Annotated in this window: 48 protein-coding genes (2 of these 48 only partly in view); 35 read left to right on the top strand and 13 right to left on the bottom strand. The window is 62.9% G+C overall.

Translation table 11 applies throughout. The features are described from left to right. Positions 1–48, top strand: partial view of an FGGY-family carbohydrate kinase gene (locus tag M1D43_RS22760; protein WP_498814260.1) — the 3' end only. It extends 1,482 nt beyond the left edge of the window; 48 of the gene's 1,530 nt are visible here — the last part of the coding sequence; the start codon falls outside the window, past its left edge; its stop codon occupies positions 46–48. Then, complete coding sequence (locus M1D43_RS22755; protein ID WP_014527069.1) at positions 45–1,025, top strand: sugar-binding transcriptional regulator; 981 nt, start codon at positions 45–47, stop codon at positions 1,023–1,025. The genes M1D43_RS22760 and M1D43_RS22755 overlap by 4 nt, the downstream gene beginning before the upstream one ends. A 248-nt stretch (positions 1,026–1,273) precedes the next feature. Here the strand turns inward: M1D43_RS22755 and M1D43_RS22750 are convergent, their stop codons facing one another. The 7 genes from M1D43_RS22750 to M1D43_RS22720 form a co-directional block, all read right to left on the bottom strand. Further along, complete coding sequence (locus tag M1D43_RS22750) at positions 1,274–2,410, bottom strand: alpha-hydroxy acid oxidase (protein ID WP_014527070.1); 1,137 nt, start codon at positions 2,408–2,410, stop codon at positions 1,274–1,276. Positions 2,411–2,524: 114 nt separating this feature from the next. Further along, on the bottom strand, positions 2,525–3,841 hold the full coding sequence (guaD, locus tag M1D43_RS22745) for a guanine deaminase (RefSeq protein WP_014527071.1): 1,317 nt from the start codon (positions 3,839–3,841) through the stop codon (positions 2,525–2,527). Then, a complete protein-coding gene (locus M1D43_RS22740) occupies positions 3,838–5,070 on the bottom strand; it encodes a urate hydroxylase PuuD (protein WP_014527072.1) in 1,233 nt (410 codons plus the stop codon). Before M1D43_RS22740 ends, guaD begins: the two co-directional genes overlap by 4 nt. Before the next feature lie 88 nt (positions 5,071–5,158). Further along, positions 5,159–6,058 carry a LysR substrate-binding domain-containing protein gene (locus M1D43_RS22735; protein ID WP_010975972.1) on the bottom strand — a complete coding sequence of 300 codons (900 nt, stop codon included), beginning with the start codon at positions 6,056–6,058 and terminating at the stop codon, positions 5,159–5,161. A gap of 572 nt (positions 6,059–6,630) precedes the next feature. Continuing rightward, the gene (gene xdhB / locus M1D43_RS22730) at positions 6,631–8,967 is read right to left on the bottom strand and encodes a xanthine dehydrogenase molybdopterin binding subunit (RefSeq protein ID WP_017264667.1); all 2,337 of its coding nucleotides are present in this window, start codon (positions 8,965–8,967) and stop codon (positions 6,631–6,633) included. 207 nt (positions 8,968–9,174) lie between these two features. Then, positions 9,175–10,662 (bottom strand): xanthine dehydrogenase small subunit, encoded by a 1,488-nt coding sequence (gene xdhA / locus M1D43_RS22725; protein ID WP_017264666.1) that lies wholly within the window; start codon positions 10,660–10,662, stop codon positions 9,175–9,177. A 43-nt stretch (positions 10,663–10,705) separates the two neighbouring features. Next, positions 10,706–11,482 carry a 3-hydroxybutyrate dehydrogenase gene (locus M1D43_RS22720; RefSeq protein WP_017264665.1) on the bottom strand — a complete coding sequence of 259 codons (777 nt, stop codon included), beginning with the start codon at positions 11,480–11,482 and terminating at the stop codon, positions 10,706–10,708. 296 nt (positions 11,483–11,778) lie between these two features. Here M1D43_RS22720 and glpK point away from each other — a divergent pair, with 296 nt between their 5' ends. The 10 genes from glpK (at position 11,779) to bacA (ending at position 20,471) form a co-directional block, all read left to right on the top strand. Then, positions 11,779–13,272: a glycerol kinase GlpK gene (gene glpK, locus M1D43_RS22715; RefSeq protein WP_122103546.1), complete on the top strand. Its 1,494-nt coding sequence runs from the start codon at positions 11,779–11,781 to the stop codon at positions 13,270–13,272. 256 nt (positions 13,273–13,528) lie between these two features. Then, positions 13,529–13,852 (top strand): ArsR/SmtB family transcription factor, encoded by a 324-nt coding sequence (locus M1D43_RS22710; protein WP_003528544.1) that lies wholly within the window; start codon positions 13,529–13,531, stop codon positions 13,850–13,852. Then, positions 13,849–14,268 carry an SRPBCC family protein gene (locus M1D43_RS22705; RefSeq protein ID WP_013850529.1) on the top strand — a complete coding sequence of 140 codons (420 nt, stop codon included), beginning with the start codon at positions 13,849–13,851 and terminating at the stop codon, positions 14,266–14,268. The genes M1D43_RS22710 and M1D43_RS22705 overlap by 4 nt, the downstream gene beginning before the upstream one ends. Positions 14,269–14,326: 58 nt before the next feature. Further along, complete coding sequence (locus M1D43_RS22700) at positions 14,327–14,548, top strand: hypothetical protein (RefSeq protein ID WP_013850530.1); 222 nt, start codon at positions 14,327–14,329, stop codon at positions 14,546–14,548. 9 nt (positions 14,549–14,557) lie between these two features. Next, positions 14,558–15,025: a DUF1801 domain-containing protein gene (locus M1D43_RS22695; RefSeq protein ID WP_013850531.1), complete on the top strand. Its 468-nt coding sequence runs from the start codon at positions 14,558–14,560 to the stop codon at positions 15,023–15,025. 30 nt (positions 15,026–15,055) lie between these two features. Continuing rightward, complete coding sequence (locus M1D43_RS22690; RefSeq protein ID WP_014527079.1) at positions 15,056–15,493, top strand: DUF1801 domain-containing protein; 438 nt, start codon at positions 15,056–15,058, stop codon at positions 15,491–15,493. A 108-nt stretch (positions 15,494–15,601) separates the two neighbouring features. Continuing rightward, a complete protein-coding gene (locus tag M1D43_RS22685; protein ID WP_014527080.1) occupies positions 15,602–16,645 on the top strand; it encodes an LLM class flavin-dependent oxidoreductase in 1,044 nt (347 codons plus the stop codon). Positions 16,646–16,717: 72 nt separating this feature from the next. After that, positions 16,718–17,467, top strand: coding sequence for a type I methionyl aminopeptidase (gene map, locus M1D43_RS22680; RefSeq protein ID WP_013850534.1), 750 nt, complete (start codon positions 16,718–16,720; stop codon positions 17,465–17,467). 320 nt (positions 17,468–17,787) lie between these two features. After that, a complete protein-coding gene (locus tag M1D43_RS22675) occupies positions 17,788–19,056 on the top strand; it encodes an MFS transporter (RefSeq protein WP_014527081.1) in 1,269 nt (422 codons plus the stop codon). 152 nt (positions 19,057–19,208) lie between these two features. Continuing rightward, positions 19,209–20,471, top strand: a complete 1,263-nt coding sequence (gene bacA / locus M1D43_RS22670) for a bacteroid development protein BacA (protein ID WP_033045860.1) — start codon at positions 19,209–19,211, stop codon at positions 20,469–20,471. 9 nt (positions 20,472–20,480) lie between these two features. Here the strand turns inward: bacA and M1D43_RS22665 are convergent, their stop codons facing one another. Further along, entirely contained in the window at positions 20,481–21,485 is a 1,005-nt protein-coding gene (locus M1D43_RS22665; RefSeq protein ID WP_017264668.1) for a polysaccharide deacetylase family protein, read from the bottom strand. A gap of 160 nt (positions 21,486–21,645) precedes the next feature. On the opposite strand from M1D43_RS22665, the gene M1D43_RS22660 reads away from it, so the two are divergent. The 4 genes from M1D43_RS22660 to M1D43_RS22645 all read left to right on the top strand — a co-directional run bounded on the left by M1D43_RS22660 (position 21,646) and on the right by M1D43_RS22645 (position 25,318). Next, positions 21,646–22,230 carry an NnrU family protein gene (locus M1D43_RS22660; protein WP_014527084.1) on the top strand — a complete coding sequence of 195 codons (585 nt, stop codon included), beginning with the start codon at positions 21,646–21,648 and terminating at the stop codon, positions 22,228–22,230. Between the two features lie 86 nt (positions 22,231–22,316). Further along, positions 22,317–22,985 (top strand): tetratricopeptide repeat protein, encoded by a 669-nt coding sequence (locus M1D43_RS22655; protein WP_014527085.1) that lies wholly within the window; start codon positions 22,317–22,319, stop codon positions 22,983–22,985. A gap of 124 nt (positions 22,986–23,109) precedes the next feature. Beyond that, entirely contained in the window at positions 23,110–24,540 is a 1,431-nt protein-coding gene (der, locus tag M1D43_RS22650) for a ribosome biogenesis GTPase Der (RefSeq protein WP_013850541.1), read from the top strand. Between the two features lie 322 nt (positions 24,541–24,862). Beyond that, a complete protein-coding gene (locus M1D43_RS22645; protein WP_015242948.1) occupies positions 24,863–25,318 on the top strand; it encodes an RrF2 family transcriptional regulator in 456 nt (151 codons plus the stop codon). 271 nt (positions 25,319–25,589) lie between these two features. Here M1D43_RS22645 and M1D43_RS22640 read toward each other — a convergent pair whose 3' ends face one another. Then, positions 25,590–26,801 (bottom strand): SfnB family sulfur acquisition oxidoreductase, encoded by a 1,212-nt coding sequence (locus M1D43_RS22640; protein WP_014527086.1) that lies wholly within the window; start codon positions 26,799–26,801, stop codon positions 25,590–25,592. A 565-nt stretch (positions 26,802–27,366) separates the two neighbouring features. On the opposite strand from M1D43_RS22640, the gene M1D43_RS22635 reads away from it, so the two are divergent. The 5 genes from M1D43_RS22635 to M1D43_RS22615 all read left to right on the top strand — a co-directional run bounded on the left by M1D43_RS22635 (position 27,367) and on the right by M1D43_RS22615 (position 33,716). Continuing rightward, positions 27,367–28,770: an FAD/NAD(P)-binding protein gene (locus M1D43_RS22635; protein WP_010975949.1), complete on the top strand. Its 1,404-nt coding sequence runs from the start codon at positions 27,367–27,369 to the stop codon at positions 28,768–28,770. 133 nt (positions 28,771–28,903) lie between these two features. Then, positions 28,904–30,367, top strand: coding sequence for an FAD/NAD(P)-binding protein (locus M1D43_RS22630; RefSeq protein WP_014527087.1), 1,464 nt, complete (start codon positions 28,904–28,906; stop codon positions 30,365–30,367). A gap of 182 nt (positions 30,368–30,549) precedes the next feature. Next, positions 30,550–31,932, top strand: a complete 1,383-nt coding sequence (locus M1D43_RS22625) for an NfeD family protein (protein WP_004434811.1) — start codon at positions 30,550–30,552, stop codon at positions 31,930–31,932. Next, positions 31,929–32,699, top strand: coding sequence for a slipin family protein (locus M1D43_RS22620; RefSeq protein ID WP_004434817.1), 771 nt, complete (start codon positions 31,929–31,931; stop codon positions 32,697–32,699). The genes M1D43_RS22625 and M1D43_RS22620 overlap by 4 nt, the downstream gene beginning before the upstream one ends. A 531-nt stretch (positions 32,700–33,230) precedes the next feature. Further along, a complete protein-coding gene (locus M1D43_RS22615; protein WP_010975946.1) occupies positions 33,231–33,716 on the top strand; it encodes an NUDIX hydrolase in 486 nt (161 codons plus the stop codon). A gap of 24 nt (positions 33,717–33,740) precedes the next feature. Here the strand turns inward: M1D43_RS22615 and M1D43_RS22610 are convergent, their stop codons facing one another. Genes M1D43_RS22610 through nirB form a run of 4 tightly spaced genes read right to left on the bottom strand, consistent with a single transcriptional unit; the run spans position 33,741 to position 40,310 of the window. Next, the gene (locus M1D43_RS22610; protein WP_014527088.1) at positions 33,741–34,874 is read right to left on the bottom strand and encodes a siroheme synthase family protein; all 1,134 of its coding nucleotides are present in this window, start codon (positions 34,872–34,874) and stop codon (positions 33,741–33,743) included. Continuing rightward, a complete protein-coding gene (locus M1D43_RS22605) occupies positions 34,846–37,503 on the bottom strand; it encodes a nitrate reductase (RefSeq protein WP_122103544.1) in 2,658 nt (885 codons plus the stop codon). The genes M1D43_RS22610 and M1D43_RS22605 overlap by 29 nt, the downstream gene beginning before the upstream one ends. 2 nt (positions 37,504–37,505) lie before the next feature. Next, positions 37,506–37,844 (bottom strand): nitrite reductase small subunit NirD, encoded by a 339-nt coding sequence (gene nirD / locus M1D43_RS22600; RefSeq protein ID WP_004434827.1) that lies wholly within the window; start codon positions 37,842–37,844, stop codon positions 37,506–37,508. A 3-nt stretch (positions 37,845–37,847) separates the two neighbouring features. Further along, a complete protein-coding gene (nirB, locus tag M1D43_RS22595) occupies positions 37,848–40,310 on the bottom strand; it encodes a nitrite reductase large subunit NirB (RefSeq protein WP_014527090.1) in 2,463 nt (820 codons plus the stop codon). A gap of 735 nt (positions 40,311–41,045) precedes the next feature. On the opposite strand from nirB, the gene M1D43_RS22590 reads away from it, so the two are divergent. From M1D43_RS22590 to M1D43_RS22525, 14 genes are all read left to right on the top strand, one after another. Next, positions 41,046–42,023, top strand: a complete 978-nt coding sequence (locus tag M1D43_RS22590) for a C4-dicarboxylate TRAP transporter substrate-binding protein (protein ID WP_017263543.1) — start codon at positions 41,046–41,048, stop codon at positions 42,021–42,023. Positions 42,024–42,204: 181 nt separating this feature from the next. After that, entirely contained in the window at positions 42,205–42,717 is a 513-nt protein-coding gene (locus M1D43_RS22585) for a TRAP transporter small permease (RefSeq protein ID WP_010975939.1), read from the top strand. Beyond that, positions 42,714–44,027, top strand: coding sequence for a TRAP transporter large permease (locus M1D43_RS22580; RefSeq protein WP_010975938.1), 1,314 nt, complete (start codon positions 42,714–42,716; stop codon positions 44,025–44,027). The genes M1D43_RS22585 and M1D43_RS22580 overlap by 4 nt, the downstream gene beginning before the upstream one ends. Positions 44,028–44,114: 87 nt before the next feature. Continuing rightward, positions 44,115–44,666, top strand: a complete 552-nt coding sequence (locus M1D43_RS22575; RefSeq protein WP_498814252.1) for a MaoC family dehydratase — start codon at positions 44,115–44,117, stop codon at positions 44,664–44,666. A 234-nt stretch (positions 44,667–44,900) separates the two neighbouring features. Further along, positions 44,901–45,968, top strand: coding sequence for a LacI family DNA-binding transcriptional regulator (locus M1D43_RS22570; protein ID WP_014527093.1), 1,068 nt, complete (start codon positions 44,901–44,903; stop codon positions 45,966–45,968). Positions 45,969–45,998: 30 nt separating this feature from the next. Further along, entirely contained in the window at positions 45,999–46,745 is a 747-nt protein-coding gene (locus M1D43_RS22565) for a transporter substrate-binding domain-containing protein (protein ID WP_014527094.1), read from the top strand. Between the two features lie 73 nt (positions 46,746–46,818). Beyond that, entirely contained in the window at positions 46,819–48,468 is a 1,650-nt protein-coding gene (locus tag M1D43_RS22560; protein ID WP_014527095.1) for an amino acid ABC transporter permease, read from the top strand. A gap of 25 nt (positions 48,469–48,493) precedes the next feature. Then, positions 48,494–49,162 carry an SDR family oxidoreductase gene (locus tag M1D43_RS22555; RefSeq protein WP_010975933.1) on the top strand — a complete coding sequence of 223 codons (669 nt, stop codon included), beginning with the start codon at positions 48,494–48,496 and terminating at the stop codon, positions 49,160–49,162. Positions 49,163–49,175: 13 nt separating this feature from the next. Beyond that, a complete protein-coding gene (locus tag M1D43_RS22550; protein WP_014527096.1) occupies positions 49,176–52,202 on the top strand; it encodes an aminotransferase class III-fold pyridoxal phosphate-dependent enzyme in 3,027 nt (1,008 codons plus the stop codon). A gap of 106 nt (positions 52,203–52,308) precedes the next feature. Further along, positions 52,309–53,484, top strand: coding sequence for an ABC transporter ATP-binding protein (locus tag M1D43_RS22545; protein ID WP_017263545.1), 1,176 nt, complete (start codon positions 52,309–52,311; stop codon positions 53,482–53,484). Beyond that, positions 53,477–54,709, top strand: a complete 1,233-nt coding sequence (locus M1D43_RS22540; protein WP_010975930.1) for an ABC transporter substrate-binding protein — start codon at positions 53,477–53,479, stop codon at positions 54,707–54,709. Before M1D43_RS22545 ends, M1D43_RS22540 begins: the two co-directional genes overlap by 8 nt. Positions 54,710–54,721: 12 nt before the next feature. Then, a complete protein-coding gene (locus M1D43_RS22535; RefSeq protein WP_004434865.1) occupies positions 54,722–55,681 on the top strand; it encodes a carbohydrate ABC transporter permease in 960 nt (319 codons plus the stop codon). After that, on the top strand, positions 55,674–56,486 hold the full coding sequence (locus tag M1D43_RS22530; RefSeq protein WP_010975929.1) for a carbohydrate ABC transporter permease: 813 nt from the start codon (positions 55,674–55,676) through the stop codon (positions 56,484–56,486). The genes M1D43_RS22535 and M1D43_RS22530 overlap by 8 nt, the downstream gene beginning before the upstream one ends. A 3-nt stretch (positions 56,487–56,489) precedes the next feature. Then, positions 56,490–57,671 carry the 5' portion of an amylo-alpha-1,6-glucosidase gene (locus M1D43_RS22525; RefSeq protein ID WP_127603386.1) on the top strand. Its footprint extends 522 nt past the window's final position, so 1,182 of the gene's 1,704 nt are visible here — the first part of the coding sequence; the start codon lies at positions 56,490–56,492; its stop codon lies beyond the right edge, outside the window.

The raw sequence follows: 57,671 nt of genomic DNA, 5'->3' as shown, positions 1-57,671 counted from the left end.
CATAGGCTTTCCGGTAACGTCGAAAGCACACGGACGGAGAGAGTATGAAAGACGAAAGCGAACGCGTCAGCAATCGCCTGCCGATGGACGAAAGCCGCGAGCACCTGATGGTCAAGGTTGCGCGCATGACCTACCAACAGGAACTGAATCAGTCGGAAATCGCTGCTGAGACCGGGTTGAACCGCTGGCAGGTTAGCCGTCTCCTGCAGGAGGCGCGCGACCTCGGCATCGTGCGCATCGAAATCATTCCACGCTCGCCGCGCCGCCCCGACCTGGAAACCGCCTTGCAACAAACCTTCAACCTGAACGATTCCGTCGTGGTTTCCAGCGACGGCGAACAGGCGCAGAGTTTGGACACCGTCGCTCAAGCCGCCGGCCAGTACATTGCTTCCATCAAATCCAATGGCGCAACCGTGGGCGTTTCCTGGGGGCGTACGATGGGCGCCGTTGCCCATTGGCTTCCGCTTCAATGGAGCGATGGCGGCGAGGTCGTACAGATCAATGGAACGGTCGCACCCATTTCCGGCGTCACGTATCATAACGATGTCGCCGGGATCTTCGCACGCAAGGCAGGTGCCCGCCTTGTGCCGCTGCCAGTGCCGGCAATTGTCGGCCAGCGCGTCACCCGTGAGGTGCTCGAACGCGACCGGATCGTCGCCGATGTTCTGACCAAAGCGCGCTCGGCACAAATTCTCATTTTTTCTTGCGGAAGCCTGAGCGAAGAATCGGTCCTTGTCCGCTCGGGCAACATTTTGAAGGACGAACTGGCCACGCTTCTTTCAAAAGGTGCGGTGGGCGATGTCCTTGGCCGTTTCATCGATGTCAATGGCGAGATCGTCGACGCGGAATTGGATGCCCGCACGATCGGCCTTTCGCTTTCCGATCTGAAGACGAGTGGAAAGGCTATCGGCATCGCGGCCGGTAGCGAAAAATTCAACGTCGTCCTTGGCGTGCTTCGCGCCGGCCTGGTCAATGTCCTCGTCACCGACGAGGCAACAGCGACATTCGCATTGGAGCACGCATGAGTGTCGACCATTCTCCAAGGCTCTCTGCCCAATATCGCCCGTAACCGGCTACCGCGCTCGGACCCGAGATTTTCGAGGGTCACGCCATCGACCGGCCCCGGGTGAAGGGGGCTCCGGCTTCGCCGAGGTCAAGGCAGGTGACATAGGCTCTCTGATGATATTGCCCGTTTGCTGATCGTGCGGTTCTGCTCTAAGTCTTTGAAGCTACGCACTTCCGATGGAAAACCGCTACACCCTTCCTGCACCTGCTACTCGGCGATGATGTCGCGGCCGACCTCGGTGATGCGGCGTTTGCCGCAGAGCGCCATGGTCGTGTCCATCTCCTTGCGGATGATGTCGAGCGCGAGTGTCACGCCTTCCTTGCCGAGCGCGCCGAGGCCGTAGAGGAAGGGGCGGCCGATATAGGTGCCTTTCGCACCGAGCGCGATCGCCTTCAGGACGTCCTGGCCGGAACGAATGCCGCCGTCGAGGTGTACCTCGATCTGGTCGCCGACGGCCTCGACGATGCGCGGCAGCATGCTGATCGAGGAATGCGCGCCATCGAGCTGGCGGCCGCCGTGGTTCGAGACGATGATTGCGTCGGCGCCGGTCTTCTCCGCCATTTTTGCGTCTTCCGGATCGAGAATGCCCTTGAGGATCAGCGGACCGCCCCAGCGCTCCTTGATCCACTCGACGTCCTTCCAGGAAAGCTGCGGGTCGAACTGCTCGTTGGTCCAGGCCTGAAGCGAGGAGAGGTCGGCGACGCTCTTGGCGTGGCCGACGATGTTGCGGAAGGTGCGGCGGTTGGTGCCGAGCATCTTCATGCACCAGCCGGGCCGCGTCGCCATCATCCAGAGGTGTTTCGGCGTCAGTCGCGGCGGCGCGGACAGGCCGTTGCGAAGGTCCTTATGGCGCTGGCCGAGGATCTGCAGGTCGAGCGTCAGGACGAGCGCGGAACACTTCGCGGCCTTGGCCCGGTCGATCAGATCGAGCACGAACTCGCGCTCGCGCATGACATAGAGCTGGAACCAGAACGGCTTCGTCGTCACCGAGGCGACGTCCTCGATCGAGCAGATGCTCATGGTCGAGAGCGTGAACGGGACGCCGAACGCCTCGGCCGCCTGAGCCGCCAGCATCTCGCCGTCGGCATGCTGCATGCCCGTCAGGCCGGTGGGGGCGAGCGCGACCGGCATCGAGACCTTCTGTCCGATCATCGTCGTTTCGAGCGACCGGTCGGACATGTCGACCAGCACCCGCTGGCGCAGCTTGATCCCGGCGAAATCCTCCTCGTTGGCGCGGTAGGTTCCCTCCGTCCATGCGCCGCTGTCCGCATAATCGAAGAAAAGCTTCGGCACGCGCCGTCTGGCCAGGGCCTTCAGGTCCCGTATTTCGAGAATCTGCGTCATGGATCGGCCTCATCGAGTGAATGACAGCCGAGCCCTTATCATGATTTCGGAGGGCTTGTAATAGTTGCAGAAAGCGAGAGGTCAAAAAATCTTACCTCTCGTTTTCATCTCTGCTCAGGCTGCGCCAAGGGTTGATTTGCAGGGCTTGCCGGCGACGTAGGTCTCGACGACGGCGCGGTCGTCGCCCATCGTCTGCAGGAGAAAGAGTTCGTCGGCCAGCGAATTGACCACTTCGGCTCTGAGCGCCATTGCAGGCGTTGCCGCCATGTCGAGTACCGCAATGTCCGCATCGGTGCCGGGCTCCAGCGTGCCGATACGGTCGGCGAGAGACAGCGCCTCGGCATTGCCGCGGGTCATCATGTAGAAGCTGTCGAAGGGGTTCAGCCTTTCGCCCTGCAACTGCAGGATCTTGTAGGCCTCGTCGAGCGTCTTCAGCATCGAGTAGCTGGTGCCGCCGCCGATGTCCGAGGCGACGGAAACGCGCACCGGTTTTTGCCGGCGCTTGAGCGCCCGCAGGGGAAAAAGGCCGGAGCCGAGGAAGAGATTGGACGTCGGGCAGAAGACGGCGACCGAGCCGGTCTCGCTCATCGCATCCGCCTCGCGCTCGGAGAGGTGGATGCAATGTCCGAACAGGCTTTTCGGACCCAGCAGCCCGTAGCGGGCGTAGACGTCGGTATAGTCGGTCGCCTCCGGATAGAGTTCCGAGGTGTAGGCGATTTCGTCACGGTTCTCGGAGAGATGCGTCTGCACATGCAGGTCGGGAAATTCGCCGACGAGAGATTTCGCGACCTCCATCTGCTCCGGCGTGGAAGTGATGGCGAAACGGGGGGTGATAGCCACATGGTTGCGGCCTTTGCCGTGCCAGTCGGCGATGACGGCGCGGGTCTCGTCATAGCTCATCTCCGGAGTGTCGAGCAGGCCCTGCGGCGCATTGCGGTCCATCATCACCTTGCCTGCGACCATGCACATGCCGCGCTTCAGGCTCTCGGCGAAGAAGGCGTCGGCGGAGGTCTTGTGCACCGAACAGTAGGCCGTCGCCGTCGTCGTGCCGTGGCGGATCATCTCGTCGAAGAAATGGCGGGCGATCCGCTCCGCATGCGCCGTCTCGACGAAACGGCATTCCTCGGGAAAGGTGTAGGTGTTCAGCCATTCGAGCAGATCGGCCGCGTAGGAGGCCATCACCTGCATCTGCGGAAAATGCAGATGCGTGTCGATGAGGCCTGGCACGATCAGGTGCGGGCGGTGGTCGATCTCGGGGACCTCCTCAGGCGCTGCCGCCTTGACCGCTGCATAGGAGCCGGATGCCCTGATCACCCCGTTCTCGACGAGAAGCGCGCCGTCGCTTTCGTAAGCATAGGCAGCACTGTCGTCGATACCTTGAGGTTCGCGATGGAAGCTCAGCAGGCGGCCGCGAATGAGGGTGGATGTCATCGTGTCTCCCCGACGGCGCTTTCGAACCAGGCCGTCACCAGCCTGCGCTCTTCCGCCGTCATGTCGCTTATGTTGCCGGGCGGCATGGCATGGCTGCGCCCCGCCTGGATATAGATTTCCCGCGCGCGGGCAGCAATCTCGGCGTCGCTTTCGAGCGTGACGCCGTTCGGAGCCCGCACAATTCCTTCATAGGCCGGCTCGGCCGCGTGGCACATGCTGCAGCGGGTCGAGATCGTCTCCTTGATTGCGGGAAAATGCGCGTTTTCGGCAAAGCGCCGGAAGGCCGGTGCCGTGTCGGCCCGTTCTTCTCCCGTCAGTATTTTCGGCGCGGTCGAGAGCCACATGATCAGGATGAACAGGAGCGTGGTGACTAGCCAGGTCCAGGTGGGCCTGCCCTTGCGCGCATGCGTGGTGTTGAACCAATGACGGATCGTAACGCCCATCAGGAAGACGAGCGCTGCGATGATCCAGTTGAAGGCCGTCGCGAAGGCGAGCGGATAATGGTTCGATAGCATGAAGAAGATGACGGGCAGCGTCAGGTAGTTGTTGTGCAGCGAGCGCTGCTTCGCCTGGGCGCCGAGTCTTGGATCCGGCATGCGGCCGGCGATCAGGTCGGCGACGACGATCTTCTGGTTGGGGATGATGATCAGGAAGACGTTGGCCGACATGATCGTGGCAGTGAAGGCGCCGAGATGCAGGAAGGCGGCGCGGCCGGTGAAGACCTGGGTATAGCCCCAGGCCATGGCGACCAGTACCAGATAGAGCAGCGCCATCAGTCCCCAGGTGCTTTTCCCGATCGGTGACTTGCAGAGAAGGTCATAGAGGACCCAGCCGAGACCGAGCGAGGCAAGCGAGATCAGGATCGCGGTCGTCGCCGAAATGTCCAGGACATGTCGGTCTATGAGAAAGAGGTCGGCGCCGCCATAATAGACGATGCAGAGCATGGCGAAGCCCGAGAGCCAGGTCGCGTAGGACTCCCACTTGAACCAGGTGAGGTGCTCCGGCATGGCGGCTGGCGCCACCAGATATTTCTGGATGTGATAGAAACCCCCGCCATGGACCTGCCATTCCTCGCCATAGGCGCCCGGGGGCAGATGGTCGCGTTTTACGAGACCGAGATCGAGCGCGATGAAATAGAAGGACGAGCCGATCCAGGCGATGGCGGTGACGACATGCAGCCAGCGTACGGCGAAGGCCAGCCATTCCCAGGCAATGGCGAATTCATACATTCGGGTCCCCTCTTTCTCTCCGTTGACGCAGCTTGCGAGAAAAAGCCGAAACGGGAAAGGGGCGTTCTCGGCAATCCACGCTACAGGCTTAGGCGCCGCAATCCTGATTGAACTCTGAAAGAATCCAGTCGCGAAAATTGCGGATCTTCGGGACGTTGCGTCGGGCATGCGGATAGACCAGCCAATAGTCGTGGCCATCGCTGCCGCGCAAATCGAAGGGTTGATAAAGCCGACCGAGCGCGACGTCATCGGTATAGAATTGAGGAGTGAGGATCGCAACGCCTTGCCCGGCGATCGCGGCGCCTGCCTCGAAGGACTGGGCGCCGAGCCGTGTCGGAACCCGACCGTCGAGGTCCGCGTCGCGGACGCCGGCAGCGCGAAACCACAGCGGCCACCAGCGGTCTTGAGGGTCGATGATGCGGAGCTTCAGGAGGTCCCGCGGTTCATTCACGCCGCCGATCGTCGAGGCGAGCGCGGGACTGAGCATTGGCGTAAATTCTACTTTCATCAGTCGATGGCTGACGAGACCCGGCCAAACGCCCAACCCGGACCGGATTGCCACGTCCACTGCCTCTATGCTGAAATCGATCATTGCATCATTCGCCGACAGCCGGACGGCCATGTTGGGCTGAGCGAGTTGGAACGTGCCGATATGGCGGGCGAGCCATTGCGAGGCGAAGGTCGCGGTCGAACTGATGAGCAGGGTGGACGCTGCATCGCCGCGCGCGGAGGCGACCGCCTCCTGCATCAGTTCGAAGGCTTCCGTCACCTTCGGCGCCAGACGTTGGCCGACTTCGGTCAGTGCAATCTGGCGGGGACGCCTCAGGAACAGCGGCTCGCCGACGCTCTCTTCGATGAGTTTGATCTGGTAGCTGACGGCCGTCTGGGTCATGCCGAGCTCGTTGCCGGCCTTGGTGAAGCTGCCGAGCCGGGCTGCGGCTTCGAAGACCCTCAGCGCATTCAGCGGGAACTGCTTCGACATCTTCATGGATAAGTTCTCTTGATGCATACAGACGGATGTTCGATTGGAATCCGAGCATCTATCGGGGCATGCTGCAAGTCAACTTCACCGCTTGCCAAGGGTGCTCAGATGTCTTGCGATACATTGGAATATACTGAAAGAAAGCCGATTCCCCCAGTGAACGGGATCATCCGGTTTGCCGCTTCGGCACTGCGCCGCATAAGAGGCCGGAGCTTAAGTCTCGACCTTGAATCCACATCCGAATACATGAAAAAGGACTTGGGGTTACTCGACGGCCGCATGGCCCGGCAGGACGACGACATGCTGCGGTAGAGAGGCTGTTCATTCGAACCGTTCGCTACAGTTCAAGGCCTATTGAGATTCGGGATACCCGCCGTGGCTTGTTTGATCTCCTCATCCCTGTGCTCGTCACAGGGATCCAGCCAGACCAAGTCCTTGGGCTGAAAGAACTCCTCCCGCGCCGCAGACGCGGCGCTGCTCTCATCTTTGTGACGAGCACAGAGATGAGAGTGAGGAGAGATTGCCGTCCTCAACGGGCCCTTGCCCGGATGCGGGCGGAAAACCGCTCACACTTTTCCTCATCCAGCTCTAAGCCGTTCCACCGCCATCAGGACACGTTCGGGCGTTGCCGGGGTATCGAGCCGGGGGCATTCGCGATAGCCGGCGACGCTGGCGACGGCCATCGACAGGGCCTCGACCACCGAAATCGGCAGCATGAGGGGCGGCTCTCCCACGGCCTTCGATCTGCCGATCGTCTCTTCGGCGTTTTCCGACCATTCGGCCAGGCGCACGTTGAAGATCTTCGGCCGATCCGAGGCAAGGGGTATCTTGTAGGTCGAGGGCGCATGCGTCCTCAGGCGCCCCTTCTCATCCCACCAGAGCTCTTCCGTCGTGAGCCAGCCCATGCCCTGAACGAAGCCGCCCTCGATCTGGCCGAGATCGATCGCCGGGTTGAGGGAACGGCCGACGTCGTGCAGCACGTCGACGCGATCGACCAGGTATTCGCCTGTCAGCGTATCGATCGAGACCTCGGAAACGGCCGCGCCATAGGCAAAGTAGTAGAAGGGCGTGCCGCGGCCGGCGGCCCGGTCCCAATGGATGCCAGGCGTCGCATAGAAGCCGGCGGCGGAGAGCTGGACACGTGCGCCGTAGGCCTCCTGCACGAACTGCGCAAAGGGCACGAGCTCGTCGCCGATCCGGACATGATTGGCCACGAAGGTGACGTTTTCGGCCGTCGTCTGCCAACGCTCGGCCGCAAAGGCGACGAGCCGCTCCTTGATCTGACGCGCGGCATCGAAGGCGGCCATGCCGTTGAGGTCGGAGCCGGAGGAGGCGGCTGTCGCAGACGTATTCGGCACCTTGCCGGTCGTCGTCGCGGTTATTTTCACCCGGTCGATGTCGATCTGGAAACTGTCTGCAAGGACCTGCGCCACTTTCGTATAGACGCCCTGGCCCATCTCGGTGCCGCCGTGGTTGAGGTGGACCGAGCCGTCCGTGTAGATGTGGACGAGGGCGCCGGCCTGGTTGAGGTGGGTGAGGGTGAAGGAGATGCCGAACTTCACCGGCGTCAATGCAATCCCCTTGCGGATCACCCGGCTCGACCTGTTGAATTCGATGATCGCCGCCCGGCGCGCCTGATAGTCGGCGCTCGCTTCCAGCTCATCGACGATCCGGCCGATGATGTTGTCTTCGATCTTCTGGTGATAAGGCGTGACGTTGCGGCCGGAATGCGCGTCGCCATAGAAGTTCAGCTTGCGGATTTCGAGCGGGTCCTTCCCGAGCGCGTAAGCGATCTCCTCGATGATCCGCTCGCCGCCGAGCATGCCCTGCGGCCCGCCGAAGCCGCGAAAGGCGGTGTTGGAAACCGTATTGGTCTTAAGCGGTTGCGAGGTGAGCTTCACATGCGGATAGAAGTAGGCGTTGTCCGCATGGAAAAGGGCGCGGTCGGTGACCGGGCCGGAGAGATCGGCGGAGAAACCGCATCGCGCGGCATAATTCGCCTGGACCGCCCGGATGCGTCCCTCCTCGTCGAAGCCGACATCGTAATTTACCAGGAAATCGTGCCGCTTGCCGGTGGCGGTCATGTCGTCGTCCCGGTCCGGGCGGAACTTGACGGCGCGGCGAAGCTTGCGCGCGGCGACGGCGGCGAGTGCCGCAAACTGGTTGCCCTGCGTTTCCTTGCCGCCGAAGCCGCCGCCCATGCGGCGGACATTCACCGTGACGGCGTTGGAGGGAACGCCGAGCACCTGCGCGACCATACGCTGGACTTCGCTCGGATGCTGCGTTGATACCCAGACGGTCATTTCGTCATCCTCGCCGGGAATCGCGAGCGCGATATGGCCTTCCAGATAGAAGTGCTCCTGGCCACCGATTCGCATGTGCCCCTGGATGCGGCGAGGCGCCCGCTCGAGCTCGCCTTCGGCGTCGCCGCGCTCGAGCGTCAGCGGCGGGGTCACCAGCTCGCCGCCGGTTGCCACGGCATCGATGATATCGATCGCCGGCAGGAAGTCACGATAGGTCATCCTGGCGAGCCGCGCGGCGCGGCGGGCGACGTCGCGCGTTTCGGCGATGACCGCGAAGGCCGGCTGGCCATGGAACTCCACCCGCCCGTCGGCAAGCACCGGCTCGTCGTGCAGATGGGTGGGGCTGATGTCGTTGGAATGCGGCATGTCCCTGGCCGTGAGCACGCAGACGACGCCGGGCACGGCGGCGACGGCGGCGAGGTCCATCTCCAGGATTTCCGCATGCGCCCGGTCCGTGAGGCCGAGCGCGCCATGCAGGGTGCCGGCGGGTTCCGGCATGTCGTCGATATAATCGGCGGTGCCCGCCACATGCTTGTGGGCGCTGTCGTGACGGAGCGGTGCGTGCATCGGTCCGGTGATTGTGGCGTGGCTTTCCAGGGTGGACTTATCCATGCCGGAGCCTCCTGACGAGGAATTTGCCCCTCATCCGCCTGCCGGCACCTCCTCCCCGCAGGCGGGGCGAAGGGATAAGCGGTGCGCGCTCGTCCTCTCTGCGAGCCCGTTCGTTGACTGGGAGGAAGGAAGCGGCGTACTCGTCCCCTCTCCCCGCAAGCCAACCGGTCAGGGGCAATTCCGATCCGCCAATATCGCGACAGGCGTTCATGCCACTTCCTCGAACCGCTGCAACCGGACCGTCTCTCCGATGCTCTCGAGGAAGAAGCGCCTCAGTAGGTTTTTTGCCGCAAGCATGCGATAGGCGCCGGTGGCCCGCCAGTCGGTGATCGGCTGATAGTCGGTCTCGAAGGCGGCCTGCGCAGTACGGACCGTCTCCTCCGTCCAGGCCTGACCGATCAGCGCTGCTTCGACGGTCTTCGCCCGCTTCGGAGTTGCCGCCATACCGCCGAAGGCTATCCGTGCGGTTTTCACCCGGTCACCGTCGAGCGAGATGCGGAAGGCGCCGAGCAGGGCGGAAATGTCCTCGTCGCGGCGCTTCGAGATCTTGTAGGCGGCAAAGCGCTCGTCCGCGGGCAGAGCCGGGACGAAGAGGCTCTCGACGAATTCACCGGGCCTGCGATCCTGCTTGGCATAGGCGATGAAGAAATCCTCGAGCGGCAGCGTCCGCTGGCCGTCCTTCGAGCGCAGGGTAACCGTCGCGCCGAGAACGATCAGGGGCGGCGGGCTGTCGCCGATCGGCGAGCCATTGGCGATATTGCCGCCGATCGTGCCCATGTTGCGCACCTGGTCGCCGCCGATGCGGTCGAGCAGCCGGCCTAATGACGGATAGGCTGAAGACAGGGCCTCGTGCGCCGCCGTATAGCTCACGCCTGCACCGATCGTCAGGCCGGCCGTCGAGCTTTCGATCCGCTGCAGTTCGGCAATGCCATTGATGAAGACCACCGGATTGAGCGGGCGCATCTGCTTCGTCACCCAGAGCCCGACATCGGTGCAGCCGGCGACGATCGTCGCGCCTGGATGATCAGCGAGAACACCTGCCAGGTCCGCAGCGTCGACGGGTACGATCAGACAGTCCGCGCCGCTGCGGACAACGATCGTCTCCGTCTGCCCTATCGCATGAAGGCGCGCCGTAACCGCTTCCAGCGTGCGGGTGACCGGGTCGAAGAGAGCGGCCGGGCGCTCCGCGGCCGCAGCCTCCGCCGCGCGCACGATCGGTTCGTAGCCGGTGCAGCGACAGAGATTGCCCTGCAGCGCCTTTTCTATCGCCGCGCGGCTCGGTTTTTCATCGGCAAGCCAGAGCCCGTAAAGCGACATCACGATCCCCGGAGTGCAGAAGCCGCATTGGGAGCCATGAAAATCCACCAGTGCCTGCTGCACCGGATGCAATGTGCCGTCTGCGGCAGCCAGGTGCTCGACCGTCACCACATGGGTGGCATTCAGCGAGCCTGTGAAGCGGATGCAGGCGTTGACGCTTTCATAGACGAGTTTTTTCGCTCCGCTGGCATCCTCGGCGAGCCGGCCCACGAGCACCGTGCAGGCGCCGCAGTCGCCTTCCGCGCAGCCTTCCTTGGTGCCGGTGAGGCGGCGCTCCAGCCTCAGGAAATCGAGCAGCGTCGACGTCGGCGCGACGTCGGAAAGGACGATCTCGGAGTCGTTCAGGATGAAGCGGATGCTGTCGGATGCCTGTGCCATGCCACTTCCTTGTCCCTCAACCGGCTTTTCCCTCAGTCGTCGGCTACTGCGCCGTCCAGCCGCCATCCATCGAAACATGCGTCCCGGTGATCTGGGCGGCATCGTCGCCTGCAAGATAGAGCGCCAGGGAGGCAACCTGTTCGACGGTGATGAACTTTTTCGTCGGCTGTCCCTTGAGCATCACCTCGTTGATCACCTGTTCCTCGGTGATGCCGCGCGTTCTCGCCTGATCCGGTATCTGCTTTTCGACGAGCGGCGTCAGAACGTAGCCGGGGCAGATCGAGTTCACGGTGATACCGCTCTCCGCCACCTCCAGCGCCACGGTCTTCGTCAACCCCATGATACCATGCTTGGCGGCGACATAGGCGGACTTGAAGGGGGAGGCCACGAGGCCATGAGCGGACGCGATATTGATGATCCGGCCCCAGCCCTTCTTCTTCATCGGCGGAATGGCGCCACGAATGGTGTGAAAGGAGGAGGAGAGATTGACGGCGATGATCCGGTCCCATTGCTCGACCGGAAAATCCTCGATCTTTTCAACGAACTGCACGCCGGCATTGTTGACGAGGATATCGGCGCCGCCGAAGCGATCGGCAACCATCGCCATCATGTCGGCGATTTCGGAGGGCTTGGTCATGTCGGCCGGGTGATGAAGCACCGTACCGGAGCTCAGGCCTGCGACTTCGTCCGTGACGGTCCTGATCTCGTCCGGCGCACCGAAGCCGTTCAGGACGATATTGGCACCGGTCTTCGCCAGGGTCCGGGCGATCGCCAATCCGATGCCGCTCGTGGAACCCGTTATCACCGCAGTCTTGGTCATTCCCGCTCTCTCCGTCCTGATGCCGCACAGGTCTTTTGCGACGCAACAGCGTCAGCCTACGCGCAAATGCGCGGCAGTGACAATTGTGTTTTTCCGCCCGGCAAAGCAGAGTGAGTGTCCGCGGGAGCACTTGGCAAAAGTTGCGTTTTGTTTTCGTTTGACATTCGTTTTTCTATCGTATTGAAGTCGTTCGAATGTCGCCCTCGAGGAAGGGCGAGAGGGGCGGAGTGAAAGCGTATGCGGGCTTCCGCTCGCATTCCGGTCGGTCCTTTCAATCGCGTGCCGAGGAGGGGCATATGGGCGGATATATTCTCGCGATCGATCAGGGCACGACGTCCACGCGCGCGATCGTTTTCGACGGCAACCAGAAAATCGCGGGCGTCGGGCAGAAAGAGTTCAAGCAGCACTTTCCGAAGTCAGGCTGGGTGGAGCACGATCCGGAGGAGATCTGGCAGACGGTCGTCAGCACGGTCAAGGAAGCGATCGAGAAGTCCGGCATCACCGCGAACGATATTGCCGCGATCGGCATCACCAACCAGCGGGAGACGGTTGTCGTCTGGGATCGCGAGACCGGCAAGCCGATCCACAATGCCATCGTCTGGCAGGACCGCCGCACTGCCGCCTTCTGCGACAAGCTCAAGAAGAAGGGACTGGAAAAGACCTTCGTGAAGAAGACCGGTCTGCTGCTCGATCCCTATTTTTCGGGAACGAAGCTCAACTGGCTGCTTTCCAATGTGAAGGGCGCGCAGGTGCGCGCAGCCAAAGGCGAACTCTGCTTCGGCACTATCGACACCTTCCTGATCTGGCGGTTGACGGGCGGCGAGTGCTTCTGCACCGACGCGACGAATGCCTCGCGTACCCTCTTATACAATATCGCCGAGAATGCCTGGGACGACGAGCTCACCGAGGTCCTGCGCGTGCCGAAGGAGATGCTGCCGGAAGTGAAGGACTGCGCGGCCGACTTCGGCGTCACGGATCCGTCTCTCTTCGGCGCGGCGATCCCGATCCTCGGCGTTGCCGGCGACCAGCAGGCGGCAACGATCGGTCAGGCCTGTTTCAAGCCGGGCATGCTGAAATCGACCTACGGTACGGGCTGCTTCGCCTTGCTCAACACCGGCAAGGACATGGTCCGTTCGAAGAACCGCCTTCTGACCACCATCGCCTACCGCCTCGACGGTGAAACGACCTATGCGCTCGAAGGCTCGATCTTCGTAGCCGGTGCTGCCGTGCAATGGCTGCGCGACGGGCTCAAGGTGATCAAGGCGGCGCCCGATACAGGCTCGCTTGCCGAGAGCGCCGATCCCTCGCAGGAGGTCTATCTGGTGCCGGCCTTCACCGGCCTCGGAGCGCCCCATTGGGATCCGGATGCGCGGGGCGCGATCTTCGGCATGACGCGCAATACCGGCCCGGCAGAGTTCGCACGGGCGGCACTCGAGGCCGTCTGCTACCAGACCCGCGACCTGCTGGAGGCCATGCACAAGGATTGGCGCCGCAACGGCAATGATACGGTCCTGCGCGTCGATGGCGGCATGGTCGCCTCCGACTGGACGATGCAGCGCCTGTCGGACCTGCTCGACGCTCCGGTCGACCGCCCGGTCATTCTCGAAACCACCGCGCTCGGCGTCGCCTGGCTTGCAGGCAGCCGAGCCGGCATCTGGCCAAAGCAGGAGGCGTTCGCCAAGTCCTGGGCCCGCGACCGCCGCTTCGAGCCGCATATGGACGAGGCCACGCGCAAGGTGAAGCTCAAGGGCTGGCGCAGCGCAGTCAAGCGGACGTTGATTGCTGCCTGAGTGTTGAACCTTCCACGTTGCGCTTCAGCGCTGCGGCAGAAGCCTTCCCAACGATCCTCATTCCTGTGACAAGCGCAGGAATGAGGGAAGAAAACACACGCCCGGACCCATATCCATGGAAATATATGGAGCCCGCGCTCTGCGCGTGCTGCCGTCCGCGACCTTTGTGCGCCGTCACGTCGCCCGAGTTCCCCTTGACTCATTCATAGCTGATTGGCTATACATCAACCCATAGTCAACCGGGTATATGTCCCAAATGTCCGACGCGCACGACATGCTCTTCAGAACGCTTGCCGATCCGACTCGGCGGGCTCTCTTCGAGCGGCTGTGCCGCGAAGGGGAGAGGACGGTCGGGGCTCTGACGGCTCGCGCCGGTGTCTCACAGCCGGTCGTCTCCAAGCATCTCGGCGTCCTGAAGCAGGCTGGATTGGTGCGCGACCGCCACGAAGGCCGCCACACGTATTATAGCGCGCAACTCGGTGCGCTCGCGCCGCTGGTCGACTGGACGCGTGAGATGGCCGGGTTCTGGCAGAGCCGCTTCGACGATCTCGAAGATCTACTGAAAAGGATGGACCAATGAACGAAACACGTTCCGTCGTCGTCGAGCGGGAGATCGCTCATCCGCCGGAGAAGATCTGGCGCGCGCTCACCCAACCACACCTGATGGAGGAGTGGCTGATGAAGAACGACTTCAGTCCTGTCGTCGGGCACCGTTTCAACCTGCGCGGTGAGTGGGGTGGCGTGTTGGACTGCGAGGTGCTCGTCGTCGAGCCGAACAAAAGACTGAGCTACGCCTGGAATTTCGCGCATGAGGATCCGGCTTACGACTTGAAGAGCGTGGTGACCTTCACCCTCGTCCCGACAAGCACGGGAACCCAGTTGCGCATGGAGCAGGTCGGATTCCGACCGGATCAGCGGCAGGCCTATGGCGGCGCCAAGGCCGGATGGCAGCAGTTCTTCGAAAATCTGGAGCGCGTTCTCGCGGGTTTGAGCTGAAACCCGCCTGCCGGGCCGGTCGGGGCTGGCTCGCTTCATGTTAATGGGAGATCATTCAATGGATTGGAACGCCTGGATACGTCAGATCCACCGGTGGTTATCCATCGTCTTCACGGTAACCGTCATCGCCAATTTCGCCGCCATGGGATTGGAAGAACCTCCTGCATGGGTGGTCTATTCCCCGCTGCTCCCGCTCTTCCTGCTGCTTTTCACCGGCATCTATATGTTCGTGCTACCCTATGCCGCGAGGTGGCGCAGCGGCAGGCCTGCGGCGCAATGAGGTGAAGAGATGGCCAGCAAGACCCCGGTGAAGAGCGAGAATGTTGCAAAGAAGGCGGCCGCAAAGCCGGCCTCGGGACAGCCGACCCTGCTCTCGGGCGGCAACCCGCAGATCGCGAAGGGCTATGGCGATGGCCCCGTGCAGGCCTACATCACGGCCATGCCGGGCTGGAAGAGCGATGTCGGGCGCCGCCTAGATGCTCTGATTGTGGAGGCCGTTCCCGGCGTGCACAAGGCGGTCAAGTGGAACTCGCCTTTCTACGGCGTCGAAGACGATGCCTGGTTCCTCAGCTTTCATTGCTTCACCAAATACATCAAGGTGACGTTCTTCCGCGGCGCTGCGCTCGATCCTGTCCCGGCCGGCAAGTCCAAATATCCGGAAGTACGTTACCTCGACATTTACGAGGGCCAGCTCGACGAAGCTCAATTCTCCGCCTGGGTAAGGCAGGCCAGCCGATTGCCCGGCGAACGTATGTGAGCGACAACAACCATCAGGAAAGTGACGGCCATGGACAACAGGACGAGCGGTTCGAACGGAGAAGGAGCGTCTCCCTCCAAACTGATCGATGCGAAAATCGATGCGCTTGACGATTGGCGCGGCGAGACGCTCGCCCGGATCCGGAAACTCATCCGGCAGGCCGACCCGGAAGTGATCGAGGAAGTGAAGTGGAGAGGGGTCCCCGTGTGGGAACACGCTGGGATAATCTGCACCGGCGAAGTCTATAAGGCGGCCGTGAAGACGACCTTCGCCAAAGGCGCCTCGCTTGAAGACCCTTCAGGCCTTTTCAACTCGAGCCTGGAAGGCAATACGCGGCGTGCCATCGATTTTCATGAGGGCGAGGAGATCGACGAAGAGGCGTTCATCGCGCTCATTCGTGCCGCGGTGGAGCTGAATACGTCAGCACGCACAAGCACTCGTTCGCGAGGGAAGCCGAAGAGCGCCTGACTCCGATGGACGTCGGCTGGAAACAGTGCGTTTCCCAAAGGCGCATTTGCGGCCTGATCCTGCGCCGATTATCTCTAGCGCAACGTTAGATCTCGCAGGAAGCCAGCCATGGAACTCGGACTCTATACATTCGCCGACGTCGATCCGAATGCAGCCGACAAGGGAGCCGAGGGGCGCCGGCGTCTCGCCGATCTCCTGGAGGAGATTGAGCTTGCCGATCAGGTGGGCCTCGACGTTTTCGGCCTCGGCGAGCATCACCGGCCGGACTATGCGGCGTCGGCACCGGCGGTGATCCTCGCGGCGGCTGCCGCGCGCACCAGCCGCATCCGGCTGACGAGCGCGGTGACGGTGTTGAGCTCCGACGATCCGGTCCGCGTCTTCCAGCAATTCGCTACCCTCGACCTCCTGTCGAACGGACGCGCCGAGATCATGGCGGGACGTGGCTCCTTCATCGAATCATTCCCGCTCTTCGGCCAGTCGCTGGACGATTACGACCAGCTTTTCTCCGAAAAGCTGGGTCTGCTTTTGGCGCTGCGCGATAGTGAAAGGGTCACCTGGTCGGGTGCGCTGAGATCTCCGATCAACGATCGCGGCGTTTATCCGCGCCCGCTGCAGGACCCGCTGCCGCTCTGGATCGCGGTCGGCGGCACGCCGCAGTCGGTTGCGCGTGCCGGCGCGCTCGGTGTGCCGATGGCGCTGGCTATCATCGGCGGCGAACCGGCACGCTTTGCGCCGCTCTTCCAGCTCTACCGCGAAGCTGCGCGCCGCTCGGGGCAGGATCCGTCGAAGCTGAAGACGAGCATCAACGTCCACGGCTTCATCGCCGATACTACGCAAGAAGCTGCAGACCAATTCTATGGGCCGCAAGCCGAGGTGATGAACCGCATCGGACGCGAACGCGGCTGGGGGCCGACCAACCGCGCCCACTTCGATCAGGCGATCAGCCCGACGGGCAATCTCTTCCTTGGCGATCCGGAAACGGTTGCCAGGAAGATCGTTGCGCATCGGAAGCTCTTCGGAAACGACCGCTTCCTGCTGCAGATGGCGATCGGTCCGATGCCGCATGACCGGATCCTGCACGGCATCGAACTTTACGGCACCAAGGTCGCGCCTCTGGTACGCGAGATGCTGGCGGAGGAGCGCGCTTCTTAAGCCGGCCGCCTCCGTCTCCACTGGCATATGCGGCGTCGTAGCGCTAAATGTGGCCGCGAAAGCGAGACATCCATGACCCTCAACAACGACGAAGACCTCGAAAGGCTGAAGGAAATCGGCCGCATTTGCGCCAATGCGCTCCAGGCGATGGGCGAGGCGCTGGAACCCGGCATCACCACGGCCGAGCTCGACGCGATCGGCCGCAAGGTGCTGGCGGAGGCCGGCGCCCGTTCGGCACCCGAGCTTTGCTATGATTTTCCCGGCGCGACCTGCATCAGCGTCAACGAGGAAATCGCCCACGGCATACCCGGCCGCCGGGTGATCCAGCCGGGCGATCTCGTCAATATCGACGTTTCGGCCGAAAAAGGCGGGCTCTTCGCCGATACCGGGGCGTCCTTTCCTGTGCCGCCGGTCAAGACCGAGATCGACCGGCTCTGCCGCGACGGCAAGCGGGCGATGTGGGTGGGCCTGAAACAGGTCAAGCCGGGCCAGTCGCTTGCCGCGATCGGAAATTCGATCGGCGAGTTCGCGCGCAAGAACCGCTATTCCCTCGTCGCCAATCTGGCGAGCCACGGCATCGGCCGGTCGCTGCACGAGGAACCGAGCGAAATTGCAACCTGGCCGGACCCATCCGAGCGGCGGCGGATGACCGAGGGCATGGTTTTCACGGTCGAACCCTTCCTGTCGATGGGGGCGCAATGGGCCGAAGGCGGCGACGACGATTGGACCCTCTACAGCGAACCGCGCGCACCGACTGTCCAATATGAGCACACGGTGGTCGTCACCCGCAGCGGGCCGCTGGTCGTGACGCTGCCGGGTTAGGGCGACTTAGGAGAAGTGTGCGACGGAAGTCTCACCCCCTCTGCCCTGCCGGGGATCTCCCCCGCAAGGGTCCCGCAAGGGGGAGATCAGATGGTGGAAGCGCTCTGCGTCAACGTCAGCCTCGCAACAAGTTTAAGCTTATTTTAAAGGCAGGGTGATCGCCTCTTGCCGATCTCCCCCTTGAGGGGGAGATGCCCGGCAGGGCAGAGGGGGGTATCACACCCGCTCCCGCTTTTCTCAGCGCGCATCGTTCGATTCCATCAATGAACCGTTCAATTATAATGATTTGCCGCTCTCTTGCTGCGATGCAATAAGAGGGCATGAGCACTCTCCAGAGACGGCAGGACCGTAGCGAACCAGGGTCGAGGCACTCGACAGAGCCGAGCGGCTTCGAGACCGCCGGCAGCGGTTCGAGCGGAAGTCTCGCAGCGACCGCGATCGCCGGTGCGGTCGCCATGGCGGTGGCCATGGGCTTCGGCCGGTTCTCCTATACGCCCATCCTGCCGGCGATGATGACCGACACCGGCCTTTCGCCTGGTGATGCAGGTCTGGTCGCCTCGGCGAATTTCATCGGATATCTCGCAGGCGCGGTGCTTGCCGGCTATGGCTGGGCCCACGGCCGCGAACGCGGGGTCGGTCTCGCGGCACTCGTCGCGACGACCCTGCTGCTGGCCGCCATGGGACTTACATCCTCGGTGCTCGCCTATTCCATCATCCGCTTTCTTGCGGGTCTGGCGAGCGCCTTTGCGATGATCTTCATCTCGGGGATAGTGCTGGGGCAGGGGCTCGCCGCCAGGTCCGAGCACGTGCCGTCGGTGCATTTCGGCGGCGTCGGTTTCGGCATCGCGCTTTCCTCTATCGCCGTCTGGGTTGCGCCGCTCGCAGGTGTCGCGGGCCTTTCGATGTCGCAGGCCGACTGGTCTGTGGGCGCGCTGGTTGCGCTGGCTGGCACTGTCCTGGTCGCCGCGCTGCTGCCGGCGAGCCGTCATGCCGCCAATGGCGGCCGACCGGAGGTGCCGCTCGTCCGTTCGCGGCCGCTCATGGCGATGACGCTCACCTATGGGTTTTTCGGCTTCGGCTACGTGATCACCGCCACCTTCCTCGTCGCCATGGCGCGCGACGCAAGCGGCGGCCACAGCGTCGAGTTCCTTGCCTGGCTGATCACCGGAGTCAGCGCCGCCCTGTCGGTCTATCTCTGGCGCTTCGCCGTGCCGCGCTTCGAGCTGGCCGGCGTCTATGCGATCGGCCTGCTGGTCGAGGCGGTCGGCCTCGTGCTGACGGTCTCCTTGCCCTCGCCTTATGCGCCGCTCGTCGGCGGGCTGATGCTGGGCGCCACCTTCATGATGGTCACGGCCTATGGCCTGCAGATCGGCCGGCAACTCGCCCCCGAAAGCCCCCGCCGGGCACTCGCCTTCATGACCGCCGCCTTCGGGATCGGCCAGATCCTTGGGCCGCTGGTCGCCGGCTGGCTCGCGGAGCGGACCGGCAGCTACGCTTTGCCGACCTTGGTCGCGGCCGTCGTTCTCATGATCTGCGGGATCGTCGTTCTCGCCGAATTGCGCAGGATAAATGAAGCTTTGGCACGATGACGGGTTCTCACTAAGCCGGGCAGGCAGCGTCGGCAGCCGCATGAAATAACAGTAACATTCGCATTCCGTAATTGTTGCGGAATGTGAATTGCCCTAGTTTCGGCGCATCAGGAGGCAAGTCCTTGACCTCCCCGAAACGAGAGTGCCGTCCCTTGTTCCAATCCTTTTTCCCCAAGCCGAAGCTGTTTTTCATATCATCCGCCGTCTGGAGCCTACTTGCCGTTCTCGTATGGTATGGCGGCGGACGGGATATCGGCGCCTATCTCGGCTTGCCGCCGCTACCGCCCGGTCAGGAGCCTATCATCGGGGTGTCCGTTTTCTGGTCGGCACCCTTTCTCTGGTTCTACATCTATTATGCGGTGGTCGTAGGATTATTCGCCGCGTTCTGGTTCGCCTACAGCCCGCATCGGTGGCAGTATTGGTCGGTCCTCGGCACGGCGCTGATCATCTTCAACACCTACTTTTCGGTTCAGGTCAGCGTCGCCTTCAATGCCTGGTACGGCCCGTTCTATGATATGATCCAGCAGGCGCTCGCGCGAACGGCACCGATCACGGCCGAACAACTCTACATTGGAATGATCGGCGTCTCGGGCATTGCCTTTCTGGCTGTGACCGTGGGCGTGCTGAACCTCTTCTTCGTCAGCCACTACATCTTTCGCTGGCGTACCGCGATGAACGAATACTATGTCTCGCATTGGCCGAGGCTGCGGCAAGTCGAAGGCGCATCGCAGCGTGTACAGGAAGACACGATGCGATTTTCCAGCACGATGGAAAGGCTGGGCGTCGGCCTGGTGAGCTCAGTTATGACGTTGATCGCCTTTCTCCCGGTTCTCTTCAAGTTTTCCGAGCAGGTAAACGTGCTGCCGGTCGTCGGCGAAATACCGCATGCGCTCGTCTGGGCCGCCATCTCCTGGTCGCTGTTCGGAACGGTCTTCCTCGCCGTGGTAGGTATCAAGCTTCCGGGCCTCGAATTTCGCAATCAGCGCGTCGAAGCGGCATACCGAAAGGAACTCGTCTATGGCGAGGATCATGAGGACCGCGCCGATCCGATAACGCTCGCGCAGCTTTTCGACAATGTCAGGCGCAACTATTTCCGCCTCTACTTCCATTACATGTACTTCAATATCGCGCGCATTTTCTACCTGCAGGCCGACAACATATTCGGCACTCTCGTGCTGATACCGGCGATTGTGGCGGGAAAACTCACGCTCGGCGTCATGAATCAGGTATTGAACGTTTTTGGGCAGGTTCGGGAGTCATTCCAATACCTGGTCGGTTCCTGGACGACGATCGTCGAGCTCCTGTCGATCTACAAACGCCTTAAAGCCTTCGAGTCGGTATTGGTCGACGAGCCGCTGCCGGAAATCGACCGGCAGTTCATCGACGCTGGCGGTAAGGAAGAGCTCGCTCTGTAGCGGCGGGCATCAGAAGGCGGAGCGATCCGCCTTCCTTCTCGCAGCCTCGATAATCGGCAACGCGTCGGCATAGCTGACGCAGGCGACCTCCGGCTTGCTGCAGGTTTCCGAGAGAAAGCGATCGAGCGCCCGCCAATAGGCGCCGCCGTTCATCTCGACGAAGTGGAAGCCGAGCTGAAGAGGGATCCGCTCGCCTTCATATTCCTTCCGGAAGGCATTGCGGAACGCCGCAAGCGTCCGCTCCTCGAAGCGGGCGCTGTCGCGTTTGTTCTCGACTCCCATCGAATGGCGGACGAAGAGATTGTAGTCCATGCCGATAACCGGCCGGTGGGAAGGACCTTCGGGAATGAGCGGCAGGCCGAAGCGCGGCAGACCGCCGGCGAAGCTGGGCCAGCCGGGCCCTTTGGTCACGAGGCTAGCATCATAGCTGAAACCGAACGCCTCGAGTGCAGGCACCAGGCCGTCGCTGAGTGACAGGTAGGGTGCGCGAAAGCCTTTGATGCCGTTCTTCGCGAAATCGGCCCAGCCTTCCGGCTCGGCCTCCGGCTTGCCGGCTTTCTTCCAGGCTTCGGCGAGCGCCACGCGGAAGGCGGAAAACTCCCGCTCCCAATCGGCCTTGCTCCAGCCTTTGCCGTCGAAATGGCCGCAGGCGTGGCTGCCGAGGTCGTGACCTTCGCGATGCGCCTGCCAGATGTGGCCGACGCGGACCGCGATCTCTTCGCGGCTTTGTGCGAAGCCGACATTCGAACGACCCTGCTTCTGTCCGGGCGCCCGGTAGGTCTGCTTCCCGTCGGCCTTCGTCATCAGGAAGGTGCAGGAGAGGAAATAGGTGAAATGCGCGCCCGTTCGCCTTGCCATGGCAAGGCTTTTCTCCCAAAGCGCGTTGTCGTGCGCGCCGTCGAAGGAGATGACGACGAGCTGTTTGCTGCTCGGCGACGGGGGTGCCGGCGGCGGATCGGCGAGGGCGAGAGCGGGAAAAAGAGCGAGTGATAAAGCCAGAGAAATACGAATCATGTTTCAACTGTGACGTTTGGTTTCGTCGCAGTTGTCCGCAAATTGCGGCAATCCTTTGATTGGGCTGGAAAATAGGCGCTATCGAAGGTAGTGCGTAGTTTAGGTGGACCGGCAAAGCGCGGCGCTGTAGCGGTCCGACATCTCGAACAAGCGGTGACCCATGGCCATACTCGTTCTCGGCATCATCATATTTCTCGGCATGCACCTCGTCCGCGTGGTTGCGCCCGGCTTTCGTGCCGGCATCATCGACAGCCGTGGCAAGGGCACATGGATGGGGCTCTATACGATCGTCAGCCTCGTCGGCCTCTGTCTGATCATCTACGGCTTCGGTCAGGCGCGTGGCGAAACGGGCATGCTCTACGATCCGCCGATATTCCTGCGCCATATCGCCCTTCTGCTGATGCTCGTCGCCTTCATCGTGCTTGCCGCCGGCTTCCTGCCGGCGGGCCGCATCGCCGTCGCGCTGAAGCATCCGCAGGTCCTCTCGATCAAGATATGGGCGCTGGCGCACCTCCTTGCGAATGGCGAGACGTCCTCGGTCCTGCTCTTCGGTTCCTTTCTCGCCTGGGCGGTGATCCTGCGCATCTCGCTGAAACGGCGCGAGCGCGCGGGCGAGAAGGTGCTTCCCGTGTTCAAATCGGCGCGCAACGACGTCCTGGCGGTCGTTATCGGCCTCGTCGCCTTTGTGCTCTTCGTCTGGAAGCTGCATGAGCTTCTGATAGGCGTTCAGCCGGTCGTCCTCTAAATGTCGATCTCCCCCTTACATCAGGCGTAAAATCGGGTAGAACGCGCCAACTTCTTCAGATCAGGGCCGGGTGGCCGGGACGGGACATGGTAAACCAGGACGACAGCTTTATCCGCGAGGTCAACGACGAACTTCGTTCGGACCAGATGAAGGCCGTCTGGACGCGCTTCGGCGGCATCATCATCGGGATTGCCGTTCTGATCGTGCTCGGCACCGTCGGCAAGGTCGGATACGATTACTGGCAGGAGGCCTCCTCGTCGCAATCGGGCGACACCTTCCTCGCGGCGCTCAACCTTGCCCGGGAGAACAAGTCGGACGAGGCGCTCGCCGCCCTGACGGAGCTCGAGAAGGACGGATACGGATCCTATCCGGTTCTGGCGCAGCTGCGCGTCGCGACGCTGCAGGCGCAAAAGGGTGAAACGGACTCGGCAGTCGCGGCGTTCTCCGGGATCGGCAGGGATACGCGTATTCCGGCCGCACTCCGCGATGCGGCTCGGCTGCGGGCGGCTTATCTGCTTATCGATGCGGGAACCTACGAGCAGGTGTCATCCGAGGTCGAGCAACTGGCCGTTCCGCAGAATGCCATGCGTCATTCGGCGCGCGAGGCGCTCGGCCTTTCGGCCTACAAGGCCGGCGACTATGCCAAGGCGAAGAGCTGGTTCCAGCAGATCGTCGACGATGCGCAAAGCCCGCGCGGCATCATGAATCGGGCGCAGATGCTGCTGGATGTGATCGCGTCGACGGGCAAGGCCTGACGCTAGAAGCCATGTCGCCCGAAGTGCCTAGCGGTTTTGGGATAGCGGCATGCACAAAAACAGAAACTTAAAGCGCGTCGCGTGAATTCCACTGAACTCGAGGCGCTTTAGCACGGATGTCAAGATGAGCTTCACCGTCGCCATTATCGGGCGCCCCAATGTCGGCAAGTCCACCTTGTTCAACCGCCTGGTTGGCAAGAAGCTGGCGCTCGTCGACGATACGCCGGGGGTTACCCGCGACCGGCGTCCGGGTGACGCGAAGCTGGTCGACCTCAAGTTCCGCATAATCGATACGGCCGGTCTCGAGGAATCGTCACCCGACAGCCTGCAAGGGCGGATGTGGGCACAGACCGAGGCGGCCATCGACGAGGCGGATCTCTCGCTCTTCGTCGTCGATGCCAAGGCCGGCCTGACGCCGGCAGATCAAACGCTCGCCGAAATGCTGCGCCGCCGGGGCAAGCCCGTCGTCGTCGTCGCCAACAAGTCCGAGGCCCGCGGCTCCGAAGGCGGCTTTTACGACGCCTTCACGCTCGGGCTCGGCGAACCCTGCCCGATCTCGGCCGAACACGGCCAGGGCATGCTCGATCTGCGTGACGCGATCGTCGCCGCACTCGGCGAGGAGAGGGCGTTCCCGCCGGCGGAAGACGTTGCCGAGACGAATGTGGATATCCGCCCCGCTGCGGGTGAAGGTACCGAGGACGAAGAGGTCGAGCCCGCCTATGACGAAACCAAGCCGCTCCGGGTGGCGATCGTCGGCCGGCCGAATGCCGGAAAGTCGACCCTGATCAACCGGTTCCTTGGCGAAGACCGGCTGCTGACGGGGCCGGAGGCGGGCATTACCCGCGACTCCATCTCCGTCGAATGGGACTGGCGCGGCCGCACGATAAAGATGTTCGATACGGCCGGCATGCGCCGCAAGGCGAAGGTTCAGGAGAAGCTCGAAAAGCTCTCGGTTGCGGATGCGTTGCGGGCGATCCGCTTCGCCGAGACCGTCGTCATCGTCTTCGACGCCACGGTCCCTTTCGAGAAGCAAGACCTGCAGATCGTCGATCTGGTGCTGCGCGAGGGGCGTGCAGCCGTGCTTGCCTTCAACAAATGGGATCTCGTCGAGAACTGGCAGGCACTGCTTGTAGACTTGCGCGAAAAGACCGAGCGGCTGTTGCCGCAGGCGCGCGGCATCCGTGCAGTGCCGATTTCCGGGCACACCGGTTATGGCCTCGACCGGCTCATGCAGGCCATCATCGAAACGGACAAGGTCTGGAACCGGCGCATTTCCACGGCGCGCCTCAACCGGTGGCTGGAATCGCAGCAGGTGCAGCATCCCCCGCCGGCCGTCTCGGGCCGCCGCCTCAAGCTCAAATACATGACGCAGGTCAAGGCGCGGCCACCGGGTTTCATGATTTCCTGCACACGCCCCGAGGCGGTGCCGGAGTCCTACACCCGATACCTCATCAACGGATTGCGAAACGACTTCGACCTGCCGGGCGTGCCGATCCGCGTGCATTTCCGAGCGTCGGAGAATCCCTTCGAGTCGAAGGCGCGCAAAAGGCGCTGAGAGCCCGGCGGCAGCAGAAGAACTCACAATTCGTTTCGCACTGCGGCGTTTTTTGATGCGATATGCGGCGCTGATTAGACTAAATCTATGTAGCAGGTGAATTGATTTCCTTGCCGCCACTTTAGGCTTGATCTATAACTGAATCCTAGGATGCCGAAGTAAGCGAGCCGTGGCAGATTGGCTCGGCAGGCTGGGAAACGGCACTTGGCTCTCGAGAATTGGACGATCCGCATGATCGGGATCGATGTGTCTGGGTCGCGGTCGCGATAAGGATCGCGTGCTTTTCTCGTTTGCCGCGATCCTTCTCGAAAGCGATGTTCTCATGCTGACAAAAAAAGGAAAGTACGGTTTGAAGGCGATGGTCGATCTTGCCCAGCTTCAGCCGGGCGAAACGGCTTTCATCACGGAAATCGCCCTTCGCAACAACTTGCCGAAGAAGTTTCTCGACACGATCATGCTCGAACTCAGGAATGCCGGCTTTCTTCGCTCGAAGAAAGGCCCGGGCGGCGGCTACGCGCTGGCGCGGCCCGCATCCGAGATCCGCGTCGGTCAGGTGATCCGGACGCTCGACGGGCCGCTGGCGCCGATCCGCTGTGCGAGCCGCACGGCCTATGAAGTCTGCGACGACTGTTCGGACCCGGAAACCTGTCACGTGCGCCGTTCGATGATCGTCGTGCGCGATGCCGTGGCCGACATCCTCGACAACATGACGCTCGCGCAATTTGCAGCAAGCGAGAGAGAGGCCGCCGTAGCCCCGCTTCTCAGCGAAGCGGGCTGAGCGCGGCCCCTTCGATACCTCTTATAAGCCGGGCTTGCATACCCGCTACATCGGTGTAACGCCACTCCTCCCCAACGCCTCATGCCTGTGCCTGTCACAGGTATCCAGCCCGCCCAAGTCCTTGGGCTGAAAAAACACTCTTCCGCACCGCAGACGCGGCGCTGCTCTCACCCCAATGACAGCACAGGGACGAGGGCGGAGGATGCGGTCCCCCCGCGGCAGACATTGGTTAACGTCCACACCTTGAAGTCCTCAACGCGAACGTTCGTCCTCACAGCAGCCCGCTGCGCGGCTTTACGCCCTTGAGGTGGTAGTTGCCGACGAGGTGATGTTTCCAGCGCACCGGGTCCTGCAGTGCGTGGGCGCGGGCGTTGCGCCAATAGCGGTCGAGATTGAGCGCGACTTTGGCAGAGGCGGAGCCGGCGAGATCGAAAAGCGCATTGGCTGCCTCCAGTGCGGCCTCGGCGGCAAGGACCTTGGCGGCGGTAACCGAGAGGCTGGCTTCGACCGCGTGTTCCTCGGTCGGATCGACCTGAGCGGTATCGACCTTGCGACCGGCATGCTCGATGAGCGCGGTGGCCGCCTCGAGGCGTATTGCGACTTCGCCGACCCTGGCGGTCGTCAAAGCATCCTCCGATGCCCGCTCCATGCCGCTGCCCTTGGCCGCTGCCGCGTCTCGGACGAGATCGAGGGTCTCCCGGAAGGCCGCCCGCGCGATTCCGAGATCGACGCCGGCATGGATGATCTGGCCGACGGAACGGACCGTATTCGGTCGCTCGAAGCCGCGGTGATGCGGCACGACAGAACCGAGATCCACATGAACGTTCTCAAGAACCGCGGTGCCGCTGCCGGTGACGCGCTGTCCGAAACTGTCCCAGTCGTCGATGATGCGGACGCCTTCCGCTGCGCGCGGAACGAACGAAATGGTCATGCGGTCGGCGGCGTCGAGGGCGGAGATCGCGAGCCAGTCGGCGAAGAGAACGCCCGTACAATATTGCTTCCGGCCGTTGATGCGGTAGCCGGCGCCATTCCCGGTAATCTGGGTTTTGTCGTCGCCGATGATCTTGTCGCCGCTTTCCGAAAGTGCGCTGCCGAAGCGGTCGCCTGCCATGGCGCGACCGAAGAAGAACTGTTTCTGCTCTTCGGTGGCATGCTGACGCAGCGCCTCGAGAACGTAAAAGTGGCCTTGCGGGATCTGACCAATGGAGCTGTCGGCCTCCGACAGGATCGCCGTTATCTCGGCAAGCACGACGTTGGATACATCGATGCCCTCGTATTCCGATGGAATGCTGATAGCCAGCAGTCCCGATTGGGCCAACTGGTCGAGTTCGTCGTGAGGAAGGACGCGCTCCAGGTCGCGCTCGCTGGCGCGATCGGAGAACCGGAGCGCCAACTCCCTTGCAATCGCCAGGGCCTCTTCCTCGCTCTCGATGCGGTGCGGCGTCGGCTTGGTCTTTCCGGCGAATTGCGAGATGTTCCCCATCCTTGTCCCTCCGTGGAGCATTGCCGCCGCCCTCTAGTATGGAGCAGACGCTATTTTCTTCCAGCCCCTCCCGGAAGCGGTCGCGCAGGTGGGCGCTCGGTAGGGGTGATTGCTTTGGAGAAAGAAAATTCCCTTGCAAAACAGCGGGGTATGCGTGTCGACGGCGTGCCGTTGCCGTCCCCTCGACAAAATAGCTTGCCGTTGGCCAACTTTGCAATAGAATATAAAAATTATAGATTACTCCGAAAAGGATGACCACCATAGGCCGAAACGTTGCCGCATGTTTCTTACGTCGGAGTCGATTTGAGGGTACAACATGCAAGAACTGGAAGTCCTGCAGCGGCCATTGCGCGCGCTAGGCGGTATTCGGCCGGAGAATTATTTCGCTTGAAGCGGGAAGGAGGCGGCGCAAGGCGTTCTTTGGCTGGCGCGTCGATCCGGAAAATCCCGACGGGCGAGCGGTATACGACCCCGTGAAATTCACCAGAGCTTTTGTGTGTCTCGAAGTCCTGCTTAAGAGTTGCCCAGATCACGGAGCGACAGCCAGCTCGCGAAAGGAGCTCACATGACCGTTCTTGGATTGTTTGCCGACAGGTCAGCGGCGGCCGCCTCGTCCTCGAAGCCGGAGATTGCGATCGTCGGCCGTGGATTTTCCGGCATCATGATGGCGATCGCGCTGATGAAGTCGATGCGGGGATCTTTCCACCTCACCATGTACGACCCGCATCCATCGATCAGCGGCGGCCAGGCCTTTTCCGCGGCGCAGCGCTGCGAGATTCTCAACAGCCGGGTGCGCGACCTCTCGGTCGCGGCCGGCCAGCCCGACGATTTCAACGACTGGCTTTGCGCCAATGATGAGTTCCGAACAGCCGTTCCGGCGGCAATCCCGGGCTTTCGGCAGATTTTCGTGCCGAAAGGCATCTTCAGCGACTACGTGCATCAGCGCTTTTCCGAGGCGCTTGCCCGACGTTCCGACATCACCGTGAGGTTCTCCCACGAGCAGGTCACAGGCTTGCGGAAACTCGCAAGTGGTCGCTTCAGCCTTGTGCGCGACGGCGGACATGACGCATGCGACATCGTCATTCTTGCAACGGGATTCGGCGTGCATCCACGCGACCTCGAGGTTTCTGACGAGGAGCGACCGCTTATGCGGACGCGCCGCCTCGTCGACCCGCGCCACGCGGTCCTGCTCGGCAGCGGCATTCGCGTGGTCGACCAGCTTTTCCAGATGCGCGATAACGGTTATGCGGGAAAAGTCACGCTCGTTTCACGCCACGGCTTCCTGCCGCAGGCGCATACGCAGCTCGCAGCAGCCCCGAGTTTCCCCGTCGATCCGATGCCGCAGGGCCTGCGCCGGATCGTTCGGTTCGTGCGTCAGGCCTGCGCCGAAGCCGAAGCGAAGGGGCAAAGCTGGCAGTCTGCCATGAACGGCCTGCGCCGGCGGGCGCGCTCGCTCTGGCAATCGCTCTCGGCGCAGGAAAAGCGGCAGTTCAACCGTCACCTGCGGGCCATCTACGACAGCCACAGAAACCGCCTCCCGGCGGCTGTCCACGCGCGGCTGCAGCAGGAACTTGCCGAGGGGCGGACCGTGCTTCGCCGCGGGCGGGCGGGGCGGCGACTGCCGGAAGGCATCATGGTGCGCTGGGCGGGCCAGCATGCCGAGGAACTGCTCAGGGCCGATCAGGTGATCGAATGCCGCTGTTCCGCCCCGGACCTTGGTACGCCGTTGCTCCGGAGTCTTTTTGCGGGCGGGCTTGCCGAACCCGATGAACTCGAGCTCGGCATAGCGGTCAGTCCGACGGGAGAAGTCTTGAGCCCGTGTGCACGCACGCCGAACCTCTTCGCGATCGGTCCGCTCGGATTGGGGAGCCTGCCCGACATCGACCTCGTACCTGAGATCGTCACCCAGACCTATGCGGCAGCAAGGCTTATCGCGACAGGCAAGCGACTGGCGCTGAAAGCCGGATAGACGCTACCTCGGCGGCCGGATTGGTGGTCGACGAATGCCGATCACCCGGACCGCTGTGGGCAGTAGCGGCCAGGCAAATTCACACGGTTGACTCAACGACGGCACGGTCGTCGCTGCGCAGCAGGTCTTCGATATGATGGATGCCGTCGACCATTACAGCACGCGCCCGACCGTCGCAATCATCGGCGGCGGCTTCACCGGTGCCGTGGTCGCGACGCACCTGGCGCGGGATCGCGCCATGGATGGCTGGCAGATTGCCGTCTTCGAGCCGCGGGAGCGGCTGGGATGCGGCCTTGCATACGATACCGCGGAGCCCGCGCATCGCGTCAATGTCCCGGCCGCGCGCATGAGCATCGATCCGGACAATCCCGAACATTTCATGCGCTGGCTCGAGCTTCGGGGCGAACCGCGCGACGATCCCGAGGCGCTTGCCCGCGACGGCCATCTCTATCCCGCCCGGCAGCTCTTCGGTCGCTATGTCGCCGAGACGATCGCGCCGTTCCTGGAACACGGGCGCATCGCACACCATCGGGAGAGGGTGATCGCCGTCGAGCGTCAGGGAGCGGCCTGGGCAGTTCGCGGGGCGGGCGGGACGCTAGGGCGCGCCGACGTGCTGGTGGTGGCGACGACGCACCCGGCCCCGGAGGCGCCCGCGGGCATCGGCGCTGTCCTCGCCGGGCACCCACGGTACGTACCGGATTCGACCGAGCCGGATGCGCTCGACAGGATCCGGTCCGGTGACCGCGTGCTGATCATCGGCACGGGACTGACTTCCGCCGACGTGATCGCCACTCTGCGCAGGCGCGGGCACAAAGGGCCGATCACCGCCTTTTCCCGCAGGGGTCTGCGTTCGCGTGGACATGCCGACCGGGCGCAGGACCCCTATGGCGACTTCGTCTCGCGGCCTTGGAGATCGGCAGCGAAGTTGCTCTCCCAGGTGCGCCGGACGATCCTCGATGCGGAAGCGGAAGGCTTTACATGGCATGCGGTCCTCGATGCCCTCAGAGCACAAGGCTGTGAGATCTGGCGCAATCTGCCCATGACCGAGCGGCGGCGGCTTGTCCGTCACGTGCGGCCTTTCTGGGATGTGCACCGTTTTCGTGTGGCTCCGCAAATCGATGCGGTCGTGAGCGCGGGGCTGAGGGACGGCGATATACGCGTCCTCGCCGGTTCGATCGCTCATATTGCGCGCGTCGGCAAGAATGTCGCGGTTACTTTCCGGAGGCGGCGGGCCGCCGGAACGGAAGAAGGGGAATTCGACGCCGTGGTGATCACCACCGGCCCGGCGCACCGGTCGATCCTGCAAAGCCAGTCCTGGCTGGAGTCGCTCGGAGCCGCAGGCTATCTGCGCCCCGACACGGTCGGACTGGGCCTCGCCTGCAGCGAAACCAGCAGGGCGCTCGACAGCGAAGGCAGGGAGGTGGACGACCTCTTCGTCGCCGGTCCTCTCGCCCGCGGCACCTTTGGCGAACTCATGGGCCTGCCGCAGGTCAACGACCACGCCATTTTCGTGGCGGCGCAGATAGCCGCGCTGGCACAGGCGCGCCGGGTGCACCGGGGCGCGCGTCCGCACTCGGCCGCGGCACCGGCCGGCTGACGCCCGTCCCGGCAACGCCGATGCAACTTCTGCGGCAGCATGCCTGCGGCATCGCTTACGCTTTCCGCGATTCTGCACTATATTGGGATGCGTTGATTTTCGACGAAAGGTGGAGCGGGCGAGGTGGTTTGCAGCTATCCGCCTGCGCCCGCAGACGAGAAGCCGTGAGGTATCGACGGCGAATGGCCCGCATCCTCATCCTGTTGTTCAGTCTCCTGTCGGCCTTCGCATTTCCTGTCACGCCGGTGCCCGGAGCCGAGCGCACGGCGCTCGTCCTGCACGTCAACGGCGCCATAAGCCCCGCCGCGGCAGAATATGTGACGCGCGGCCTTCAGCAGGCCAGGGATCGCGGCGCCGCGCTGGTGGTCCTGCAGATGGACACGCCCGGCGGACTGGATACGTCGATGCGCGACATCATACGCGCCATCCTCGATTCTCCCGTGCCGGTCGCGAGTTTCGTCTCTCCCAGCGGAGCGCGGGCGGCAAGCGCCGGCACCTATATCCTTTATGCCAGCCACATTGCGGCCATGGCGCCGGGGACGAATCTGGGCGCCGCGACGCCGATCGCCATCGGCGGAGGATTGTTTGGCAATGACGAGCAGGAAGGCGAGGAAAAGCCTGGCGATCCGGACAAGCCGGAGCCTCGCAAACCGGCCAATGCCGGCGAAGCGAAACTCATCAACGATGCGGTCGCCTATATCCGCGGCCTCGCGGAGTTGCGCAACCGCAACGTCGACTGGGCGGAGCGGGCCGTGCGCGAGGCCGCGAGCCTTTCCTCCGCCGCAGCCGCGCGCGAGCAGGTCATCGACTTCACCGCCGTCAGCGTCGACGACCTCTTGAAGCAGGCCCACGGCCGCGCCGTCCGCATCGGCCAATCCGATGTCCGGCTCGATACGTCCGGGCTCGCCATAGAGGATCTGCCGCCGGACTGGCGGACGCGCCTGCTGTCGGTGATCACCAATCCGAACGTCGCACTCCTCCTGATGATGGTCGGAATCTACGGGCTCATCTTCGAGTTTCTCGCGCCCGGCACAGTGGTGCCGGGTACAATCGGCGGCATAAGCCTCCTGCTCGGTCTCTACGCGCTTGCGGTGCTGCCGGTGAGCTATGCCGGCGTCGGCCTCATCCTCCTCGGGGCGGGGCTGCTGGTGGCGGAGGCGCATGCGCCGTCTTTCGGCGTGCTCGGCCTCGGCGGCACCGTTGCCCTGGTGCTGGGCGCTGCCATTCTCTTCGATACGGATATGCCCGGACTGCAGGTGTCCTGGCCTGCACTGAGCGGTATTGCGATAGCCAGCCTGGCTTTCAGTCTGCTGGTCGCCCGTCTCGCCCTTGTGTCCCGCCGGCACAAGGTCGCCACCGGCGCGGAAGAGATGATCGGCATTTCCGGCAAGGTCGACAGTTGGGCGGGAGCGGACGGCTACGTGATCGCGCATGGCGAGCGGTGGAGGGCCGTCAGCAGTGAATCTCTTGGCCCGGGAGAGGACGTGATGGTCGTCGGCCGTGAGGGCCTCACGCTCAAGGTGGCGCGCAACGCTGCGCCCGGAGGAGATGGAGACCGCTCATGACCTGGCTTGGAAATCTTGCGCCCTTTGCCGCCGCGCTCCTGTTCCTGCTGATCGTCGTCGCCTACGCGATCAGGATCCTCAGGGAATATGAACGCGGCGTGATCTTCACGCTCGGCCGTTTCACCGGCGTCAAGGGGCCGGGGCTGATCCTGCTCCTTCCCTATGTGCAGCAGATGGTGCGCGTCGATCTCAGGACCCGTGTTCTCGACGTGCCCAGCCAGGACGTGATCTCGCGCGACAATGTTTCGGTTCGGGTCAGTGCAGTGATCTATTTCCGGGTCATCGACGCGGAGAAATCGACGATCCAGGTCGAGGATTTCATGGCCGCGACGAGCCAGCTCGCCCAGACGACGCTGAGATCAGTACTTGGCAAGCACGATCTGGACGAGATGCTGGCGGAGCGCGACCGTCTGAACGAGGACATTCAGAAGATCCTCGACGTGCAGACCGATGCATGGGGCATCAAGGTCGCTACCGTCGAGATCAAGCATGTCGACATCAACGAATCGATGATCCGGGCGATCGCGCGCCAGGCCGAGGCCGAACGCGAAAGGCGCGCCAAGGTCATCAATGCCGAGGGCGAGCAGCAGGCCGCGGCGAAACTGCTGGAAGCGGCCGAAATTCTCGCCCGGAAACCGCAGGCGATGCAATTACGCTATCTCAGCACCTTGAATGTCATCGCCGGCGAAAAGAACTCGACGATAATCTTCCCGTTCCCGATGGAGATCGCCGACATGCTGGCGACGAAGAAGGAGGGTTCCTCCTAGAGCGGGATGAGGAAAAGTGTGTGCGGTTTTCCGCCCGCATCCCGTCCAACTTTTTGGAATCGATCACGTTCATGTTTTTAGGTCGACCCGACCTAAAAACATCTTGATTTAAGGCCTGTTGAGATTCGGGCAACCCGCAGCACGGATAAGCGGTTTTGACTTCACGTGCCCAAACGATGCCACGGGCAGAACGCAGAAGTGGAAGCGAGAGCCCGCCGCAAATATTCTCCCCCCTTGTGGGGGAGATGGCCGGCAGGCCAGAGGGGGTCTGCTCCCATCAGGACTACTGACGCAGTCGTAATGACCGCATCTTCGGAATGCCGCAGGGTATCCTCGCGGCAAATTCGTCTTCGGCGGCATGCAGGGTTTGGCGTTCAACCCCCTCTGGCCTGCCGGCCATCTCCCCCACAAGGGGGGAGACGATAAGCGGCTTGACCTTCACCTATGAATCTCAACACGCCTTAGAGCGGGATGAGGAAAACTGAGTGCGGTTCCGTCGCAAGTGCGCAGTTTCAAACAGGCAGGTCGAAAATGCCGAAGAAAAGTGCGGGCGTTCTGCTTTATCGATACGAGGCGGGCAACCTCCTCGTTCTGCTCGTCCATCCGGGCGGGCCTTTCTGGATGAACAGGGACCTCGGCGCCTGGTCGATCCCGAAGGGTGAGTATGATGCCGATGAAGAGCCGGAAGCCGCTGCGCGCCGGGAGTTCCTCGAGGAGACCGGCATCGCGATAACGGGCCCCTTGGAGTTTCTCGGCGAGGAGCGCCAGAAGGGCGGCAAGCTCGTCACGGCCTATGCGCATGAGAGCGAATTCGACGTGGCCAGCCTGCGCAGCAACGTGTTCGAGACAGAGTGGCCGCCGCGGAGCGGCAGGATGCAGGTCTTCCCGGAGGTCGACCGCGCCGGATGGTTCACGCTCGAGGAGGCGCGCAGCAAGATAAGTGTTTCGCAACGGCCGTTCATCGATCGGCTGGAGGCATCGCGGAACGCCAACCGCTCCGCGGGCTCCGCCTCCTGAGCGGTTGCGTTCACCCGGTCTGCATCAATGGGCAGCGCGCAGGCCCGGTTGCGAGACCTCCCTCCGGCGGAAGGCCACCTGGATCACGTCGGAACGGCAAGGTGCCGCCTCGACGCCCGGCACGATCTCGACAGGAACTCCAAGGCCTTCAAGCGCTGCGATCTCCTCGACGGCACCGGCAAGCGCCATCGGGTTCCCGGATCGAAGGCGCACAACGCGCTTCCCTTCCCCGACAAGGGCCGCGATGTCTCTGCTTCGACCCTTGGCGCTCGGCGTGACGGGGACGCGCCTTGCCTCCCTGCGCGCCAGTTCCAGGACGTCGTCGGGGATCCATTCGTCAAAGAGGATCACGTCGGCGGCTTGCAAGGCGCGAACCGCCTTCAAGGTGAGGAGTTCCGCGTCGCCGGGTCCGGCGCCGACGATGGTGACGCGGCCGATGGCGGAGGGGCGCGTGACCAGACGATCCACCTCCGCCATCAGCCGCGTCTCTACACCCTCCTCCGGTGCATCCAGAAAGACCCGGTCGACGAAGCGCTCCCAGAAGGCGCGGCGCGCGGAACCGGGTTTCAGGCGCGCGTTGACGCGGTCGCGGATCGCCTGCGCCACCGTCGCCCAATGTTTGAGTGCCGGCGGCAGCAGGGCTTCGATCCGCCGGCGGATCGCCTGTGCCAGGATCGGTGCCGCCCCGTCGGTCGAGATCGCGACGACCACGGGCGAGCGGTTCACGATCGATCCGAACTGGAACGCACAGAAGGCCGGTTTGTCGATGACGTTGACGGGCACGCCGGCGCTCCGCCCGGCCAGGAAGAATGCTTCTGCATCGGATTGCTCGTCGCAATCGGCAACGGCGATTGCCGCGTCGCGAAAATCACCCACATGCCACGCCTGGTCGTGGTGAATGAGCCGGCCGTGCTCATGCGCGGGCCCACGGGCGAGGAGGTCTAGGAAGACATCGCTCAGCGACGCACGTGGCGCGTAGACGTGAACTTCCGCGCCGCAGGCCGCCAGCAGCTCTGCCTTCCACGCGGCCGCATCGCTGCCGCCGGCGACGACGGCCCGTTTGCCGTTCAGGGGCCAGAAGAGCGGCAGCGTCGCGAGTGCGGTCACGCGCTGAGGCTTTTGGGCCAGATCACTCCGCAGCGAGGGTGAGGCAGCCATTTATGATCCCCCTGATCTCGGCGCGGCAGGAGCCGCAATTGGTGCCGGCGCTGAGCCTCTCGCCCACCGCTTCGACGCTGTGGCAACCGTCGCGGACGGCGGCAGTGATCTGGTTGACGCCGACGCTGAAGCACGAGCAGACGGTCGCGCCCGGATCGGGCGTGTCGGCGCCCGGGCGGCCGGCGGTTACCGCGAAGCGCTTGGCGAGATTGTGGTGCGAAGCGGCGAGCTGCGATACCGCCCAGCTGCGCGCGACGGCGACCGGCCGCGGAGAAAGGAACAGGGTAGCGAGCAGCCGGTCCCCTTCGAAAAAGGCCAGGCGAAGCTCGCCGGAGGTGCGGTCCGTATAGCCGATCGGTTCGATCCCGGCGGCGATCGCAAAGGTTTTCCGGCACCAGTCGAGCCAGTCGGCATTCGTTTCGGCGAAGGCGAGTTCCACCCGCCACCCGCCCTCGGCCCTGGCGAGCGCCCAATAGGCGGCGTCGAGTTCCCTTGGTTTACGCGCCGAAACCGCGAAGCCATAGGCGGCGGCCGCAAAGCGGCTCGCACGGACCGGCATGTTCTTCGACGCCGGCTGGCCGGAGACCGGGTCGGTGACCGGCGCCACCAGCGCATCGATCCGCGCCTTGGAGGCGAACTGGTCGTTCCAGTGCATGGGCACGAAGAGATTGCCTTCCGCCTGCCGGTCGGTGACCAGCGCCCGGACGATCGCCGCCCCGTGCGGACTTTCCAGGGTGACGAGGTCGGCGTCGCTGATGCCGGCGCCCTGTGCGTCACGCGGATGAATCTCGACGAAGGGCTCGGCGAGATGGCCCGACAGCCGGGCGCTCTTGCCCGTGCGCGTCATGGTATGCCAGTGGTCGCGCACCCGGCCGGTGTTGAGCGTGAAGGGGAAGGCATCGTTAGCACTTCTTGGCCGTGGCACCTCGACCGCGACGAGGCGCGCGCGGCCATCCGGATGATAGAATGCGCCCTCGGCAAAGAACCGCTTCTTCTGCGGCGCGCTGCCCTGGGGCTGCGGCCACTGAAACGGCCTCAGTCCGTCATAGGCAGGGCCGTCGATCTCCGCATGGGCGCTGATGTCGAAATCGCGGCGTCCTTCGTTTTCGAACCCCGAAAGCGCGGCATGCTCGGCGAAGATCACGGCTGGTGAACCATGGGTGAAGGCCGCGGCGAAGCCCATGCGCCTTCCGACTTCGGCGAGTTGCCACCAGTCGGGCCGCGCTTCGCCGGGGGCTGCGAGAAAGGGGCGCTGGCGCGAGATGCGGCGCTCGGAATTGGTGACCGTACCGTCCTTCTCGCCCCAGCCGAGCGAGGGCAGGAGCACGTGGGCGTGGCGGGCCGTGTCGGTATCTCTCACGATGTCGGAGACGACCACGAAGGGACAGGCTTTGATCGCCGCTTCGACGGCATCGGCGTCGGGCATCGAGACGACCGGGTTCGTCGCCATGATCCACAGCGCCTTGATGCGCCCGTCTGCGACCGCGCGGAACATGTCCACCGCCTTGAGGCCGGGCTTGCTCGCCACAGAGGGCGCGCCCCAGAAGCGCCGTACCTGATCCCGGTGGAGCGATTTCTCGATGTCCATATGGGCGGCAAGCATATTTGCCAGCCCCCCGACCTCCCGCCCGCCCATCGCATTGGGCTGCCCGGTCAGCGAGAAGGGTCCCATGCCCGGCCGGCCGATGCGGCCGGTCGCGAGATGGCAGTTGATGATGGCATTGACCTTGTCGGTCCCGGCGGCAGACTGGTTGACGCCTTGACTATAGCAGGTCACGACCTTTTCGGTCGTTTCGAAGAGCCGGAAGAAGGCGCGAAGCTGCGCCACAGTCAGCCCGGTCGCCGTGGAAAGTGCGGGAAGATCGAGCCTTGATGCGGCCGCGACGGCCTCGTCGAAGCCGCTCGTGTAATTCGAGATATAGTTCCGGTCGATCGCGCCGCTTGCGGCGAGATGGGCAAGCAGGCCGTTGAAGAGGGCGACGTCTCCGTCGGGCGCGATCGCCAGATGCATGTCGGCGATGTCCGCGGTCATCGTGCGCCGGGGGTCGATGACGACGATCTTCATCTCCGGGCGGTTTGCCTTGGCTGCGGAGAGACGCTGATAGAGAACCGGATGGCACCAGGCCAGATTGGAGCCCGTCAGCACCACGAGTTCGGCGAGCTCCAGGTCCTCGTAAGCGCCCGGCACCGTGTCGGAACCGAAGGCCCGGCGGTGGCCCGCGACGGAGGAAGACATGCAGAGCCGGGAATTGGTGTCGATATTCGCCGAGCCGATGAAACCCTTCATCAACTTGTTGGCGATGTAATAGTCCTCCGTCAGCAATTGTCCCGAGACGTAGAAGGCAACCGAATCGGGACCGTGCTCGGCGATACTGCGCGAAAAGCGTTCGGCAACGAGATCGAGCGCCTCGCTCCAGCCTGCGCGACGGCCGCCGATTTCCGGGTGAAGGAGGCGGCCGTCGAGATCGAGGGTCTCGGCGAGCGCCGACCCTTTCGAACAGAGCCTGCCGAAATTGGCGGGATGTTCCGGATCGCCCTTGACGCTCACTGCGCCGTCATCCCCCACACGGGCAATGACGCCGCAGCCCACGCCGCAATAGGGACAGGTGGTCTTGACCTCTTGCGCCATTCTTATTCCGCCGCTGCCAGTGCGAGGCTCTCGAGAGCGACGAACAATGCGCCATTGTCGTTGCGGATGGGGATCGTGCGCACCTCGCCCTCGTCGGCACCGAGCGCCTTGCCGGTCTCGAGCGAGATCACCCAATTGTGCAGCGGGCAGGTGACGGCCGTGCCGTGCACGATCCCCTGGGAAAGAGGGCCGCCCTTGTGCGGGCAATGGTCCTCGATAGCGAAGACCTCGTCATGGGCGGTCCGGAAGACCGCGATCTTGCCTGTGGGCGTCCTGACGCAGCGGGCGCCGCGCAGCGGGATGTCGTTGATATCGCCAATTGCAATCCAGTTCATCGTCATCGATTACTCCGCTGCCTGATTGAAGCCGACCGTCGCCATCGGCCGGAACTCGTGCTTGTCCTTGCCGGAGACCCGTTCCGACCAAGGGTCGACCTGGGCGAATTTCTGGCTGAAGACGAAGCGGTCGAAATAGGCCTTGCGCTTTTCCACATCGTCCATGATCTGTCGGCGGATCTCGTCGAGGCCGACGCGCTTTGCCCATTTGTAGATGCGCTCGAGGTAGCGGGCCTGCTCGCGATACATCTGCGTCAGCGCGACGATATGTTCGAGCGCCTCGTCCTCGGTCCTGACCAGACCCAGAACCTCGGTGCCCTTGATGTCGAGGCCGGCGGCACCTGCGAAATGGATCTCGAAGCCGGAGTCGACGCAGATGACGCCGACGTCCTTGCAGGTCGCCTCCGCGCAATTGCGCGGGCAACCGGAGACGGCCATCTTCAGCTTGGCCGGCGTCCAGGAGCCCCACATGAATTTCTCGATGCGGATGCCGAGGCCGGTCGAATCCTGCGTGCCGAAGCGGCACCAATCGGAGCCGACGCAGGTCTTCACCGTTCTGAGCCCCTTGGCGTAGGCCTGACCCGAAACAAAGCCCGCCTGGCCGAGATCGGCCCAGACGGCGGGCAGGTCCTCCTTCTCGATGCCGAGCAGGTCGATGCGCTGACCGCCGGTCACCTTCACCAGCGGCACGTTGAACTTGTCGACGACATCGGCGATGGCGCGAAGTTCCTTCGAATTGGTGACGCCGCCCCACATGCGGGGTACGACGGAATAGGTGCCGTCCTTCTGGATATTGGCGTGGACACGCTCGTTGATGAAGCGCGACTGGTAATCGTCGGCATATTCATCCGGCCAATCGCAGACGAGGTAATAATTGAGGGCGGGGCGACACTTCGCGCAGCCGCAGGAGGTCTTCCATTCCAGTTCCTGCATGACGGCGGGAATGGATTTCAGCTTCTTCGCCTTGATCAGGCGCCGCACGTCGTCATGGCCGAGATCGGTGCAGTTGCACATCGGCTGCACCGCAGCCGGATTGTAGGTGTCGCCGAGCGTCAGCGACATGATCTGCTCGACCAGGCCGGTGCAGGAACCGCAGGAGGCGGAAGCCTTGGTGTGGGCGCGCACGTCGTCGAGCGAGGTCAGGCCCTTGGAGGTGATCGCTCCGACGATCTTGCCCTTGCACACGCCGTTGCAGCCGCAGATTTCCGCATCATCCGGCAAGGCTGCAACGGCCGCCGTAGGGTCCAGCGGAGATCCCCCCTGATAGGCCTGGCCGAAGATAAGGGTGTCGCGCATTTCGGAGATGTCCGTCCCGCGCTTCAAAAGGTCGTTGAACCAGGCACCGTCGGCGGTGTCCCCATAGAGCACGGTACCGATGATGCGGTTGTCTTTCAGTACCAGCCGCTTGTAGATGCCGGCAGTGGCATCACGCAGCACGATCTCCTCGCGTCCGTCGGCATCGGCGAAGTCGCCGACCGAATAGAGGTTGATGCCCGTCACCTTCAGTTTCGTCGGCGTGTCGGAATGCGCGAAGGCGGCGCGACGGTCGCCGGCGAGGTGGGAGGCGGCGACGCGCGCCATTTCGTAAAGGGGCGCGACGAGGCCGTAGACCATGCCACCGACTTCGGCACACTCGCCGAGTGCCATGATGTCCCCGTCGGACGTCTGCATTCCGGCGTCGACGACGATGCCGCGATTGACGGCGAGCCCGGCTTCCTTGGCAAGACCGGCATTCGGCCGGATACCGACGGCCATCACGACCAGCGTCGCCGGAATGATCCGGCCATCGTCGAGTTCGATGCCCTCGACCTTCTCCTCGCCGAGGATGCGCTTCGTGTTCGCCTTTGTGACGACCTTGATGCCGCGCTCTTCGACGGCCTTCTGCAGGAGGTAGCCTGCGGCCGGATCGAGCTGGCGTTCCATCAGTGTCGGCATGACATGCAGAACGGTGACGTCCATGCCGCGTGCCTGAAGACCTGCTGCCGCCTCCAGCCCGAGCAGGCCGCCACCGATGACGACGGCCTTTTCGCGAGATTGCGCCGCGAGCAGCATCGCCTGCACGTCGTCCAGGTCACGATAGGTGATGACGCCGCGCAGTTCCTTGCCCGGCACGGGGATGATGAAGGGCACCGAACCGGTGGCGATCACCAGCTTGTCATAGCTTTCCGTGACGCCGTGGTCGGAGGTGACGGTCTTGGCGTCGCGATCGATCGCAATGATCTTGTGGCCCTTGTAGAGGGTGATGCCGTGCTTGATGTACCATCCGTCGCCATGGATGATGATCTCCTCATACTCCTTCTCGCCGGATAGCACCGGCGAGAGCATGATGCGGTCGTAGTTGACGCGCGGCTCGGCGTTGAAGATCGTTACGGCATAACGCCCGGGCGCCTTTTCGAAGAGCTCTTCCAGCATCCGGCCCGGAGCCATGCCGTTGCCGACGATGACGAGTTTCTCGCGTGCAGTTTCAGTCATGTGGTCACTCCGCAGCTTCTACGAAGCGGGCGCTCATAGAAAAATTCGAGCAGTGCTTCGCGGCAGTTCAGGTCGGTTCGATTTGGCCGGCCGAAACCGGCATAAAAAAACGCCGCTCGGAAATTGCGCTCCGGGACCGGGAGGAAACCCTTACGGAGGCAAAGACCTTGCGACGTCGGTGTCTTCGGCAGGCGTATGCGGCGCCTGAGCTCGCTTCAATCGCCATTGACCGAAGCAGTTGTAGGAATGCAAATGCTGTGCCAGATCTCCGCCCTTCGGCTATTGCCTTGAAAACTCTGAAGAAGACGGAAAACGCCCTTTGTCGCGAAGTAAGCCGTTTGCTTTAAAAGTAAGCCGTTTGCACTCGGTGATGAAATTTTGTGCCGTTCGCAATGATCAGCCGATTGGTGCACCGGTCTCGCCGCGCCCTTTCTTGTGCCAGCGCAGTCATCCTCGGCGTGACCCTGGTCAAGGATGACGCGCGGAGGAGCCCAGGATCGCGGGCCGAGGATGGATCGACTGCCGGGCTCTCCGAGATCCGGACGGTCCGAAAATTTATTTAGGAATAGATTGTTCGCGCGAATTGAGCCGTCGCGATGTGAAAGCCGTCGAGGTTCTCTCTGTATTGAAGGCCATCGAGCGCCGATTCATCGCTTGACGCCATTCGTTCATTTGTGAATATATTATTCAAACTTGTGAAGTCCGGAGGCGGAGTCCGGGAATAGGGAGGACAGCATGAAAACCTTGATCGCTGCGGCCGCGGTGGCTGCATTGTCGTTCTGCGGCATTGCCAACGCGCAGGAATACAGCCTGCGCTTCTCGACCTCGCAGGTGAATCCGAACGAGCCGATCATCAAGGCCATGAAAACCTATGCCGAGCGTGTCGGTGAGCGCTCCGGCGGACGCATCGCCATTACCGTCATGACGGGCGATCAGCTCGGCGCGCAAAAAAAGGTCAATGAGATGGTGATGAGCGGCGCAAGCCTGCTCAGCGCCACCGATTATGGTCAGCTAGGCCAGTTCGTGCCGGATCTGTCGATCCTCGCCGGCCCCTACGTCTATCCGGATCTGGCGGCGACGGACCGTCTCTTCGCTTCGGATCTCTACAAGGACCTTTCCGGCAAGCTGGAGGCGCGGGGCATCAAGATCATCATGCCGAACGGCCTGTTCGGCTACCGTCACATCATCGCCAACAAGCCGGTTCGCTCACCCGCGGACCTGGCCGGCGTCACCATTCGCGTCCCCTCGTCGCCGATCATGATGGCGACCTTCGGCAACTACGGAGCAAGGCCGACGGAATTGCCGTGGGGAGACGTCTACAATGCGTTGCAGACCGGAGTCGTCGACGCGGCCGAGGGTCCCTTCGGCTCTATCGCCGGGGCGAAGCTGAACGAGACCCGCAAGGTCATTTCGAAGACCGGCCACCAGATCATGTTCACGGCCTGGGTGGCCTCCAGCCAGTTCTTCAACAGCCTGCCCGAAGACCTGCAGAAGATCCTCCTGGAGGAAGGGCAGACGATTGCCAAGGAACTGACGCAGATGACGCTGGAGACGGACGATGCCTATGCAAAGCAGCTCGCCGCCTCCGGCGTGGAGATCGTGACGGATGTCGACATTCCGTCATTCATCGAGGCCTCGCGTGCTGCCTATGAGAAGGTGCCGAACATCACGCCCGGCATCTATGATCAGGTGCAGAAGGCGATGGCAGAGTAGGAGACGCCGGTTTCGAAGAGTTAGAGCGGGATGTGGGCGGAAGACCGCGTACACTTTTCTTCACCCCGCTCTTGGACGCAGCTGCCGCGGGGCCGCGTCTTCGCCGGCGTGATCGCGCCCCGAATGGCAAACGGGCCTGCATCGACGCCAGTTCGGATTGCCCCTTAACAATCGAGGCATCATGGAAAGCTCACGCTCGCCGGAGGAGACAATTCCTCTCTTCAGCCTGCGCCGCGCCGATGAGGCAATCGGCGTCGCGGCGCTCCTCGTCATCGTCTTCTCGATCCTCTGGGGGGTCGTCAGCCGTTATGTCTTTCCGCAGCCGGCCGCCTGGACCTATGAACTCGCGATGATGGTCTTCGCCTATCTCGTCTTCTTCGGTGCCGTCGCGGGCGTCCGTCTCGGCACGCATGCGGCGATCGACGTGCTTGTCGCGGCCCTCCCGGACAGCTGGCGGAAAGCCGTCGCCTGGTTCAACTATCTGCTGCTGGCGCTCTTCTTCATCGTCATGACCATCCTCTTCGCCTGGCAGGCCTGGACCTCACGCAATGTGCATACGATCGCACTCGATCTGTCGCGCAGCCTGTCCTATGCGCCTCTGGCGCTCGCCTCCGCCGGGATGTTCGTCCAGCATCTGATCGTCGAGAGGCCCTGGGTCGCCCGTCAGCACCGCAATTTGGAATCGCTGATATGACCCTATTCCATCTGGCCGGCCCCTCGCTTCTCGTCGTCGTCCTGTTTCTGCTGTCGACGCCGATCACCTGGGCCATGGCGATCGGAGCGTTCGCCTTCTTCCTAATCAATATGGACATGATCCCGCTCGCCAATTTCGCGCAGGAAATGGCTGAAGGCAGTCAATCCGTGTCCTTGTTGGCGCTGCCGCTGTTCGTTCTTGCCGGCTGCATCATGAACGCCTCGGGCATCACGCGGCGTCTATTGGCGCTTGCGGACGTGCTCGTCGGCCACATGACGGGCGCGCTGGCGCAGATGTGCACCGTGCTCGGCACCTTGCTCGGCGGACTTACCGCATCTGCCAATGCCGATGCGGCGATGCTCGCCAAGACGCTCGGCGTCGAGATGTCGCAACGGGGCTACAGCCGGGCCTTCGCCGCGGTCATCACATCGTCGGCGGCCATCATCACGAGCCTCATTCCGCCGTCGATCGGCCTTATCGTCTATGGTTTTCTGGCGGAGACGTCCATCGGCCGGCTCTTCGCAGCGGGTGTCATACCTGGCCTCGTGCTGGCGACCGGGCTCATGGTCACCACCTATTTCATCGCCCGCAAGCGTGGTTACAAGCCGTTGCGCAAGGAGCGTGCCACCCGCGCGGAGGGCGTCCGGGCGCTGATCGACGGGCTCTGGGCGCTGTCGATCCCGGTGGTGATCTTCGCCGGTACGCGATACGGTCTTTTCACCACCACCGAAGCCGGTGCGGTGGTGGTCGTCTACGTGCTCTTCGTCGCCGTGTTCGGCTACCGCGAATTCACCTTCCGCCAGATCCCGGAGGTTCTTGCCGAGGCCGTGCGCGATTCGGCCGTGGTCATGATCATGATCTGCGCGGCGGCAGCCTTCGGTTTCTATCTCGCCTGGGAGCAAGTGCCGCAGGCCATGTCCGGCTGGCTCGGCGAAGCCACCGACAATCCGCTCCTGATGCTGCTCCTCATCAACGTCCTGCTGATCGTCATCGGCACGGCGATCGAGGGGTCGGCGGCGCTGATCATCCTGACCCCGATGCTGATCCCGATCATCGACGGCGTGGGCATCGATCGCGTGCATTTCGGCGTCGTCTTCATCACGAACCTGACTATCGCCGGCATCACGCCGCCGGTCGGGGGATTGATGTACATCTCGTCCATGGTGCTGAAAGTGCCGATGATGGCCTATGCCCGCGAGGTGCTGCCCTACCTGGCGATGATGATGGTCATTCTCGTCATGCTGAGCATGTTCCCGCAGCTGTCGCTTTGGCTGCCGAACCTGGTCTATGGGACGACGGCGGTCCAATAGCGCGACGAAATACGACCTCTGCGCCACGGTGGCGCAGAGGTCGAAAACGGCCCTGGTAATCCCGGCCTTCTTACGCAGGTACTGATCATGGATGAGTTCACGCCCACCGTCGGAGTTTCTTCGACACGTCCCGCCGACATGCCGGAAGACCATTCCGCTTTGCCGGTCTGGAACGCCGAAAACTGGTTCTACGAGGGTTGGCCCGTCGGTCAGCGCATCCGGTCGTTACGCCGGACGATCGGCGAGAGCGATAGCCATCTCTTCAATACCCTGGTCGTCGACATTCATCCTTATGTCCAGGACCAGATGTTTGCGGAGCGGGAAGGCATCTTCGGCCGTCGCCTCGTTGCCGGCGCCTTCGTGTTCTCGGCCGGTCTCGGCCTCGTCGCTACCAACTGCGTCAACGCCTTTTCCTATGGCTACGACAAACTGCGGTTCATCAAGCCGGTCTTCATAGGCGACACGATCTACACGATCCGCACCAACATGGAAAAAACGTCCCGCTACAAAGACCTTGGGCTCATCCGCGCCAGCTACCAGGTCTTCAAGAACGAGGGCGAGCTGGTGCTCTACTGCGAGCATCTGCAAACGGTGAAATACAAGAACCCGGCGGATTTTGCCGGCAAGATCGAGAAGTAGAGAACAGAAACCGAAGAAAACGAGCTTTCGCTTGCCGGCGTCGTCGTAATCGACATGAGCTCGTTTCTCGGCATCCTGCTGCGCGCCGTTTCTCGTGGCGCAGGCATTATCCTCAATCGCTCGCCGACATATCCACCAACCGCATATACTCATGCGAACACGGAATAAAAACGTTTATATTTTTCGTTGAAATCGTTTTTATCAGCTGATACGGCTTTCGTCGGGAGGCCGATCATGGAAAACACGCAGTCGCCGCGCGCACGGCCGGGGATCAAGGCTTTGGCCGAGGCTACGGGCTATTCCATTGCGACCGTGTCGAAGGCGCTCAACGGCTCTCCCATGGTTGCGCCGGCCACGAAGGCGCTCATCCATCGCGCCGCTGCAGAGATCGGCTATCGTGCCAACGCCCGCGGCATGGCGCTGAGGACCGGCCGGACCTGCCAGGCTGCCGTGCTCATGCCGGTAACGGCTGCGCGCGACTATGAATGGGACGGCGTCGAATATACCCAGATCCTCAGCGGCATCAGTCAGGCGCTGGAAGGCAGCGACTATCGCATGTCGGTCCACGTCGTGCGCAATGTGGAGGACGGCTGCGAGGTGGCGCGCCGGATCATCGATGAGGGTCTGGCGGACGGACTGATATTCTCAGGCATACGCGCGGACGACCCGCGCATCGATCTTCTGGTCGAGAGCCGGTTTCCCTTCGTCTCTCTTGGTCGCTGTCGGAAGCCCCTCGACTACGCGCATGTCGACATCGACAACGAATGGGCGGCCCATGCGGCGACCGCCCGGCTGATTGCCGGCGGACACCGGCGGATCGCGCTCGTCAATCCGCTCCGGCATCTCTCCTACGCCGAGGACAGGGTGGACGGCTTCTTGCGGGCTTTTCGCGAGGCGGGCCTATCGCCGTCCGACGATCTGATCGCCGAAGGCGACCTTTCTACCCATTTCGGCCGCGAGAGCGCGCTCGGGCTTCTCGACGCGGCGCGGCCGCCGACGGCCTTCGTCTGCAGCAACGAGTCGACCACGCTCGGCGTGCTTTCGGGCCTGGGCTCGCGTGGACGGCGGATCGGCGTCGATGTCGACGTGGTCGCCTATGATGACATCAATGTCAGCGCCTATTTCACGCCGCCGATCACGACCTTCTATCAGCCCATCGAAGTTCTCGGGCGAACCCTCGGGGAGTTCCTGCTGCGGCGCATGGCGGGGGAGGATGCGCGGACGTTGAAGCAGGTTTTCAGGCCAAGGCTGATCGAGAGGCAGCCCGACAGTCTCGGCGGGCGGCTACCTCACAGCGTTTGAGAAGCGACTTTTACAACGGAGGAGAACAACATGAAAAAACTGATGATTGCACTTGCGGTTGCGGTTCTGGCCTCGGGCTGGGCCTCGGCCGCCGATCTCGGCGGGAAGCTGCTGAAGGTCGGCTCGGACACGACCTCGCCGCCGATGGAGAGCGTCGATCCCGCGACCGGCCAGATCGTCGGTTTCGATATCGATGTGGTGAATGCGATCTGCGCCAAGATCAATTGTCAGGCGGAATTCGTGACCACCGGTTGGGACGGCATCTTCGCAGCGCTCGACCAGGGCAACTTCGATCTCGTTGCCTCGGGCGTGTCGATTACCGAGGAACGCAAGAAGGCCATGGACTTCTCGGATCCCTACATCGTCAACAGCCAGGCGGTACTGATGCGGGTCGAGGACCAGGGCGTGTCGCTGGAAGACTTCAAGTCGAAGGGCAAGAAGCTCTCCGCCCAGGCCAACACCACGGATGCGCAGGTCGCCGAGGGGGTGGTCGGCAAAGAAAACGTCGTCGCCTATGATAGCTTCAGCGCCGCGATCATCGCGCTCAAGAACAAAGATGTCGACGGCGTCGTCATCAACGGGGCCAATGCTGCCGCTTACGAACGCGAGTTCGTCGGCGAACTCGTGGTGGCGATCCGGGACCTCGAATCCGATCCGCTCGGCCTCGTCTTCCGCAAGGGCGATGCCAATGTCGCCGCCTTCAACGAAGGACTGAAGATGATCCGCGACGACGGCACGCTGGATCAGCTCGTCAACAAATACTGGGGCGTGAAGTAACCTCATCCGAGCACCCCCGGAGCGGTCTGCGCTCCGGGGCCGAATTTCTGCGCAGGATCCCCGGGAGGGATGAATGTCGTTCCTGAGAAGCGTGCGGCCCAGCAATCTGATCATTCTGACAGCGCTGCCGTTCATCATCTATCTTTTCGCCTCCTCCGGAGACTACCAACGTTCGCTGAGAGCCATTCTCGGAGTCGAGAACGGCTCGTCGGCCTTCGTACCGGGTTTCCTTGCTCTGCTCGTCGCCTTTGGCTCGGGTGTCGCCGTTCTCGTCTTTTCCCGAGCCAAGGCGCCGCGGCCGCGGCTGGCGCTCGCTGCCGCCGTACTCAATCTCGCTGCGGCGGCCACCGTGCTTCTGAGCGGCGCCGTTCACCCCTACCTTGCGTCGGTCGTCGCCAATGCCGTCGATTCCTTCACGTCCGATCTCGTTGTGAAGGGGCTTAGCCCTCGGCAACTCACGGACGCCGCGGACATGACCCTGCGCGGCATCGAGGCCGTGCTTTTTCCGGCCTATTTCGCGCTGACACTGCTCGGCTTCATGCTTTTCTTCGGTGCCGGCAGGGCATCCGCGCCGGAAAGCATCATGCGCCGGGTGGGAGCGTTAAGCATCGGCCTCGTCAACAGTGCGGGGCTCCTGTTCATCCTCTTCTTTGCGCATATCGCCTTTGCCGCCGGCGTGGCGACGACGGTTCGCGCAGCCATTGCCGCCTATCTTCTCGCCGCGATCATCGGCCTCATCTGGGTCGGATTGCTTCAGTTGCATTATACGGCGCGCACCAGCATCATCTTCGCGCTCGCGGCCCTCGGCCTGGCGCTCGTCGCCGCCTGGTTCCTGTTGCAGCCTCGCACGGCCTATGTGCTTGCGGGGCGGCTCGACGGCAGGGTCGCGATCGTCAGCAACACGCCGTCCGGCCTCATAGGCGCGGTGCGTTTCGGCCAATATCCGGGCGCGCCCGGTGAAGAGGCGGCGGTGCGAACCTTCCTTGGCCCGGCGGAGGCAGTCGCGGCGATGGAAAAGAACGAGGTGACGGCTGCGCTTCTGCCGGCGGCAGCCGTAACCGGGGGCTTGCCGCTCCTTTGGGAAACGGCGGCCTTGAACGATCGCGACCGGGCTGCAGGCATCACTTTCGCCGTCCTGGCAATCATCCTCGGTCTGCTCACATTCGGCGGCTATCTGCACCGGCGTCATCCCCTGGCGATCGGCTCGGAGTTCGTCGTCGACACGATCCGCGGCATTCCGATGCTGGTGATCGTACTCTATGTCGGCCTGCCCTTAAGCGGGGCGCTGAAGGATGCGACACAAGGCGTGCTCGATCCGCCGAACCTGATGCGCGGCATCGTCGCCATGGCGCTCGCCTATTCCGCCTATCTGGCGGAAATCTTCCGCTCCGGCATCAATGCGATCCCGATCGGCCAGATCGAAGCGGCGCGCAGCATCGGGCTCAACCGGTGGCAGACGGCGCGGCTGGTGGTCCTGCCGCAGGCGTTCCGGATCATCATTCCACCGCTCGGCAACGAGCTGATCGCGATCCTCAAGGACACGTCGCTCCTGTCGATTCTGTCGATCCGCGACATCACCCAGCGCATGCGCGAGTTCCAGTCGGCGAGTTTCCTGCCCTTTGCGCCCTATAACTCGGCAGCCATCTTCTACATCTTCCTGACGCTCGCGGCGGCGAGCCTCATCAACATGATAGAGCGGAAATATGACATCAAGCATCGATAGGAGAGGGGAAGAAGGTGCGCGCACGGTGCTGATCACCGGCGCATCGCGGGGCCTTGGTCAGGAACTTGGACGGCAATATGCAGCCGCCGGCTGGCGGGTGATCGCCTGCGGCCGTCAACCTTCGGCGGGGAATGGGGAAACCGGCATCGAACGTCGGATACTCGACGTCACGGACGCCAGCTCGATGGCGGCGCTTGCCGAAAGCCTCGGCGAGCGGCCGATCGATGTCCTCATCAACAATGCCGCAATCCGCGGCGACACAGGCGGACTGTCGACCGTGGAGCCCGAGGATTTCCTGGAGGTGATGCGCGTCAATGCCCTGGCGCCGATCCTGATCGTGCGGGCGCTGCTCCGCAATCTCCTGGCTGGCGGCGATCGCATCGTCGCCAATATCAGCAGCCGCGCAGGATCGCTTGCCGAGGGCACGCTCGACGACGACGAAGGAGACTATGCCTATCGTTGTTCGAAAGCGGCGCTGAACATGGCAACGGTCAAGCTCGCCCAGGATCTGCGCCCGCACGGTGTCACCGTGCTGTCGCTCCACCCCGGCTGGGTCAGAACCGATATGGGCGGCCCTCAGGCGAGTGTGCCGGTTGCGGAGAGTGCCGCAGGCCTGAAGGCGATCGTAGGCAGGACCGGGCTCGCCGAGAGCGGCAGCTTCCGGGCCTTCGACGGCAGAACGGTATCGTGGTGAAGCGAGTGGAACGATGACGACGAGCGAGTTCAAGAACGTGCAGGGAATAGCAGCGATCGAGGCCCTGCTTGCCGCCGAATACGGCATCGCGGGAGAAATCCTGGCGCTGCCCGGCGAGCACGATCTCAATTTCCGCATTCAGGCGAGCGACGGTCGCGCGTTCCTGCTGAAGCTGCATGCCCTCGGCGCGCCCGAGGAGCTCGACATGCAGATCGCGGTTCTCGACCATCTCGCGCGCGAGGCGACGGAGCTGCCTGTCGCGAAGGTCCTGCCGAGCCGCTCCGGCGCCTCGTTCACCCGCGTCGAATTCAACGGAGAGCGCGTCGCACGTCTTCTGACGTGGCTGCCCGGGGAAACCTGGGCACGAGCCGCCAACCGCTCGAGCAACAGCGTCGAGACCCTTGGGGCGCTGCTCGGCAAGCTCGACCGCAGCCTCGCCGGTTTCTCTCATCCCGGGGCCAGGAGAGAGTACGCCTGGGATATAGCCCGGGCGGAGATGCACCTCGCCAATGTCGATCTGATCGAGGGTATGGAGAAGCGCAGAGCGGTTCGCGCGATCCTCGAGCACTTCGTCTCCACGGTGCTGCCGCGCCTTAAGGCTTGCCCCCGGCAGGTCATCCATAATGATGCCAATGACTATAACGTCCTCGTCGGCGCCGACGGCTGCGTCAGCGGACTGCTCGACTTCGGCGATATGGTCGAGAGCAATCGCGTGGTGGAAGTGGCGGTCGCTTCCGCCTATGCGCTGATCGGTTCGCCGGATCCGATCGGCGCCATCGCGCGGCTGGCTGGCGGCTATCACGGGGTCAATCCGCTCGGCGAAACGGAGGCCGAGCTGATCTTCGATCTCGTGCGCACCCGCTATGCCGTCAGCATGTGCATGGCGGCGAGGCAGATCCGCGACAACCCCGAGAACACCTATCTGCTCGTCAGCCAGGAGGACGTCTGGCGGGAACTGAGACGCCTCGAGCAAGAGAACCGGCCGTTGGCCATCGCCCGCCTTCGCGACGCCTGCGGTTTTGCACCGATTCCGAAGGCCGCGCGGGTGGTGCGGTGGCTGGAGAGCAATGCTCATGAATTTTCGGGCGTCATCAAGCCGGGCATCGCAAGACCGAAGCCAGCCGTCTTCGATTTTTCCACGAACAGCTCCGAGACCTGGGCAGGTCTCGACAAGGACGTGGCGCAAGCGCGCATCGAAGCACATATTCATGCGGAGGGGGCGGATTTCGGCCTTGGCCTCTACGGAGAGGACAGAGCGGTCTACAAGGGTGACGCTTACCAGGCGACTACAAGCCTGCGCCGCACGATTCATCTTGGCATCGATCTCTTCGCTCCCGCCAACGAGCCGGTGCATGCACCCTTCGCCGGCAAGGTCGCATTTTACCATGACGACGCGGTCCCTTACGGTTTCGGACCGACCATTCTGCTCGAACATAGGACGGGCGAGGGCGACGCGTTCTGGACGCTCTACGGACATCTCTCCCGTGAAAGCGCCTCACGGCTGTCGATCGGCCAGCCGGTCGCCAGGGGCGAAGCTTTCGCGGCCATGGGGAATCGCGCCGAAAACGGCGGGTGGGTTCCGCATCTGCATTTCCAGATCGTCACCGATTATCTCGGCCTCGAGGGTCGCATGCACGGCGTCGGCGTCAAAGAGCAGTGGCAGGTCTGGCGAGAGATCAGCCCCGATCCGAGTGTCGTGCTCGGCCTTTCCGTTCCGGCGTCGGTGATCGTCGAGCGCGACAAGGCGTTCCTGGTGCGCGAACGCCAGCGCCGCATCGGTCGCTCCCTAAGCATCGCCTACGGCTCGGCGCCTCTCAAGATCGTTGCCGGCGAGGGCGCCTACCTGATCGATGACGAGGGCACGCGCTGGCTCGACATGGTCAACAATGTCTGCCACGTCGGCCATTGCCATCCGCGCGTCGTCAAGGCGGCGCAGATGCAGATGGCGCGGCTCAATACCAATTCGCGCTATCTGCATGACAGTTTGGTGGAATATTCGCGCCGGCTTGCTGCGCTCTTCCCTGATCCGCTGAACGTCTGCTTCTTCGTCAATTCCGGCAGCGAGGCCAACGATCTCGCGATCCGGCTGGCGCGCGCCTATACCGGCAACCGCGACGTCATTACCGTCGATCACGCCTATCACGGCCATCTGACAAGCCTGATCGATGTCAGTCCCTATAAATTCGCGGGCAAGGGCGGGGAAGGGCGGCCGGCGCATGTGCGGGTCGCCGAAATGCCGGACCTCTATCGTGGACGCTATCGCTATGGCGATACAGACGTGGGGCGCAAATATGCCGAGGACGTGAAGCGTCAGATCGATGCTCTGGCGGCGGAAGGGCGCAAACCGGCGCTCTTCTTCAGCGAGGGCATCCTTGGCACGGGCGGTCAACTGGTGCTCCCGGAAGGCTATCTCAGAGGGGCCTATGCGCATGTACGTGCGGCCGGTGGGTTGTGCCTCGCTGACGAGGTCCAGGTGGGGTTCGGCCGTGTCGGCAGTCATATGTGGGCGCATGAAACGCAAGGAGTCGTGCCCGACATAGTCACCATGGGCAAGCCGATCGGCAACGGCCACCCGATGGCGGCGGTGGTGACCACCGAGGCGATTGCCGCGGCCTTTGCAAACGGAATGGAATATTTCAACACGTTCGGCGGAAACCCGGTATCGGCCGAGATCGGCCTCGCCGTGCTCGACATCATCCGCGATGAGCGCCTCATGCACCATTGTGCGGTCGTCGGAAACCGTCTGATGGATGGAGCGCGCGAACTCGCCAGCCGCCATACGATCATCGGCGACGTGCGCGGTTACGGTCTCTTCAACGGAATCGAGCTCGTGCGTGATCGCGATACCCTTGAGCCGGCCGCAGCGGAGCTCGACTTCGTCATTGCCGAAATGAAGGACAGACACCGCATCCTGCTGTCGAGCGAGGGGCCGCAGCACAACGTGCTGAAAATCAAGCCGCCTGCGCCCTTCAGCGCAGACGATGGCGACCGTTTCCTCGGGGCCCTCGACGCGGTGCTGGCGCAGGTAAAGGCCGCCTGATGGAAATTTTCGTCTTTACAACAAAGTTAAACGTTTTTATTGGCGATAAAAACGTTTAACAAACTGATGAGCAAGCGGTTGATCAGCCGCCTGCCGGGAGGGGAGCTTGGCCACAATTCGCATCGACAATCTTCGCAAGTCCTTCGGCTCCCATGAAATTTTGAGGGGCATCGATCTCGAGATCGCCGACGGCGAGTTCGTCTGCTTTCTGGGGCCGTCCGGCTGCGGCAAGAGCACGCTCCTGCGCTCGATCGCCGGACTTGAAAATCTCGACGGGGGATCGATCCGACTCGGCGACCGCGACATCACCGATCTGCCGTCCGCCAGGCGCGACATCGCCATGGTCTTCCAGAATTACGCGCTCTATCCGCATATGAATGTGCGCAAGAACCTTTCCTTCGGCCTTGCGCTGAACGGTATGAAGCGAAACGAGATCGACCGGCGTGTCAACAATGCGGCCGAAATTCTGAGGATCACGGAGCTCCTGGACCGCAAGCCCCGCCAGCTTTCCGGCGGCCAGCGTCAGCGTGTGGCGATCGGCAGGGCGATCGTGCGCGAGCCGAAGCTCTTCCTGCTAGACGAGCCGCTCTCCAATCTCGATGCCGGTTTAAGAGTGACGATGCGCGTCGAACTGGCGGCGCTGCACGAACGCCTCGGCGTGACGATGATCTATGTGACGCATGATCAGGTGGAGGCTATGACCCTCTCCGATCGGGTCGTGGTGCTCGACAAGGGACGCGTCAGCCAGTTCGGCACGCCGCTCGAACTGTTCTATCGTCCGGCAAATCTCTTCGTCGCCGGCTTCATCGGTTCACCGCGGATGAACTTCCTGCCGGCGGGTGTCGCGGAGCAGGCTGCGACCCGCGTGACGCTTGCCGGAGGCGGCTTATCGCGGCCGGTGACGCTCGATACGTGTTCGTCCGAGTCGCTCAACCGGGATCGTCCGGTCACCCTCGGAATTCGCCCCGACAAGCTCGAATTGACCTCGCCGGAGGAGGCGCATCTCGCCGGCACGGTGAGGCTCGTCGAGCGGCTCGGCACGGAAAGTCACGTTCATATCCGTGTCGAGGGCGGTGGTGATCTGACCGCCGTGGTGCGCGGCACCCATCCGGTCGCGAGCCGAGATCAAGTTCATCTCCGCCTTCCCCCCGAGCACTGCCATCTGTTCGATGCCGAAGGCACGGCGATCGCGAGGCGGCTCGATCCGGAGACGAAGGCACTTATCGATAACGAGAAGGCAAGGGGCGCGCGTGCGCCGGTTTTGGAGGAGAGACATGCCTGATATGAAAACGACGATCATCGGAGCGCTTTTGGCACTGTCGGTTGCCGGCGCGGCGACTGCGCGCGCAGAGGAGGTCTTGCGTTTCGCGACCTGGGACACGGGCGAGAGCCTTGCCATCCAGCAGGCGATCGCCAAAAAATTCGAAGAGAAGCACCCCGGCGTGAAGGTTCAAGTCGAGCCCTATGCCGAGGGCTACGACCAGAAGCTCGTCGCCGCCTTCGGAGCGGGCAATCCGCCCGATGTCATGTATATGTGGAACTTCCCGCAATACTACACGTCGCTGATGCCGCTCGATGAGCTGATCGCGCGCGATTCGGCCGAGATCAAGCCGGACGATTTTCCGGAAGGCCTGATGAACACGACGCGTATCGAGGGCAAGACCTACGGCATGCCCTCGGGATTCACCACCCAGGTGGTCTTCTACAACAAGGAAATGTTCGCAAAGGCGGGTGTCGAAGAGCCGAAGGAGGGCTGGACCTGGGACGATCTGCGCGCAAAGGCAGCCAAGTTCCGCGACGAGGCCGGCAAGGTCTACGGGTTCGCCGTCGACGCCAAGCCGGACCCCTATGATTTCGAGCAGTTCCTCTGGTCGAACGGCACGAAATACATCTCTGACGACGGCAAGGAGATCGATGGCTACATGAATAGCGACGCGGCCGCCGCCGTGCTCGGCATGTTCGCCGACATGGCCAGGAAAGAGGAAGCCGTGACGCTGCACCTCGGGGACGAAACGGGGGGTGACACGCTGTTCCAGGGCGGCAAGATCGCCATGTTCCAGAGCGCCATGTGGGACAAGGCAGATATCGATGCCGCCGGCTTCAGCTATGGCGTCGCGCCGCTGCCGACATTCGGCGACCGTCCCGCCCATTCGGCACTCGGCGTCTCGGCGATCTCCATCGCCAAGGACGCCGCCCATCCCGACCTCGCCTGGGAATTCGTGAAGTTCTTCTCCTCGCCCGACTCGGTCGCGATGCGCGTCAACGACCTGCCGGTGCGCAAGAGCGTGGCCGAGGCGAAAGGGATGACGAAGGACCCTGTGTACAAGCCCTTCTTCGATATTCTCGCCACCTCCAACACCGAAAGGCACGCCTATCTGAAGAACGCCAACTGGGGCAAGATTCAGGACAATCTGGCGCGCGCCATCGAGGCGACGATGATCGACCAGGGCAATGCCAAGGCCCATCTCGACGATGCAGTCAAGCGCTCCAAGCGCCTGCTGAAGTAAGGAGTGCGGGGGATGGACATGGCTGCCCATACGGGACCGAAGGCGGAGGTCGTTCGGCGCAGACGAGCGAATGCCGGGCGGCATCTTGCGCCCTTCCTGTTCATCTCCCCATGGATACTGGGGTTCCTCTTCTTCACCCTCGGCCCGCTCTGCTTCTCCCTGACGATGAGCTTTTTCGACTGGCCCGTCGTCGGCGAGCGTACCTTCGTCGGACTCGACAACTACCGTTCGATGTTCATGGAGGACCCGCAATTCCGGGAAAGCCTCTGGATCACGGTGAAGTTCGCGGCGATCTACGTGCCGTTCAACATCGTCATGTCGTTCCTGCTGGCGCTGTTGCTGCACCATGCGACTTTCGCCAGCGGCTTCTTTCGCACGGTGTTCTATTTGCCGAGCGTAATCTCGGGCGTTGCGCTTGTGACGATCTGGAGCTGGATCTACAGCAGGGAATACGGGCTGTTGAACTTCATGCTCTCGCTCGTCGGCATCGATGGACCGAACTGGCTCGGCGATCCCAGCCTGGCGCTGGTCGCCATCATCGTCGCAAGCCTCTGGGGCCTCGGCGGTACGATGCTGATCCTTCTCACCGGTCTCAAGGCCATTCCGAAAGAGCTCTACGAGGCCGCGACCGTCTCGGGGGTTCCGGGTTGGGCGCAGATGGTGTTCATCACGCTGCCGATGCTCGGGCCGATGCTGATCTTCACCTTCATCACCTCGATCATCTCCGCATTCCAGCAGCTGACGATAGCGCTTCTGCTGACGAAGGGCGGCCCTCTCGGCTCCACCTATTTCTTTGCCATGTACATCTATGACAACGCCTTCAAATATTTCGACATGGGGTACGCCGCCGCCGGCTCCTGGGTGATGTTCGTCATCGTGTTGACGCTCAGCCTAGTCGTCATGCGCTGGTCCGCCGCATGGGTCTATTACGAGGGCGAGGTCCGGCCGGCCGATGGAGACCGCGATGCGTAAGACCGTCCTCTATGCGACGCTGATCCTGCTGTCGGCCCTGTTCATCGCGCCGTTCTACTGGACCTTCATGACGGCGGTCAAAAGCACGGCGGAGCTATATCGGTTCCCACCGGTCCTTTGGCCGTCCGAGTGGCACTGGGAGAATTTTGCAGCCGCCTGGAGCAAGCAGCCCTTCGGCACCTATCTCTCGAACTCGCTGATCGTCGTCGTCCTTTCGACGATCGGCCAGCTTCTTTCGAGTTCGCTCGTCGCCTTCGGCTTCGCCCGCTTCCGGTTTCCTGGACGCGACGCCCTGTTCGTGCTGCTGCTCGCGACCATGATGATACCCTGGGACGTGAAGATGATTCCGCTCTACATGGAGTTCAACATGCTGGGCTGGATCAACACGCTCAAACCCCTGATCGTGCCCGCCTATTTCGCCGACGCCTTCTTCGTTTTCCTGCTTCGCCAATACATCATGACGATACCGATGGAGATCGACGAAGCAGCCCGCATGGACGGAGCGAACAGCTTCGACATCTACTGGCGCATCCATCTGCCTCTGATGCTGCCGGCCCTGGTGCTGGTCGGTACCTTCCATTTCATGAATGCGTGGAACGACTATCTAGGGCCGTTGATCTTCCTCAACGATCAGTCGAAGTACACGCTCACCCTCGGGCTTTCGATGTTCAAGGGCCTGCATGAGATCGACGTCACCTCGATCGCGGCGATCACCGTCATCCTCTGTCTGCCGCCGCTCGCCCTCTTCTTCCTGGCGCAGCGCTATATCATGGATGGAGCCGTCGGTTCTTCGGTGAAGGGATAGGCAATGCTGTTCGATATCGACCATGTTCCTTTCAGCCGAAAGGGGCGCTTCCTGACGCTGTCGACGATGCGTGTTCCCGGTCGTGACGGCGAGCGTGCGCTTTACCTCAGACGCGTCAGCGGCGGCGACGAGCGTCCTTCGCTCGGACGGCTGTGCCGTGTCGAGTTCCTGGACGGGGAAGGCCGGCCGGCGGCGACGCGCTTCCAACTGTCGCCGGATCAGCTTGTGGCGCGGACCGGCGAAGGCATCGTCCGCTTCGTCATCGGAGACGGCGAGCGGTTGCACATTCGCGGCGAAAATGCCGGCGTGCGTTTCCTTGTCGAAGGATCGCGCTACGATTATGTCTACCGCACGCCCGGCGGCGAATGGTGCCTCGTTGCAGCGGGTGAGAACGTGAAATTCATTCCGCGGTGCCGTCTTGGTGAACTCGCCGTTTCCGGCAAGTGGGACAGGGACCGGTCCACCGATGTTTCCTTTACGCTTTCGGGCGAGGGGACATTCGAGGGCAATGTCGATTTCTTTCGCGCCCTCCCGCCGCCGGAAGGACCCCGCAGCTTCGATGAGGCACATGCAGCCGTTACAGCCGAGTTCGGCGCCTGGTATCGATCGATCCCGGCGGGTGTCCCCGGACAGGAGGAAGCGCAACGGCTCGCGGCCTATCTCCTTTGGGCGAATACCGTGCCGGCCGAATGCGTGCTGACGCGGCCGGCGATCTACATGTCGAAAAACAGCATGATCAACATCTGGAGCTGGGACAATGCCTTTTCGGCACTCGGCGTCGCCGCCTTCGACGAAGAGCTCGCCTTCGGCCAGTTCGCAGCGATCTTCGACCATCAGGACGCTTCCGGCCTGCTGCCGGACTACGTCAACGACCGCGAAGCGCTCTTCGCCTTCACCAAGCCCCCCGTTCACGGCTGGGCCGTCTCCTGCATGGCGCGCGAAAATCCCGCCTTCCTGACGCCGGAACGCCGAGCCTATCTGCGCGATGCGATCGGCAGGCAGGTCTCCTACTGGCTGACCCACGGCCGCGCCGGCGACAATGTGTTGCCGAGCTACTTCCACGGCAATGACAGCGGCTGGGATAATGCGAGCTTCTTTGCCGAAGGCGGCCCGGTTCTGTCACCCGACCTTCCGGTCTTCCTCATCCTGGCCTGCGAGGCGCTTGCCAACCTGCTGGAGGATGAT

It is taken from the genome of Ensifer sp. R1-3, from assembly GCF_056739175.1.
The sequence above is the reverse complement of the archived record's forward strand: the minus strand, read 5'-3'. Positions and strand labels throughout refer to the sequence as shown.

What these genes read in the sequence shown, in the direction of transcription:
- M1D43_RS22625 (WP_004434811.1), top strand. Translation starts at nt 30,550, where the DNA reads ATGGCCCGCATCCTCATCCTGTTGTTCAGTCTCCTGTCGGCCTTCGCA.
- M1D43_RS22690 (WP_014527079.1), top strand. Translation starts at nt 15,056, where the DNA reads ATGGACAACAGGACGAGCGGTTCGAACGGAGAAGGAGCGTCTCCCTCC.
- M1D43_RS22645 (WP_015242948.1), top strand. Translation starts at nt 24,863, where the DNA reads ATGCTGACAAAAAAAGGAAAGTACGGTTTGAAGGCGATGGTCGATCTT.
- M1D43_RS22530 (WP_010975929.1), top strand. Translation starts at nt 55,674, where the DNA reads ATGCGTAAGACCGTCCTCTATGCGACGCTGATCCTGCTGTCGGCCCTG.
- M1D43_RS22720 (WP_017264665.1), bottom strand. Translation starts at nt 11,482, where the DNA reads ATGACCAAGACTGCGGTGATAACGGGTTCCACGAGCGGCATCGGATTG.
- M1D43_RS22660 (WP_014527084.1), top strand. Translation starts at nt 21,646, where the DNA reads ATGGCCATACTCGTTCTCGGCATCATCATATTTCTCGGCATGCACCTC.
- map (WP_013850534.1), top strand. Translation starts at nt 16,718, where the DNA reads ATGACCCTCAACAACGACGAAGACCTCGAAAGGCTGAAGGAAATCGGC.
- M1D43_RS22675 (WP_014527081.1), top strand. Translation starts at nt 17,788, where the DNA reads ATGAGCACTCTCCAGAGACGGCAGGACCGTAGCGAACCAGGGTCGAGG.
- M1D43_RS22635 (WP_010975949.1), top strand. Translation starts at nt 27,367, where the DNA reads ATGACCGTTCTTGGATTGTTTGCCGACAGGTCAGCGGCGGCCGCCTCG.
- nirB (WP_014527090.1), bottom strand. Translation starts at nt 40,310, where the DNA reads ATGACTGAAACTGCACGCGAGAAACTCGTCATCGTCGGCAACGGCATG.
- M1D43_RS22605 (WP_122103544.1), bottom strand. Translation starts at nt 37,503, where the DNA reads ATGGCGCAAGAGGTCAAGACCACCTGTCCCTATTGCGGCGTGGGCTGC.
- M1D43_RS22575 (WP_498814252.1), top strand. Translation starts at nt 44,115, where the DNA reads ATGGATGAGTTCACGCCCACCGTCGGAGTTTCTTCGACACGTCCCGCC.
- glpK (WP_122103546.1), top strand. Translation starts at nt 11,779, where the DNA reads ATGGGCGGATATATTCTCGCGATCGATCAGGGCACGACGTCCACGCGC.
- M1D43_RS22705 (WP_013850529.1), top strand. Translation starts at nt 13,849, where the DNA reads ATGAACGAAACACGTTCCGTCGTCGTCGAGCGGGAGATCGCTCATCCG.
- M1D43_RS22580 (WP_010975938.1), top strand. Translation starts at nt 42,714, where the DNA reads ATGACCCTATTCCATCTGGCCGGCCCCTCGCTTCTCGTCGTCGTCCTG.
- M1D43_RS22615 (WP_010975946.1), top strand. Translation starts at nt 33,231, where the DNA reads ATGCCGAAGAAAAGTGCGGGCGTTCTGCTTTATCGATACGAGGCGGGC.
- M1D43_RS22540 (WP_010975930.1), top strand. Translation starts at nt 53,477, where the DNA reads ATGCCTGATATGAAAACGACGATCATCGGAGCGCTTTTGGCACTGTCG.
- M1D43_RS22565 (WP_014527094.1), top strand. Translation starts at nt 45,999, where the DNA reads ATGAAAAAACTGATGATTGCACTTGCGGTTGCGGTTCTGGCCTCGGGC.
- M1D43_RS22585 (WP_010975939.1), top strand. Translation starts at nt 42,205, where the DNA reads ATGGAAAGCTCACGCTCGCCGGAGGAGACAATTCCTCTCTTCAGCCTG.
- M1D43_RS22735 (WP_010975972.1), bottom strand. Translation starts at nt 6,058, where the DNA reads ATGAAGATGTCGAAGCAGTTCCCGCTGAATGCGCTGAGGGTCTTCGAA.
- M1D43_RS22550 (WP_014527096.1), top strand. Translation starts at nt 49,176, where the DNA reads ATGACGACGAGCGAGTTCAAGAACGTGCAGGGAATAGCAGCGATCGAG.
- M1D43_RS22570 (WP_014527093.1), top strand. Translation starts at nt 44,901, where the DNA reads ATGGAAAACACGCAGTCGCCGCGCGCACGGCCGGGGATCAAGGCTTTG.
- M1D43_RS22685 (WP_014527080.1), top strand. Translation starts at nt 15,602, where the DNA reads ATGGAACTCGGACTCTATACATTCGCCGACGTCGATCCGAATGCAGCC.
- M1D43_RS22560 (WP_014527095.1), top strand. Translation starts at nt 46,819, where the DNA reads ATGTCGTTCCTGAGAAGCGTGCGGCCCAGCAATCTGATCATTCTGACA.
- nirD (WP_004434827.1), bottom strand. Translation starts at nt 37,844, where the DNA reads ATGACGATGAACTGGATTGCAATTGGCGATATCAACGACATCCCGCTG.
- M1D43_RS22655 (WP_014527085.1), top strand. Translation starts at nt 22,317, where the DNA reads ATGGTAAACCAGGACGACAGCTTTATCCGCGAGGTCAACGACGAACTT.
- M1D43_RS22620 (WP_004434817.1), top strand. Translation starts at nt 31,929, where the DNA reads ATGACCTGGCTTGGAAATCTTGCGCCCTTTGCCGCCGCGCTCCTGTTC.
- M1D43_RS22740 (WP_014527072.1), bottom strand. Translation starts at nt 5,070, where the DNA reads ATGTATGAATTCGCCATTGCCTGGGAATGGCTGGCCTTCGCCGTACGC.
- M1D43_RS22630 (WP_014527087.1), top strand. Translation starts at nt 28,904, where the DNA reads ATGATGGATGCCGTCGACCATTACAGCACGCGCCCGACCGTCGCAATC.
- M1D43_RS22590 (WP_017263543.1), top strand. Translation starts at nt 41,046, where the DNA reads ATGAAAACCTTGATCGCTGCGGCCGCGGTGGCTGCATTGTCGTTCTGC.
- guaD (WP_014527071.1), bottom strand. Translation starts at nt 3,841, where the DNA reads ATGACATCCACCCTCATTCGCGGCCGCCTGCTGAGCTTCCATCGCGAA.
- M1D43_RS22695 (WP_013850531.1), top strand. Translation starts at nt 14,558, where the DNA reads ATGGCCAGCAAGACCCCGGTGAAGAGCGAGAATGTTGCAAAGAAGGCG.
- M1D43_RS22665 (WP_017264668.1), bottom strand. Translation starts at nt 21,485, where the DNA reads ATGATTCGTATTTCTCTGGCTTTATCACTCGCTCTTTTTCCCGCTCTC.
- xdhA (WP_017264666.1), bottom strand. Translation starts at nt 10,662, where the DNA reads ATGGCACAGGCATCCGACAGCATCCGCTTCATCCTGAACGACTCCGAG.
- xdhB (WP_017264667.1), bottom strand. Translation starts at nt 8,967, where the DNA reads ATGGATAAGTCCACCCTGGAAAGCCACGCCACAATCACCGGACCGATG.
- M1D43_RS22755 (WP_014527069.1), top strand. Translation starts at nt 45, where the DNA reads ATGAAAGACGAAAGCGAACGCGTCAGCAATCGCCTGCCGATGGACGAA.
- M1D43_RS22750 (WP_014527070.1), bottom strand. Translation starts at nt 2,410, where the DNA reads ATGACGCAGATTCTCGAAATACGGGACCTGAAGGCCCTGGCCAGACGG.
- M1D43_RS22535 (WP_004434865.1), top strand. Translation starts at nt 54,722, where the DNA reads ATGGACATGGCTGCCCATACGGGACCGAAGGCGGAGGTCGTTCGGCGC.
- M1D43_RS22710 (WP_003528544.1), top strand. Translation starts at nt 13,529, where the DNA reads ATGTCCGACGCGCACGACATGCTCTTCAGAACGCTTGCCGATCCGACT.
- M1D43_RS22610 (WP_014527088.1), bottom strand. Translation starts at nt 34,874, where the DNA reads ATGGCTGCCTCACCCTCGCTGCGGAGTGATCTGGCCCAAAAGCCTCAG.
- M1D43_RS22700 (WP_013850530.1), top strand. Translation starts at nt 14,327, where the DNA reads ATGGATTGGAACGCCTGGATACGTCAGATCCACCGGTGGTTATCCATC.
- M1D43_RS22640 (WP_014527086.1), bottom strand. Translation starts at nt 26,801, where the DNA reads ATGGGGAACATCTCGCAATTCGCCGGAAAGACCAAGCCGACGCCGCAC.
- der (WP_013850541.1), top strand. Translation starts at nt 23,110, where the DNA reads ATGAGCTTCACCGTCGCCATTATCGGGCGCCCCAATGTCGGCAAGTCC.